Here is a 57,671-nt window from a genome sequence, read left to right as displayed (position 1 = left end):
CATGAATGAGCTGAACAGTGTCGCTTTGGAGCATGCGGAGCAGGTGGATGAGGAACTTTGGCTGCAAGAGCTCGGGCATTTGTCCGAAAGAGATGACCTGAACGCCCGGTTATCGGGATATGCGTGTGCGGTATTGATGGAGCGGAATGCGATTTCCGCCCGGCAGTGTGCCGAAGAAGTGTCGCGCAGATTATCCCCCGGCATTCCGGCCGATTTGGGAGCAGGATGGTTTGAAGGCTTATCGATGCGGAACCGATATGCTCTTCTCTCGCGGTTAAGTCTGTGGGAACAACTGAATGAATACATCCAGTCCCTGGAGGATGATGAATTCACTCGTGCGCTTGTATTTCTGCGCCGGGCGTTCAGCAGCTTTTCGGCGAAGGAGAAGACGATGATTGCCGAGCTGCTTGGCGAACTATGGGGCGTGAATGCAGAGCAGGCTGCCGAGATTTTGACCGGTGACCTGAAGGAGGAAGAAGCGAAGATGATCGATGATTTGAATGATTTTGATTTTGAGGACTTTTAGGCGATGAGCTGCATACCGGAACCAAACCAAATATCGCGTTGGCGGCTCATTCTGGGCCAGTCGGCTGAACCTCAGCTGGCGGGCTACAGCCCCGGAGGGAGCATACAGCTGTCGGAGGAAGAGATGATTATGGACCGCGCGCTGGCCGCGATTTATGATAATACGGACGGCGGGGCGGAAGCCGGAAGTGCGGCCGCGGGGCAGCGGGCAGCCGGGCAAGGAAAATCGGCTCCCCGGCTTGCGCAGTGGCTGGGAGATGTTCGCTCCTTTTTTCCTGAAGACGTGGTGTCCATTATCCAGAATGATGCCATGGAACGAAAGGGCTGGAAGCAGCTGCTGTTTGAACCGGAAGTTCTGGCTACCGTCAAGCCGGATATACAGCTGGTTGGCACGCTGCTGTCCCTGAAAGGCAAGATTCCCGAGAAAACCAAGGATACGGCGCGCTTGCTGGTGAAGGCGGTTGTGGATGAGCTTGTCCAGCGTCTGCAGGATGATATTCGCCGGGCTGTGACAGGGGCCTTGAACCGCAGACAGCATACACCGCTTCCTTCGCTCAGCGGTATTGACTGGAAGCGGACGATACAGCGAAATCTGAAAAATTATGATGCGGACCGCAAGCAGATCGTGCCGGAGCGTTTTTATTATTTTGACAGGGCAAGAAGGAGCAAAGAATGGACCGTTATTGTGGATATCGACCAGAGCGGTTCCATGGCGGAATCCGTGATCTGGGCTTCCGTTATCGGATCCATTTTTGCAAGCATACCCTCGCTCGACACCCGTGTGGTCGTATTCGATACGGAAGTCGTTGACCTGACGGAGCAGTGTGCCAATGATCCGGTCGATATGTTATTCGGCATCCAGCTTGGCGGCGGTACCGATATTCATAAATCGGTCGCATATTGCGAGCAGTTTATTGAAGAACCGAAAAAAACGCTGTTTATCATCATTTCGGATCTGTATGAAGGCGGCAATCAAGCCGGGCTGATCCGGCGAATGCGTGAACTGCGGGAAGCGGGAGTCAAGACGATGTGTCTCCTCGCACTATCCGACGAGGGAAAACCGTTCTATGATGAGCAGGTAGCCAAGTTACTGTCCAGAGACGGAACACCTTGCTTTGCATGCACCCCTGCACTTCTTCCGCAGCTGGTGGAAGGCGCCCTCAAAGGGCATGATCTGGCGGAACTTGCGAAGAGGTTAGGCACCAAGGGGATTTAAATCGGAAGAAAACGGGCTCGGCTGGGTCTTCTTCTATCATAAATGGAGCCACATGGTGGGTTAATTTAAACCACAAACCCGAATGACTTGTAACATAATACACCTAAAAAGACCTCACGGACGATCCTGTAAACAACGGATCATGCGTGAGGTCTTCTATTTGTATTATTGTTGGTTCTCGGAGCTATGACCAGCGGTTGGCTGCTGCTGCTCTTTAAACACCTCGGCTGCTTCTTCGGCGGAGATTTCGGTGTCAAATTCACCTGGAATCGGCATTTTGTTCAATTTCGTGGTTTGAACTTCTGCTTTTGTCGGTTCGTTACTGTTATGGTTTTGTTGGCTCATGTCGGTGGCACCTCCTTATCAAAGTACGTCTTCTGTATTTTGCCAACCATTCCCTAAAATTATGCAGAAAAACGGCATTGAAGCTTGGCATGATCCGAATAGAGCCAGCTGTTCCTGATTCTATCGACAAATAATTAAACTGTATATTCAACGGATGCCTGTTTCTCTGCTATCATAGGAATAATCGTTCAATGATTGACGATAATCCGCAGTACATATGGAACGGAGAATGTACTATGAGCAAGTCTTATTCGTTCTTCCCTTTAGGGGATTCGGCTGTTCTCATTCAATTCGAAGATATCGTTAGCGAGAAGGTACATCGCCAGGTCACAGCTATGACGAGGCGATTGGAACAGAACCCTTTTCCAGGCTGGATCGAATGCATCCCTTCGTATACGAGCGTAGCGGTTTACTATGATTATAATAAGATCGGCAAGCCATTGAGTTTCGATACGGTGTTTGCTTATGTCTGTTCGATGCTGGAGCAGCGGATGGAGGCGGAAGCTGGAGAGAAGAACATCACGAAATATGAGGTTGTTGACATTCCGGTTTGTTATGGGGGCGACTATGGGCCGGATCTGGACGAAGTGGCTCAGCAGAACCACCTTTCTCCCAGGGATGTCATTCGTATTCATTCCGGGCAGGATTACTTAATTTACGCCATCGGATTCGCGCCCGGATTCCCCTATGTCGGAGGTGTCCCGGAGCAAATTGCGACACCGAGGAAACAGACTCCCCGGCTGCAAATACCGGCTGGATCGGTAGGGATCGCCGGCACCCAAACCGGCATTTATCCGATCGAAACGCCGGGCGGGTGGCAGATTATCGGCCGGACGCCGCTCGTTTTATTTCGTCCCGAAGCCGAGCCGCCAACGCTGTTGAAGAGCGGGCAATATATCCGGTTTCGGCCTATTCAAGCGGAGGAATACGAACGGTTAAGGGAAGTGGGCCTATGAGTATAACCGTTATAAAGCCAGGACTTCTTGTTACTTTTCAGGATGCGGGAAGACGGGGTTACGGCAGATACGGGATTATTACGGCAGGAGCAATGGATAATTCCGCTTATCGGATCGCCAACCGACTAGTTGGCAATGAGGATGAACAGGCCGTTCTGGAAATTACATGGTCAGGATTCGCGGTTGAATTTCATAGCGATCGGTGGGTTGCCATTACAGGCGGGGATCTATCGCCCTCGATTGAAGGCGTGAAGGTTCCTATGTGGCGTCCCGTGCTGATCAAAGCGGGCCGCGTTCTGAGCTTTCAACAGCCGGTAACGGGTTGTCGCGCTTATATGGCTGTATCGGGCGGATTTGATGTCTGCCAGGTAATGGGCAGCAGCAGTACGTATTTAAGGGCCGGAATCGGAGGATATGAAGGGAGGCCGTTGAAGAAAGGGGATACGCTGTTTGCTCATCCTTCTCAGCTTCCTCTGGTCATGTCTGAACGCTACCTTGATGATTATGGCGGTTTCCTCACCGTGAATTGGGCCGTCTCTGCTGAAGGGTATCCTGGTCCAGGGCAGGAGGCGGTGATACGCGTGCTGAAAGGACGTCAATATGATGACTTTGACGCCATCAGCAAGCAGGCGCTGTTCGAAGAACGGTTCACCGTAACTCCGCAATCGGACCGTATGGGCTACAGGTTGTCCGGTCCGCCACTTCAACTAAGCCATGCAAAGGAATATATATCCGAGCCGGTAGCCCATGGAACGGTACAGGTACCCGCAGATGGCCAGCCCATCATTCTAATGGCGGATCGGCAGACGCTTGGAGGCTATCCCAAAATTGCGCAAGTGGCAACCGTTGATATTTCGCTGATCGCTCAGCTGTCTCCTGGGGCAGCAATTCGTTTTGCGGGTATTTCGTTGGCAGAAGCAGAACAGCTTTATACGGCTCACGTTCGAGAGTTTCGAATGTTGGAGGCCATGATCAAGCTTAAATTAAAGGAGTGGTGAGTCAGCATGGTTCGAGTGGACCTGAACTGCGATATGGGAGAGAGCTACGGTGCTTACAAGTTAGGCCATGATACGGAGCTTCTTCGCTGTATAACTTCGGCAAACATTGCTTGCGGATTTCATGCAGGTGATCCGGCGGTCATGAGGGCAACGGTCCGTCAAGCGATTGAGAGCGGTGCCGCAATCGGCGCGCACCCTGGCTTGCCCGATCTGGCCGGCTTCGGAAGAAGAAGAATGGAGATAACGCCTGCCGAAGCTTATGACATGGTAACCTATCAGATTGGAGCCCTGATGGCTTTTGCGATACAGGAAGGGTCCGAACTGCAGCATGTAAAACCTCACGGTGCTCTGTATAATATGGCAGCCACCTCCAGACCCCTTGCGGATGCGATTGCATCGGCAATCAAGCATATTGATCCGACACTCATTCTGTATGGGTTGGCAGGCAGCGAGTTAATCGCGGCGGGTGAGACGGTAGGGCTTCGCACAGCTAGCGAAGTGTTTGCGGATCGTACCTACCAGGATGACGGCACCCTCACGCCGAGAAATCTGCCGGATGCCTTGATAACGGATCCCGAAGCTGCGGTTACGCAAGTCGTACGGATGGTGAAAGAAAGAGTGGTAGTTACCCTGAGCGGCAAGGTGATTCCCATTATGGCAGATACCGTCTGCATTCATGGAGATGGCGTGCATGCATCGTTATTCGCCAGCACCTTGCGATCACGGCTTGAAGCAGAAGGCGTAAGCGTTCAAGCGCTGCTATAATAAAAGTTAGGATGCTATTTTCGTGACCCGGCAGCTTATATAAACGAGTACAGGAGATATGATATATGCTAAAAATATTAATTTCAGGCTTTGAACCATTTGGCGGAAGCTCTATCAATCCAACGGAGAGACTGGTTGAGGAGATCAAGCACGACTCCTTCCCCGGCGCAGAAATCAGAACGCTGCTGCTTCCCGTACATTACGATGAGTGTGCGGAGATACTGCTGCAACAGATGAAGGCATACAAGCCCGATGCGGTCATCGCCTGCGGCGTATCGGGTGGACGGACCGCCATTACACCGGAACGGATCGCCATTAATATCAAGGACATACCGCCGGAATCGACGATTTCGGATAATCGGGGGGCAAGACCTCAAGATGAGCCCATAGACGCTGACGGACCTGATGGATTATTCTCAACCCTTCCCATCCGTTTGATGGTCAACCGGCTGAAGGAAGCGGGAATTCCTGCTTCGGTATCCAATACGGCCGGAACGTATATTTGCAATAATACGATGTATGCGATTTTGAACGAAATTCGCCGTAAGCAAAAATCTGCCATTGGCGGCTTTGTGCACTTTCCAGCTTCGACGGAGATGGCCGTGGAGAAGCCGTCCTTGCCGACTTTATCCCATGAAACGATGTTGAAAGGCCTGCGGATCATCGTACAGGCCACGATGGATGAATTGAACGGACGAGCTTAAGTTACGGTTGCTCAGCCCTTCTGCAATGAGTATGTAGATACATGATGGAATACATGATTAATATCCAGACAAACAATAAATCCCGTAACCCGCCATCCATGAGAACATCATGACATAGCGAGTAACGGGATTTCTTTTATTTTCTAACTCCATTTTTCATGTCATTAATCGACTTCATCTTCGATTACCGGGACGCAAGGGGAAAGAAACGGGTCGCGTTGTTCCCGTAATAGTCCGCGTGCCAGCACCTGGACCCGGAACTCGTTGTCATAACCCTCCAGATTCTCATCATCTCTGGTATACAGAAGACCGTATGAACCGGGAGCGATTTCGCCAATCAATTGATACAGCGCCACGATCTCGGCAGCCTCGGCTCCCTTGCGGTTCGTAAAACCTCCGACATGAAGGTAATAGAAGCCGTTAGCCGCATTTAAGGATAGCAAGCCGCTACCCCATGCAAATTCGGTCATCTTAAGCTGTATTTTCTGAATAATCATGTCGAGCTGCCCGGCATCCGCTTCCGCAGGATTTTCCTGGATAGTAGCCCAGCCGTGAAATTCATACATGAATGCTCACTCCTTGTCGTTATAATGGATCGGTATCAATGTGGACTTCTATTCCATATCTTTGGCTGTATTCATGTAATTTGTCAATAACCGATTGGGCAGGCTCCCCTTCAAAATGATAATAGACCTTCCTTCCGGTTTGCTCCGCTGCTTCAAAGGTCGCTTTCATTTGATCACGGACCTTTTTGTTAACCTGCTGCAGGGCTGGCTTGGTCTGGGCAATATATTCATCGCTAACGGCGTCGAATTCCCGCCCGATAGGGTCGGAATCAAACTTCATTCTCGATTCTCCGCCAAGTCGCTCCGCAAGCGCATCCGCGGCAGCATCCGGCTTGTTAACCTTCTGCAGCTCTCCGGAATATCTCGGCACCTCTTGCGGGGTTCCTTCAGCTTCGTCAGGTTTTTCTTCATCAGGTTTGTCATTCGACTTATCTTCATCCGGCTTTTCGTTGTCCGGCTTATCTGTATTCGGCTTATCATCATCAGGTTTATTCTCATGGTCATCATCCGGCTTCCTCGGATTCTCTTCCGGTTGTTCATTCGTACCGTCAGGCTTTCGATCATCGCGAGATCCGCCAGAGGGAGTATCCGGCTCCTCGCGCGTTTTCAAACCGACTTTCTCGGAAAGCGCATCCAGCCACCTTCTTGAACGGGGACCCAGCTTATTGGACAGCCAAGAGACCCCTTTACCTATCGGAATCCGGCTGAGGATAACGGCTAACACGGCAGCGGCCGCATTTTGTGGGGATAGCAGCTTCTTCGGGTCGCGGATGTATCCGGCAATCTCGTGTCCGCCACCGGCAATGCCTGCACCGGTCATGGCAATGCCAAGAGCGGGCCAGAAGCTGACAAACAGCAGAGAAAGGGCAAAGGCTCCCAATATGATACCCGCTTGTTCCCAGCCGCTAAGCCGATCCCACCAGTTCTGGAGTGAGTCGAACAAACACGCGAAACAAGAGGAGTCGCCAGCTATCATCGAAGGGCCGATACTGGACAGGATCCCGGCAGCAAGCATGAGGATGCCGATGGCTCCCAGAACGGCAGTATACTTTCTTACATTTTCATGAACCTGATCTCTTTGGCCTGCTGCTTCGAGATTGCCGTACAAAATCGAATATCCGAGCTCGCGTCGTTCTCGGTAGAATCCAATCAAGTAACCGAGGCGTTTCCTGTCTGTAAAAAGTGCCCGCGTCATCTGCCAACACTCCGTTAATGGATTGATGAGGGCCTCACCCTTCAGAACCGGAAGACGGTCACGGATTCGATGCAGATCGAAATAGTCGATGAACAACCCAGCAACCAGTAGGACCAGGAAGAAGCCTTCGGTTCGGTAGCCCTCACCGGTCCATTCATGAATAGTAAGTACCCACTCCGGCAGCCGATTCTGCCCATTCCAGGCAGCATGATTCAGGATAGCCCATAGCAGAAGGAGCGCCGGAAATGCATAGGCCCAGCGTGAGAGGCGTTTGGCGTACCGGAAAGCGATGCCTATTCCGAGTGCGATTATAGCACTATGTACAGGATGCGTAACATTCATCATGGTCGGAATAAAGCTTTCCTCGAAGTAGCCCGGAAACCAATCGAAGAACTCCCAGTGGAGCGTTTTGCCGCCGAGAAAAGACACCCCGTAATTGCTTTGGACTAAGCGCCTCGACAGCTCCTCCATAAATTGAAAGCCGATGCCGGGAGCAGCCCCTAATAAAACATAATCGCTCAGGCTTAACGAAGTAGCTCTTCTTGAAAAAAATAAATACAATCCCAGAGGCAATAGCTTGTAGATTTCCTCAACGACCGGGGTCATGACGGCGAATGACCATGTGTCGTTAGTCCGTCCTCCAAAAATCAAATGAAGTCCCTGTATGGTCCCATTGGTCAAGGGAATGACCAAAAGAACGCCTGAGAGAACAAACAAGCTGACCTGCTTCCAGGTAACGGTTTTGCTCCGGCTGAGCAGCCAAAATTGCAGCAGTACGTAGAAAGACCACGAATATTGAACAAGCATGGTCCGCGATTCTTCAATCAGAACCAGACTTAAAACGAGCACCAGCAGGGAAAGCCAGGAAAATAAGTGATACACTTTGGCAATGAAAGGGTATCTCCCAATCCATTCCCTCCAAACCCGATATATCCCCTCGACCGTGTCTCTGATTCTCGTCCGAATGACCGCAATAGACGATGTAATGGAATCCACCCCCCGCTGAATGAACCATTAGCTTAGAACGTTCACAAAAGACAGTTTGCTATATATTTACACAATGAGTCCTCATCGTGAAACATTTTCTTGATCAGCATATGCGGCTCGAAGCGGAGGTAGTGCTACCTAAAAAGAAACCCCCTGATCAGCCGGCAGAATATCCGGATAACCAGGGGAGTGGAGGTAACTATTTATATTTTACGACGATGGCATTACTGACCTGCCGCCCAGGGGACGTTAAGTAAGATCCATTATAATACAAGCCGCTGGAGGCACCACCATCCAGATTCATCGCTTGGTACGCCCCAGCTTGTTTCATAATTTCCGCAAGCTGGGGGATGGTTGCTCCGCCTGTCGTTAACAAAATCAGCTTATGATCCTTCGTGATTCCGAGCGCGCTTCGTGCGCCGCCGCCAGTTAGAATCTTCGGATCTTTGAAGCCTTCTTTCTTGACGTCCAGAGTCACCTTGCCGTCAGTCAGTAGACGCGGGCCACCTTGAAGTGCCCCTTCCAAATGTCCGGCATCATATACGGATCTGAAATCAAGTCCCGGAATCATGGTGGCCAGATTGTTGCTGTCATAGGTGAAGATCGTCCGATTATCCCCCGAAGCCTTGTGCAAAATATTGCCTTTGCTGACCAAATAGCCGTAAGGCGCTTTGTATGCGCCGGAAGTGTAGGCATCAAAGAACGTACCGTTTATAGCCACTACGGCGTTACTACGCTTGGCTATACTGCGCAAATCCTCGACCTTCCCTGCTTTATTGCCTGCCAGAACGACGTCCAGTTCCACCTTCGGATGGAGAAGTGAAACGGTGACCACCTGTGCGCTGAAGGAACGGGAGCCCGCCTTGAAGGTTTTCCTAGCCGTCGTTACGGGCTTGGTTTGGCTGGATATTAATGTTCCCGATAGAACAGGGAGCGTGTTTGCTACATTCCCGTCCGTGATTTTCAGGGTGGATCTATTATGGCTCCAGGATAGCTGTAAGCCCAGATGTTGGCTGACAAATTGCAGCGGTACATAGGTGGAGCCGTTCTCGGAAAATGGGGCTGCTTTAGCCTGAACCTTCTTGCCATTTACGTAGGCATTCCGACTGCCCAGGTATAGCGTGAGAGCTGTATCTTCGCGAGTAATAGTGAGTTTTTTTTCAGCGGCTGTATACGCCACCTTTACGCCGTCATAGGTCTTGAGTACCCCAACCGAAATATAGGATTGGCTGTTCTTATCCACATAAGCCAAATTCTTGGGGGCGGATGCGGCATACAGCGGCGTTATTACCGTCAGCATGGCTAGTACAACGATTGCAATGATTCTTTTCATGTTTCCTTTCAAGCTCCTTTTCTCTTTATCTGTATTTGCGGCATAGGATTTGTGCCTATACTTTATCGGAAGATAAGGACTATTTATTTAGGACAAAAGTCCAATACCTGTCTTGTTTTTGTAAAAAAATTCCGATAACCCATTGACAAAGGACTTTATCTCTTATATGGTTAATTACATGAGTAACTAACCAATGATGCAATGAAGGTTATAAATGAAAGTTGGTGAGGTAAATGGCATTTCAGATTGATGACAGCAGACCGATATTCATGCAAATTGCCGACAAAATTGAAGACGACATCATCGAAGCACGACTGCCTGAGGAGACACAGGTTCCATCAACGAATCAGTTTGCAGCCTTTTACCAGATCAATCCGGCAACGGCTGCCAAAGGCGTTAATCTGCTGGTGGATCAAGGGATTTTGTACAAGAAACGGGGGATTGGCATGTTTGTAGCTTCAGGGGCTCGTGAATTGCTGATGGAAAAGCGCAAGACGGAGTTTTATGAGCAGTACGTTGTCGCCATGGTTAAGGAAGCGGCGAAGCTTGGGATTACCAAAGATCAATTATCGGAAATGATCCGCAGAGGGGAGCAAGACTGATGAGCCAAACCGTGATTGAAGTCAAGAATTTGAGTAAGGAATATAAGGATACTACAGCCGTCGATAATGTGAGCTTTACGATAGAAGCCAACAAGATCTACGGATTGCTCGGGAGGAACGGTGCTGGCAAAACGACCATCATGCAAATGATTACTGCTCAGTTATTCGCAAGCCACGGGGAGATTCGCGTATTTGGTGAGCATCATTATGAAAATCAAAAGGTCATCCAGCAGGTATGTTTTATAAAGGAAGGCCAAAAGTATCCGGATCTGTTTACGGTTAGGGATGTGATGGAAACTGCAGCGAATGTATATCCGAACTGGGATGCGGAATATGCCAAGGAACTGATCGAGGTATTCCGACTGCCCATGAAACGACTCGTGAAAAGATTGTCCCGCGGCATGCTGTCGTCGGTCGGTATCATTGTCGGACTCGCCAGCCGCGCACCCATTACGATTTTTGATGAGCCTTATCTAGGTTTGGATGCCGTGGCTAGAGAGCTGTTCTATGATCAATTGATCGAGGATTACACCAATCATCCGCGTACGATTATTCTGTCCACTCATTTGATTGACGAGGTTAGCAGACTGTTAGAGCATATCATTGTGATTGATGGCGGGAAAATATTGCTGGACACGGATACAGATGAACTGCGAGGACGCACCTATAATGTAATCGGACATCAATCTGCGATCGAGTCCTTCATTCAAGGCCGGGAAGTCATTCATCGGGAAATGTTGGGATCGACGGTCTCGGCGACGGTCATGGGAACCTCAGAAGCTGTTGTGAAGCAAGAAGCTAAGCAAGCGGGCTTGGAAACAACGCCTGTATCCCTGCAACAATTAATTGTTCATTTAACGAAAAATGGAAAGGTGGCGAACCGCTGATGAGAGGAATATCCAGTGTCATTAAGATTCATCTAAGACATAAACTAAGTTGGTTCTATTTGCCTTGGATCATCATGTCCTTCAGTTTCTTGGTCAATCTGCTTATCGGCGTGTTGATTGGGGGAGAGGCATTATATACAGGTGGCCTGGCGACGATCTATATATTCATGTTCGTTACCGCGTTGGTCACGGCAGTGCAGTTGTTTCCTTTCTCCATGGGGTTTAGCATACGTCGAACGGACTTTTACCTAGGGACATTAACCTTTATTCTATTGATCAGTATCTTCAGCTCGGCTGCGCTGGTGGTTCTCTCCCAAGTTGAGGTATGGACCGGATCCTGGGGGGATAAAGTACACTTTTTCCATTTGCCGTATCTGAGTGATGGTTCATGGCTTGTCCAATTCGTTGTGAATGTCATATTAATTCTAATGTTTGCCATGTTAGGATTAGGAATCGGAGCGTTTTTCTTAAGATTCAGAGGAATCCGAACTTTCATCTTGCTGGCCGCCGTTATGATCCTCATCTCGGGCTTGAGCTTGATCGCGATGCGATATGAATGGTGGGGTCCGATCTTTATATGGTTTACAAAGCAAACTGCATTCGATCTGACGCTATGGATGATTCCAATTGTGCTGATCATTGCGCTGTGTTCTCGTCAGTGGCTTCGCAAGTCAACGGTGTAATAGCTGCGTAGTAACAAAGAGGTGTTCCAAAGATCTTTAGATCTTGCGAGGCACCTCTTTGTTGTCTGAAGAGACGCTACGTGTATATAACATTTCTTCTATCGCTGTTACCACAAACCAAAGACGTCCGATTACTCGGACGTCTTTGGTTTGTGCTTCTGTTTGTTTAACGTCTTCGCTCCCGCAAGCGTGGTGCCCAGCGGAAACGAGAGGAGCGGGTGTTTGGATATGCCGATTTGTTGGGAGGTATAGATGCCGGAGTGCCCCGAGAACAGGTAGCTGATCACACAGGCCATAAACATATACACGGCGCCTTCCCCGCCGAACAGTTCGATTCCCATAATAAAGCAAGCAATCGGGGTGTTCGTCGCTCCGCAGAAGACTGCAATAAATCCTAATGCAGCCAGGAACGGGGCGTATAATCCGATCCATTCCGATAACGCGTTGCCCAGCGTTGCCCCGATGGCAAACAGTGGGGTTACTTCTCCACCCTGGAACCCTGCTCCGAGCGTCAGCGAGGTAAAGAGGATTTTGCCGAGAAAGGCGAGAGGCGATACCTCGTCCGTGAAGGAGGCTTCGATCAGGGGGAGACCCAGTCCCAAGTAATCGCGTGTCCCAAGCAGATAAACCAGTCCAATGATGATAATGCCGCCGACAGCGCTTTTGATCATCGGATTGCGGAAGAAATAGCCGTACCATCGCTTCAAGGAATGGGTTAGCCCACTGAATAGTCGGCTTGTCAGACCAAAGAGTATCGAGGCCACAATCACCTTCATGATCACTAGGAAACTCAAAGCCGGAATTTCTCCGATCGGATAATGCAGATGGCTGACACCCCATAGGGAGGTGGCGGTCAGATTCCCGACCAAGCTGGCTACGAATGCAGGTAATAGGGCTTGATGCGAGATCAGTCCGATGGCAAGGACTTCAAGTCCAAATAGCGTTCCCGCTAGCGGCGTGCCGAAGATGGACCCGAAGCCGCCGCTAATTCCGCAGATCAGCAGTATTTTTCGATCCGCCGGCGTGACGCGGATAAGCTTACCGAACCACTCCGATAAACTTCCTCCCATCTGAACGGCAGTACCCTCACGTCCTGCAGAGCCCCCAAATAAATGCGTGATTAATGTTCCGATTAGAACTAAAGGTGCCATTCGCAATGGGACGGATTCCGTACCGCCATGGATTTGTTCAAGGATGAGATTATTCCCCTTGGTACTGCTCTTGCCAAATTTGTAATAAAGGTAGCTGACCACAGCGCCTCCCAAGGGAAGGAAGAACAGCAGCCAAGGATTCTCCATGCGAAGGGAGGTTACATAGTCCAGACTGTAAAGAAAGAAGGCGGAGGCACTGCCCGTCATCAATCCAACAACACTTCCCAGAACGATCCATTTGATGAAGTAACCGGACAACAAGGCGTATGGCCATTTTTCGGTACCTTCAAACCATTTTTTAATCATGCAAATTCACCCGTTTCTATATATTCGCCGCTAAACCCTTCAATACACAAACAGACTCCTACCAGGAAAGCGACCTCTGGTAGGAGTCATTAGCTATCGAAGCGGTTATGGCGAACTCCATCGCCTCATTTAATTAGCATTTATTGTAATGGATTAGAGGATTCTGTGTCAATGGCGCAATCCATTAGAAGCGGAGCTTTTGTTGAGTCAAAAGAGGTACCGCTTTTATTTGGAAAAAAGTGCTTGACTTGGACATGGACTTTTTTCAGATGAGAAATTCAAGATGTCCATGGACGCAGGAAAGACCTTTATTTTATAGTTACAGATGATAATGAGAATCAATATCACAGTATTGAGGGGAAAATGATGTCATCAAACACGTCCAATCCAAGTCTTACAGATTCCGAGGCCCACGTTAAACTCAAGGGGCGACCATGGGCTGCAACCCTGATTCTCACCGGAGGTGTGGCAGCGCTGGTGCTTGGCATAGCTTTATCGATATCGCTCGGAGCGGCAGAGATTGATCTGCGAAATGTATGGGAGGCGGTGTTTTTCTTTAATCCCGATGTGACGGAGCATCAGATCATACAGGAACTGCGCTTGCCGAGAGTCCTTGGTGGGGCGATGGTGGGTGCCTGTTTTGCCGTATCGGGCGCGATCATGCAGGGGATGACTCGGAATCCGCTCGCTGATTCAGGTTTGCTCGGATTAAATGCGGGAGCGGGGTTTGCCATTGCCCTCTGTTTTTCCTTTTTTCCGGGGCTGCCTTATATGTACCTGATTCTGTTCTCATTCCTTGGAGCAGGATTAGGTGCGGTCCTCGTGTATGGGGTCAGTTCCATGGCAAAAGGGGGACTGACACCGGTTCGTCTTGTTCTTGCGGGTGCTGCCCTAAGTGCTTTGTTAAGTGCGCTTAGCGAAGGTATTGCATTGTATTTTCAGGTCGGTCAGGACATGGCGTTCTGGTATGCCGGCGGAACCGCGGGGATTAAGTGGGTCCATCTGAAGATTATGCTGCCGTGGATCGTCGCTGCTATATTGGGAGCTATTGCATTGTCACGCTCCATTACCATGCTCAGCCTCGGCGATGAGATCGCCCGCGGACTCGGGCAGCGAACGGGACTTGTCAAGCTGGCAGGAACGGTGATCGTGCTGGTGCTGGCAGGGGCTGCCGTCTCGGTTGTCGGTGCGGTAGGCTTTGTCGGTCTCATGATTCCGCACGTCACGCGCAAGCTGGTCGGTGTGGATTACCGCCTCATCATTCCTTGCTCGGCCGTTCTTGGGAGCTTGCTGGTCGTCATTGCCGACTTAGCAGCAAGAATGGTGAACCCTCCTTACGAGACACCGGTGGGCGCGATCATCGCGTTGATCGGGGTGCCCTTCTTCCTCTACTTGGCACGCAAAGAAAGGAGGGAACTGTAATGGAGACCATCACAAACACCATGCATGGGCGAAAAGACAGGAAGCGCAAAATCATAACCCTGTCTGTGCTGGCTGCACTGATCGTTTTGGTATTTCTAATCAGTATGAACACGGGAGTCATTCGTTTATCGCCGCTTGAGGTCATCAAAACACTGTTTGGCAGCGGGACGGATAAGCAGGAGCTGGTGCTGTTCGAATTCCGCTTGCCGCGGATCGTCATCTCGCTGCTTATTGGGGCCGGGTTAGCGATATCCGGATGTGTGATGCAGGGAATCTCCCGTAATGAGCTGGCTGATCCCGGAATCTTGGGGATTAATGCAGGAGCAGGCTTGATGGTGATGCTGTTCATTTCATTTTTCCCGAGTACGACGGCGGCCCCAGTCTATCTGCTGCCGGTGCTTGCACTGATTGGGGCAAGCTTAACCGCTGCATTAATATGCGTGCTGGCCTATAAGAAGAATCAGGGCTTTAAGCCGACGGGGCTGCTGTTAACAGGGATTGCCGTTGCGGCTGGCATTAGTGCGGCTATGATCGTGCTAACGCTGCGTTTGAGTCCTGAAAAATACCAGTTTGTTGCCACTTGGCTAGCAGGCAGCATTTGGGGTTCAAGCTGGAAGTTTGTATTGGCATTGCTCCCATGGATCCTTGTGCTTCTGCCCTTCGTCATGTATAAAGCGCAGGTGATGAACGTGCTCAATCTTGGAGAATCGATGGCAACCGGACTCGGTGCTTCCGTCACAAGGGAGCAACTGAAGCTGCTGGCAGCGGCGGTTGGCTTGGCAGCCTCCTGCGTTGCGGTAAGCGGTGGAATTGGATTTGTCGGACTAATTGCGCCCCACCTGTCCAGACGCTTGGTCGGTGCAAAGCATCAGATGCTGCTGCCGGTAACGGCGCTGGTCGGTGCATTGCTGGTCATCACAGCCGACACCCTTGGACGCTGGATCATACAACCTTCAGAGATTCCGACGGGGATCGTGGTTGCGGTGATTGGTGCTCCCTATTTCTTGTACCTGTTATCCAGGTCGAGAGGTTAAAAGGGGAAGATTGTAAGACCTTAATACACGCTTTTATTAAAGGGAAGGACTTGCTCATTTCTATAATGGAATTACGGATCAAGGAGGTCCTTATGCTGCGTCGATTTTTTTCCTATTACAAGCCTTATAAAAGGCTGTTCATCCTGGATTTTTGCTGCGCTATCTTTGCGGCTTTACTTGAATTGATATTCCCGGTTGCTGTCAATCGCGTGATTGACGACTTGCTGCCGAGTGGTAACTGGAAGTGGATCTTATACGCTTGTTTGGGTCTTCTCGGCATTTATGTTGTCAGTTCCTTCTTGCATTACGTGGTCACCTATTGGGGGCATAAACTTGGCATCAACATTGAGACCGATATGCGCAAAAAGCTGTTTGATCGGGTTCAGAAGCAATCCTTCCGTTTTTTTGACAATAACAAGACGGGACATCTAGTCTCGCGGATGACGAATGACCTGATGGATATCGGGGAAATTGCCCACCACGGTCCGGAAGATCTGTTCATTGCCGTCATGACGCTTGCCGGAGCCTTGGGCATCATGCTCGGGATTAATTGGGAGCTTGCGGTGATGACGTTTGTGATTGTTCCATTGATGGTCTATTTATCGCTGTATTTCAGCGGAAAAATGTCGGCTGCGTTCAAGCTCATGTTCTCCGATATTGCCGATTACAACGCACGGGTGGAGAACAACGTCAGTGGTATCCGCGTGGTTCAAGCCTTCTCGAATGAGGAGCATGAAATGGCTCGTTTCGCCGAGAACAACAATCGTTTCCGCGTGACAAAGCTGATTGCCTACCGCATTATGGCGTGGAACTCTTCGATTAGCTTTATCCTGATGAAATTCATCTCCCTGTTCGTTTTGGTATGCGGTACTTGGTTCGTGATCGAAGGCCGGATGACCAACGGGGAATTTATCGCTTTTGTCATGCTGTCCAACGTCTTCCTCGGCCCGATTAAACAGATTAATGCGGTCATTGAGATGTATCCGAAGGGAATCGCCGGCTTTAAGCGTTATTTGGAGCTGCTTGAGAGCGAACCGGACGTTGCGGATACGCCTAATGCGAAGCCGGTTCACGATCTGCGGGGAGACATTGCCTTTCACGGGGTATCCTTCGGGTACGAGAACAAAGATCAAGTGCTGCAGGATGTCAATTTGTCCATTCGAGCCGGTGAAACCGTTGCGCTTGTGGGGCCGTCCGGAGCGGGCAAAACAACGTTATGTTCATTGCTGCCGCGTTTCTATGATACAGACGCCGGACGAATTACGATTGACGGGATCGATATCCGAGATATGACGCTGCAATCCCTTCGTTCCCATATTGGCATCGTGCAGCAGGATGTATTCCTGTTTGACGGCAGCATTCGCGAAAACATTGCCTATGGCCGACTGGATGCTGCAGATAGCGACATTATGAAAGCTGTGAGCCGTGCCCAGCTTGAGGAGTTGGTCGCTTCACTTCCGGATGGGCTGGATACCTTAATTGGCGAGAGAGGCGTTAAGCTGTCCGGCGGACAGAAGCAGCGCCTGTCGATAGCCCGGATGTTCCTCAAGAATCCGCCGATTCTTATTCTGGACGAAGCGACGTCTGCATTGGATGCGGAGACCGAAGCAGCGATTCAGCAGGCGCTGGCCGAACTGTCGGAGGGACGTACGACCCTGGTGATTGCACACCGGCTTGCAACGATCAAGAATGCAGACCGCATTGTGGTTGTTGCAGACAAAGGTATCGCCGAACAAGGTATCCATGAAGATCTGCTCGCAGCGCATGGCATATACAGCCGATTACATCGAGCCCAATTCGGGGCTTAAATCCAGCTATCATTTTTTTGGGAGGATATCAACATGTTCAAGTCTAAATTACGCATCATGCTCTCCGCGCTCGTTATATGTTCGATCTTTATTTCGGCATGCAGCGGGAATGGGAATACCGTGAATAATGGCGTCTCTGCCGGTGAAACAGCTGCGAGCACGGACACCCCCAAGACAGAAGCCCCAGCCCCTGCGATAAGAAAGGTGGCTACGATTAACGGAGAGATCGAAATTCCGGCCACTCCCGAGCGAATTGTAGTTGATGCCTACCTGCCAACTCTGCTGCTGCTCGGAGAAAAGCCGGTCGGCGCGACAGCGACGGATCTCGAGAACGTCCATATACAAGACATGATTGAGGGCATAGAGAACACGGGGGAAAGCGCTCCGGAAAAGATTGTGGAATTGAACCCCGACCTGATTATCAGCGCTAACTCGGACCCGGAATTATACGAGAAATTGTCCAAAATCGCACCGACGGTCATTCTCCCTTATGAAACCTATCGAGGCGTACACGAAGAAGTGGAGGGACTCGGTGCTATACTGGGCAAAGAAACAGAAGCAAAAGAATGGCTCGCCGGTTTCGATGAAAAAATAGATGCGCTGCGCACAAAAGTGAACGGTGTGTTGGAAGAGGGAGAGACGTTCTCGATCTTTGGCGCATTCGGCAAAACCTTCTATCTCTACGGAGATGGCATTTATCGAGGAGGCTTGGCGATCTACAAGGAGCTCAAGCTTACCCCTCCGGCAACGATCCAAAAAGAATTGATTGATGCCAACGTGACTTACAAAGAGGTTTCCATGGAAGTGCTCAAAGATTATGCAGGCGATTATATCTTCTTTGATGAGTCTAACGGCGCCGAGATGGATAAGAAGGACAAGGTGTGGACTTCGATTGAAGCGGTGAAGCAGGATCGCGTGTTTTATCTCGATGCCAAACGATTTTGGCCGTTTGATCCGATTGCTGTCCTAGCTCAGGCGGAGGAAGTGACGGAAATGATCATCAGCCAAAAAGAGAAGGAAAACGCGAAATAACCAGCGAGCTCGGTGATACCGCACGGATAGTGATGGACGGCATGAATTTGTTTTTGTTTGCATTTTTATTCTGTAATGCAATGGCAGACCCTGAACAAGAGCGGTCTGCCATTTGTGTTCTCATGAACATTAGTTCAGTGCTAGGAATGCGGGCCGCTATTATGCGTTCGTGTGATGGAACAGTCGGAATCTCAGATGCGTGACATTCGGAGATTCGATGACAGCGGTCCGAACAAATTCGATATTCGGCGAGTGGATATGTTCGAACAATTTCTGACCGTTGCCGAGGAGGATCGGTACCAGCGTGATCAGGAGTTCATCCAGCAGACCTGCTCCGATATATTGCTGTATCACGTTGGCGCCTCCGGCAATTTTAACGTCTTTACTCCCCGCCGCAGCTTTGGCATGTTCCAATGCGCGTTCGATTCCATCCGTAACGAAGGTATAAGTCGTGCCGCCATTCTTGATTTCTGCGGGGCGAGCTTCATGAGTCAGTATAAACACCGGCATATGAAAAGGAGGGGTATCTCCCCAAAATGGATGGCCATGATCGAACATCGTACGGCCGAGGATGACAGCGCCGGTTCTGCGATTGGATTCGGCGATCAACTCCGCGTCCTGATTAAACTCGCCCCCGGCCAGGCCATGCAGTTCGCGCCCGCTCGTGAGCTCATAGATCCATTCGTGCAGTCGTTCACCTCCCTTGCCTAGGGGCAGCCGTGCGCTATGATTCGGACCTGTAATATATCCGTCCAATGACATCGACATTTCAGCAATAACTTGAGACATGGATTGGTTCACCTTCCATCCGGAAATTTCCTTGTTGCCTGCATTTCTTTAGTTCCCTGTATTGACTCGTATTTACGAAAAACGTTTATTCCGGGATCAGTATAGCATTCATGATATGTCTAATTTCTTATGATTTGCTATCTTCGAAGATGCCATAGAAGAGGGTGTATATGAAAAGGGCAAGGTCCTTGATCACGGACCTTGCCCTTGTTGTTATATCAGGATTGCTTATCAATCAGGTCTAGCGTGCATCTGTGGTTGTGGGCTCGTCCGAGACTTTCAGTTTATCATTCAGGATACTGTCCTCAAGCACGCTGAATTTGTCCCCGTATACTTTCGTGATATGTTTTTCGCCCCATGCACAGAGCATATCCAGAATTCCGCTTAAACTTATGCCGTAATCACTCAACTCATACTCCACTTTGGGCGGCACTTGATTATGAATAATGCGATTGATCACGCCATCGTCCTCGAGCTCCCGCAGCTGCTGCGTCAGCATTTTTTGCGTAATATTCGGCATGAGACGCTTCAGCTCGTTGGTTCGTTTACGTCCATGGGTCAGATGGCAGAGGATCACGCATTTCCACTTGCCCCCGATCACTTCCAATGTTGCTTCGACGGCGATGTTGTATTTCTTCGTTTGCATATGGAGCCTCCTATTCTTGAAAGGTACTAAAAAGTACCTAGGGTACTGTCAGGTACCTACATTACAAAAAAGTACGTTCTTCACACAAAAAACGATATAGATCATAATAGCATTTGCCAGCTGGATTACACCATACTCAATATTTTTACAATATACAAGCAAGAGAATAGGATAGGGGGAAATATCAACACCATGATGATAGATAAGAAAAGAAGTTTGCTGGCGCTGCTGGCACTTGCCGTCAGTGCCTTCGCCATCGGAACAACGGAATTTATCAGCGTAGGGCTGCTGCCGTTGATTGCGGAGGATATGAATATATCCGTGACGACCGCCGGATTAACCGTTTCAATGTATGCGCTTGGCGTTACCTTCGGTGCGCCGATCCTTACGTCGCTGACATCAAGGATGTCTAGGAAGACTTTGCTGCTCTGGATTATGATCATTTTTATTATTGGCAACAGCTTGGCAGCGGGCGCAGCTTCCATTGGTATCCTGCTTGCAGCACGCGTGCTTTCGGCCTTTTCGCATGGCGTATTTATGTCGATCGGCTCGATCATTGCCGCAAGCGTGGTGCCTGAGAACCGCAGGGCATCCGCGATCTCCATTATGTTTACGGGGCTGACGATAGCCACGGTTACCGGCGTTCCGCTTGGTACGTTTATAGGTCAACAGTGGGGCTGGAGACTTGCTTTTGTCGCGATTGTTGTGGTCGGTATTGTTGCGCTGATCGCGAACAGTATCCTGGTCCCTTCGGACTTGCCTAAGGGAGAACGAACTTCATTCCGTGACCAAGCTAAATTGCTGACGAATGGAAGACTGCTGCTTATGCTCCTGATTACGGCTCTCGGTTATGGCGGGACCTTCGTGGTCTTCACTTATTTATCCCCATTGCTGCAGGATATAACAGGCTTCAAGGAAAATACGATGGCCGTCATCCTGCTTGTATACGGGATTGCCATTGCGGTCGGTAATGTGATCGGGGGGAAGGCAGCCAATCGTAACCCGCTTCGAGCACTATTCTATATGTTCATCGCGCAAGCGCTGGTGCTGTTCACGCTTACGTTTACCGCACCGTTTCAAGTGGCGGGACTGATCACGATTATTCTCATGGGATTTTTGGCTTTCATGAATGTGCCGGGACTACAGGTTTATGTCGTAATGCTGGCTGAGCGGTTTGCACCGGGAGCTGTGAATATGGCTTCCGCGCTGAACATTGCCGCATTTAATGCTGGCATCGCCATCGGAGCTTTTCTGGGCGGCTTGATCACGAATTCCATGGGCCTGATTCATACGGCTTGGATCGGAGCGCTGATGGTACTCGGCGCGGTGGTTCTCACCGGATGGAGCTTGAAGCTGGAACGGAAGGAAACGGAGAAGCCGAGTAAGCAAGCAGCCTAAATTAGCCTAAATGATAATTTTATGAAGGGAGGTGATGTCTAAGCGTATTATCGGAGATACTGCAATATAGGTTTAACTTATTCATAATTAAAAACGGAGGTTTATCAACATGACAGCAAAACACTTACAAGATACAACCACTTTATATAATGGCGTCAACATGCCTTGGTTTGGACTAGGCGTATTTAAGGTAGAAGAAGGACCGGAGTTGGTGAATGCCGTACGCACGGCCATCCAGCATGGATATCGGAGCATTGACACTGCCGCCATATACGGCAATGAAGAAGGCGTTGGACAAGGTATTCGCGAGGGTTTGGAAGCTGCCGGTATCAAGCGGGAAGATCTGTTTGTCACATCTAAAGTATGGAATGCCGATCTCGGTTATGAATCGACTTTGAAGGCTTACGATGAAAGTCTGCGGAAGCTGGGTCTGGAATATTTGGATCTGTACCTTATACACTGGCCAGTTGAAGGGAAATATATAGATGCGTGGAAGGCGTTAGAAACGTTGTACAAGGAAGGACGCGTGAAATCCATTGGCATGAGTAATTTCCAAATCCATCATCTGGAGAAGTTAATGAAGGAAACGGAAATTAAACCGATGGTCAACCAGGTCGAATATCATCCAAGACTAACGCAAAAAGAACTGCAGGCGTTCTGCCGTACGAATGGAATTCAGCTTGAAGCATGGTCTCCATTAATGCAAGGACAGCTGCTGGATCAAGAGGATCTTCAGCACATTGCAGAGAAACATCATAAATCCATCGCTCAGATCATTCTTCGTTGGGATTTACAAAACGGCGTTGTCACGATTCCGAAATCGACCAAAGAACATCGGATTGCCGAGAATGCGGCAATCTTTGATTTTGAATTGTCCGATGAAGAGATGCAGCGCATCGACAGCTTGAATCAAAATCACAGAGTGGGACCGGATCCGGACAATTTTGATTTCTAAGAAATCTGCGTTTACGCAAGGATAGTGGTGTAATAAATATTGTGACTCTCCTGGACCTCGGACGGTAACGACGGGAATCAGGAGGGTCCATTCCTACATAACGGAAGGAGAGAGCATAATGAATTTGGATCTGAAGGGAAAAGTCGCATTGGTAACGGGTTCGACATCCGGCATTGGCAAAGCGATTGCCATGTCGCTTGCAGCCGAGGGAGCGTCCGTCATTATAAATGGAAGACATGAGGAAAAAGTAAAACAGACGATTCATGACATTCACGCTGTGCATCCGGATGCCGAGCTTCGTTTTGTCGTGGCAGATCTTGGAACGGAGGAGGGCTGTCATCAGGTCAGGGAAGCTGCTCCGGTCGTTGATATTTTGATCAATAATTTAGGGATCTTTGAGCCTGCTGAATTTTTCGATATCCCTGATGCGGAGTGGTTCAGGTTCTTCGAGACCAATATCATGAGCGGAGTTCGGTTAACCCGGCACTATTTGAAGAACATGATCAATCGCAATGAAGGTCGAATTATTTTTATCGCGAGTGAAGCAGCCGTCATGCCGTCCCAGGAGATGGCACATTACAGCGCAACCAAGACGATGCAATTGTCCCTTTCCCGGAGCTTGGCCGAGCTGACGACAGGAACCCGCGTAACGGTGAATACCGTCATGCCCGGATCCACGCTTACGGAAGGCGTTGAAACGATGCTGAATACGCTATATCCAGATGAGGATCTTTCGATCGAAGAAGCCGAGCAGCGGTTTATGAAGGAGAATCGGCCGACTTCCATCATTCAGCGATTGATCCGACCGGAGGAGATTGCGGATTTTGTTGCGTATCTCAGCAGTCCCAAATCCTCGGCGATTAACGGTTCAGCGCTTCGAATCGACGGGGGCTTGGTACGAAGCGTATTCTAAGCATCCGAGGTGTTGTGAACGCTCTGTTAGGAACGGTATTTCTGCCTAAAGGATTTGGGTTTGAAGCCTGTATGACGAATAAAGCAGCGAATGAAATACGGAAAAGAACCGAATCCGGATTCTTCGGCAATGCGTCCGATCGGATCGTTGGTGTGGATCAATAATCGCTTGGCTTGTTCGATCCGATGCCGTGTTAGAAATTCCAGGGGCGTGCAGCCGAACGTTTTTTTCATGCAGATCGACAGATAGTTCTGGTGGAAGTGCATGGCATCGGATAATCTCTGATAGCTAACCGGTTCTTTGTAATGTTGTCTCAAATAGTTGGCGGTTCGTTCAGCTATGGCATATTGAGGATTCTGATGCTGGATTCCGTCCTCTTCGGCTTGAAACAGCAGGAGCAGCTCATGCAGCAGCTGCTGCTGCTTCCAGCGTGCCGCGGAAGAAGACGATGGCTGAAGGTTCTGCAATTGCTCTATCAGGAGTCTCGCCTGCTCTATCGAAGGTAGCTCTCCATACTTGGGTATATAAAAAGAGAAACTCTCGATCTGTACAATAGGCTGATCGGTTTGCGATAAGGCAAAAAGGGTCAGTTCCTCCGTTTCAATCCAACGACCGAACGTCTGAAAATGCAGCCAATAAAAGTGGGTCTCCTCCTGACAGGGCAGATACGTACGGTGCGCGGCATCGGGTCTTAAAATCAGGTGGCAGCCGGTCTTTACCCTGTAAGCAACTCCGTTCTCCTCCAGAAATAACGCCCCTTTTGTCACCAGAATCAGATCAAAGACCCCAATGTTATAGCGATCCGGATGTTTGTCTCCTACCTGATAGGTATCTTCTCCACAAATCATATAGTGGGGCAACGGCGGCGCCGTGAACTGGAAGATCATCTGCGACCAGGCCTCCTCCTCAAACGAACTTTTCTCTATGATAATCGCTTTACTGATCCGGATTCAATAAGACAACATGTTGTAATCGGATAAAAAGATGTTGTTTCTGTGTATAGGGTAACGCCTGGCTCAGATGGTATATTTCTACCAGAGTGTGCACCAACAAGACAGAAACAAGGAGCGTGGAAGTCGATGCTGCATGAGACTGCGTTTAACAGCTTGCCATTAGGAGCAATTAAACCGGCTGGCTGGCTTAAGAGTCAGTTGGAGATTCAAGCAAGCGGGTTTACCGGACATTTGGAAGAACAGTGGAAAGACGTAGGGGATGAGAACGGGTGGCTTGGAGGCCAGGGAGAGAGCTGGGAACGGGGACCGTATTATGTCGACGGCTTGCTTCCGTTAGCTTATTTGCTCGAAGATGAGTCTTTGATTGCCAAAGCGAATCGGTGGATCGAGTGGTCGCTTGCGAGCCAGCAGGAGAATGGCATGTTCGGTCCGGCGCGCATTACCTCCGTGAACCAGGATATCGATAAGGAGCAGGACTGGTGGCATTACATGATCATGCTGAAAGTGATGATGCAGCATGAGGAAGCAACGGGCGATGAACGGATCGTCCCTTTTCTAACCAAGTTTTTTACTTATGTCCATTCGGTTATCGAGGAACAGCCGCTGCGGGGCTGGGCCCAAACAAGGGGAGCGGAGATGCTGCTGTGCATCGTGTGGCTGCATAAACGTACGGCGCAACCTTTTCTGTTAGAGCTTGCGGATATCGTTGCCGGACAAACAACGGACTGGACCGATATCTTTCATGATTTTCCGTTCTGGCGCAAGGTTGAAGAGTGGGATTGGACAACCCATGTCGTGAATGTGGCGATGGGAATCAAAACGCCGGGCGTGCTGTATGAATTAAACGGAAATTCGGTGGAGCGGGAAAGCGTACATCGGGGCATCGATTCTTTGATGACGTACCACGGTCAAGCGCACGGCATGTTCTCCGGGGACGAGTGGTTATCCGGCACCCACCCGAGCCAAGGTGTGGAATTATGTGCCGTTGTAGAGTATATGTTCTCGATGGAGCAGCTAACGCGTATTTTCGGGGACGGACGCTTCGGGGATATCCTGGAGAAGGTCGCGTTTAATGCGCTGCCTGCCGCCATCTCTCCGGATTGGACCTCGCACCAGTACGATCAGCAAGTCAACCAGATGATCTGCAATGTCGCTCCGCGGGCATGGAGTAACGGCCCCGACGCTAACGTGTTTGGACTGGAGCCGAACTTCGGATGCTGTACCGCCAACATGCATCAGGGCTGGCCCAAGCTGACCTCGCACCTATGGATGAAGGATAATGAGGACGGGCTTGTCGCCGTGTCCTATGCTCCATGCACGATGAGGACTACGGCCGGTCGTCAAGGCGTTCCGGCTGTCGTCGAGGTAACCGGCGAATATCCGTTCAAGGATCGCGTTCAAATCAAATTGTCGTTGGAATCCGCGGCATCGTTTCCTCTATCGCTGCGCATCCCGGCCTGGTGCGACGAACCCGTCATAACTCTGAATGGGCGCGAATTGCCATTCCAGGTGAAGTTCGGTTATGCACGAATCGTACAGAACTGGCAGAACGGCGACCGATTGGAAATTCATTTGCCCATGGAAGTGAAGACCGTGTCACGCAGCATGTACGCTACCAGCATTGAAAGAGGGCCGCTGGTGTATGTGCTGCCCGTGAAGGAGAACTGGCAGATGATCCGGCAGCGCGACATGTTCCACGATTGGGAGATATACCCTGCATCACCTTGGAAATACGGTTTGGTTGCCGATACGTCATTCGAGGTACTTGAGCAGGATATGGTCCCCCAACCGTTCCTGGCGAAGGATGCACCTGTCAGGGTGAAGGTTAAAGGCCAGCTGATTCGGGATTGGAAGATGGAAGGCAACAACGCCGGAAACCCTCCGCTGCATCCGAACACGGCCGGACAGCCCATTACGGAATTGGAGTTAGTTCCGTACGGAAGCGCCAGGCTTCGGATCGGTGAATTCCCTCTGATTGGGAGCGGAAAAGAGCCGCTATGAAATAAGCAAGAAGATGGGTTGAACCATCGAAAAACCGCGTGGATCGCGGTTTTTTTGTTGTACAGATATGTGTTCAAGGTTAAGATAAGTGTTTACGAAGCTCAGGAATACACATAATATGGAGTTATTGTAAAAGATGGCATTGGACCTCGTGCTCAGATGTTAGAAATCAATCCATATGGAGGTGATCGTATGAGATAAGAGACATGGAATGCGTTGGTGAGAAAGGGAAAATTGACGAAGGAGATCTTCATGAAGAGAAAAATAATAGTGGTCCTATTGCTTGTATTTGTTATTCTGATAAATGGCAATGCTCAACGAGATTCGATCGATATACCCCTTTATGAAGGCAGAAGCCTCGTTATTGGTGTGATCGGAGAAACACCGCAAGTTAGGGAGAATGGGCATGTGGATTTTAAGGAGGTTACGTTTCAGCAGCTGGAGGATCTAGACATTCCCGCGGATCTTGACGCCATTTTCATAACAAAAGAACATCTGGTGGAAGCTTCTGAGCCCAAGTATACAGAAGTGTATAATAAGGCTGAAGTTCCCTTTTTCTATATTGAGTCTAAAAAATCTCATGTCCCCTTCACGATCGAAGAATTGTCCTACGATGAGGTTCCGGATCTTTCAACGGATATGTACGCAACAGGATACTATGGCAAGGATGATCAATACTGGGGTTACGGTTTGTACAATGACGTAATGAATGAGACCAATATTAAAGCTGTCTATTCCCATATTTTCACGACCCTCGAGTCGTTGCATAATGACGGAGGAACGTAATTTGAGAGAAATAAATTGGGTGGAGAAAACAGAGACCCTCGAGTCATTGCTGGAACATGAAACTACAATTCAAGTCGTCCCGTTAGATTCCGGTCTGGAAGCAGAGGTGGTGAAGATCACCACGTCAACGGCAGACTATGTACTAAAGATATGGAACAAAGAGTCCAAACCCAATGTTCAGATGCAATATCAAATATTGAAAGCATTGTATTCGCATGGAAGAGCGTTGTCCGTGCCTTTGGGCTGTGGGACAGACCGGAATGGCAATCCAGCAATGCTGACGAGTTACGACGGTACGCCCGTCCAAAAGGTTGATCAGCCTAAACTAATGAAACTTGCGAAGATGTTAATGGATATACATAAGCTTCCCATGGATAGCCTGATCAGCTCCGGGCTGCCGAGTTATGACTTTGTTTCCTATTTCTTTCCTCGAATTGATGAGTTTCCTGATATCCAACATCCATTGATGGAGCTTGTTCAGCGTGCGAACTTAAAACAAGCATGTGCCATCCATGGCGATTATCACCTGGGCAATATTCTTGAGAATGAAAACGAGCTGACCGTAATCGATTGGACGAATGTCCAGATGGGCGATCCCCGATATGACATGGCATGGTCGATTATCTTAATGTGGATATATGTAAGCGAGAAGCGAGCTTCCTTCTACCGTGCTGCATTTTGTGCCGAGCACCGCTACGAAGCCGATGAGCTTGAGCTGTTTGAAGCCATAGCGTGCCTGCGCTGGGTTTTGCTTAGTAGAGTGGACCACCCTCCCATAAGAAAGGATACGATCGCAAGGGTCAGGTCGATATTGAAGAGCAACGCGTATTTAAAATTCAAGCCTCTTGAATTTTGATTCCCAAATAACACAGCCTGGTTCCTAATAAGAAGTGGACAGTTGTGGAATCTTGCAGCAGTACACTTGGCCCCATAAGATACTAGCAATTAATCCGGTTGACCGCAGTGGAAGCATCAACCGTCTTGCATGATGGTAAGGGGCTTTTTTCTATTAGAATTTGAGCGTGATAAGCCTTCCAATCCACCAAGATTGAGATAAGTTGAAGGTCTACAAAAAGCTCGATTAAACTTCTCTCCGAAGTTTTAATAAAGAGGGTTGACATAAGTATGTCCCATCTTGTAATCTGTGAATGTAATCGTTTACGTAATCGATTACATAGTGGAATCATGACGTTTTGAGGTGAACAATGTTTGGCAAAAGCAACGATTAAACAAGTAGCAGCGGCAGCAGAAGTATCCACGGCAACCGTTTCAAGAGTGCTGAACGACAGCGATTATGTAAGCGATGAGATTAAAGAGCGAGTGATGGCGGCGGTGAACCAGTTGAATTACCGTCCAAGCGCCATCGCCCGCAGTCTGAAGCAGGACCGAACCTATATGATCGGCGTCATCGTTCCCGATATTTCCAACCCTTATTTTATGGGCATCTCCAGAGGCATTGAGGATATTGTAGGCAAAGAGGGCTTTCAACTTATTTTCTGCAGCTCGGATGAGAATCCCGACAAGGAAAGACGATTGCTTAAGCTTATGCAGGAAAAGCGCGTGGACGCTGTCGTATTGGCGACGTCAGGCGGTAATGATCCAGCGATCAAGCAGCTGGCGGATTCCAAAATGCCGATCGTTCTCGTAGACCGGAAGCTGGACTCGCCGGAAACGGGGATGAATCTCGATCTGGTAGCCGAGGACAATACCGAAGGCGCATCCCGCCTAACCCGGAAGCTGCTTGAGGATGGGCATACGGTTATTGGTGTGGTAAACGGTCCGACAAGATCCAGCACGGGCAGGGAACGTCTTGACGGTGTTCGAAAGGCGATGAAGGAATACGGGCTGAACGAGGAACCCATGGTGTATAACGGTGACTTTTCCACAGAGGACGGAATCCGAGCGGTACGGCATTTTCTGAGGTCGGAGCATCGGCCCACCGCTGTTATATCCCTGAATAACCGCATGAGTCTTGGCGTTCTGCTTGAGATTGTACGCAGCGGTCTCAAGATTCCGACCGACATGGCGGTAGCTTCTTTCGGTGAGGTAGAGGCCGGTCCATTACTCAAGGAATCGGGACTCTATTACATAGAGCAGCATCCCTATGACATGGGGATTAAAGCCGGGGAGGTTCTTCTGCTTCGAATTGGCAATGAGGCCCCGTTGTCCGAACCAGCTTTTGAGATATACCGTAATGAAGTGAAACAGTTAAATTGATCGTATGAAAAGTTGCCGCTCTAAAAACAGAGAGGATGATGACGATGCATTATCAAACTAATATCTGCAATCGATTGCAGAACCAACTGCCGAAGATCGGCATTCGCCCTGTCGTAGATGGTCGAAGGGGAGGCATTCGGGAATCGCTAGAGGACGTAACGATGGATATGGCGAAGCGAACTGCACACCTGCTTACCGAACGGCTAAGGCATAGCAACGGGCTTCCGGTCGAATGCGTGATTGCCGACACCTGCATTGGAGGAGTAGCCGAAGCCGCACGAACGGAAGAGAAGTTTGCCCGGGAAAATGTAGGGCTTACCATTTCGGTGACCCCCTCTTGGTGTTATCCAACGGAAACGATGGATACCCACCCCACAAGGCCGAAAGCGATTTGGGGGTTTAATGGAACGGAGCGTCCCGGTGCCGTGTATTTGGCGGCAGCTCTTGGCGCGCATAATCAGAAGGGACTCCCGGCCTTCTCCATCTATGGACGCGATGTGCAGGATATAGGGGATACCGAAATTACGGCTGACGTGCAGGAGAAACTTCTGCAATTTGCAAAGGCCGGCCTTGCCGTAGCGACCATGAAAGGGACTTCGTATCTGTCGATGGGCACGGTATCCATGGGAATCGCGGGCTGTATCGTCGACGAGAACTTTTTCCAGAAGTATCTTGGGATGCGCAATGAATACGTGGATATGACGGAATTCGTAAGACGAATCGAGCTGGAAATCTATGATCATGACGAATACGAGCGGGCGCTGGCCTGGATTAAAGAAAATTGCAATCCGGGGGCGGACGTCAATCCGGAACACTTAAAGCGAACCGATGAGCAGAAGCACCAGGATTGGGAGACCGTCGCGAAGATGGCGTTGATTGCTCGCGATTTAATGGTGGGCAATCCGAAGCTGGCGGAAATGGGATACGGGGAGGAAGCGCTCGGGCGAAATGCACTGGCTGCAGGTTTTCAAGGACAGCGTGCCTGGACGGATTATTTCCCGACGGGGGATTTCATGGAGGCTGTACTGAATTCCTCTTTTGATTGGAATGGTCTGAGAGAGCCCTACATGGTCGCAACGGAGAACGACAACTTGAATGGGATTACGATGCTGTTCGGACATCTTCTCACGGATGCAGCCCAGGTATTTGCGGACGTTCGTACATATTGGAGCCCCGAAGCCGTCAAGCGTGTAACAAAGTATCAGCTTGAGGGAATCGCAGCGCAGGGCGTGATCCATCTGATCAATTCCGGGCCAGCTGCCCTTGACGGAACGGGAAGACAGACGAAGGACGGCAGACCAGCGATGAAGCCCTTCTGGGAAATCACACAAGAGGAAGTTCAAGACTGTCTGGATGCGGTCAAGTGGTGTCCGGCGATTGATTTCTTCCGGGGCGGGGGCTTCTCGACCGACTTCACGACCCGGGAAGGTATGCCGGTAACCATCGCGAGAATCAATATGGTTGGGGGTGTCGGACCAGTCCTTCATATCGCCGAGGGAATGTCCGTTGAGCTGCCAGAAGCCGTGCACGATGTATTGGATCAGCGAAGCGATCCAACATGGCCGACGACCTGGTTCGTACCGAATCTGACGGGCGAGGGACTGTTCAGGAATGTATACACCGTGATGAGCAACTGGGGATCTAACCATGCCGCTATGAGTTATGGTCATATCGGCGGGGATCTGATCACCTTGGCTTCGATGCTCCGCATTCCAGTATGCATGCACAACGTACCGGAGGAACGGATATTCCGGCCAAGCGCCTGGACCGCCTTCGGCGGACTGGAGCCGGTCTCGGCCGATTACCGGGCCTGTGCAGCTTATGGTCCTTTGTACAAATAGGAGGGGGATAACATGAAGCAGTTATATACCATTGGCGTGGATTTCGGTACGGAATCGGGCAGAGCTCTGCTGGTTGATATCACGACCGGGCAAGAAGTTGCTACCCATGTGACGCCATACACGCACGGAGTCATGGACGAGGTGCTGGTCCACTCGGGTTTGAAGCTGGAGGAGGATTGGGCGCTGCAGCATCCGGGAGACTACATCGAGGTACTTCAGCAATCCATCCCGCGTGTGCTGTCGGAGGCTAACGTATCGCCTGATCAAGTCATTGGGATCGGCATCGACTTTACAGCATGCACGATGATGCCCCTGGATGCCGGGGGAACTCCGCTGTGTATGATGGAGGAATGGAGGGACAATCCGCATAGCTGGGTAAAGCTGTGGAAGCATCACGCGGCGCAGGAAGAAGCGAACCTGATCAATGAAGCCGCTAAACGGCGAGGGGAGAAATTTCTTGCCCGCTATGGAGGGAAGCTCTCCTCAGAGTGGATGCTTGCGAAGTCTTTACAGATTCTGAATGAAGCTCCCAAGCTGTATGAACAGACTGTATTGTTCATGGAGGCTGCCGATTGGGTGGTCATGCAATTGACCGGTCAGCTCGCGCGGAGCAGCTGTACCTCAGGCTACAAAGCCAATTGGCATAAACAGGAGGGATATCCGTCCAAGGAGTTCCTGCAGTCGCTTGATCCTAGGTTTGGTGACCTTGTGGAAACAAAGCTGAGAGGTCCGATCAAGCCCTTGGGCTCGAAAGCGGGCGGATTAACCGAATCGATGGCAGCCATGACCGGGCTTCTGCCAGGCACCGCGGTAGCTGTAGCTATCATCGATGCCCATGCCATGGTGCCGGCCGTCAGTGTCGTAACCTCCGGTAAGCTGGTGCTTGCCATGGGAACCTCTACTTGCCACTTGATTTTAAGCGACAAGGAAGTGACGGGCGAAGGCATTTGCGGCGTTGTCGAGGACGGGATCATTCCCGGTTATTACGGATATGAAGCGGGTCAGTCTGCCGTTGGCGACATCTTCGCATGGTATGTGGATGAGGCTGTGCCCGATTATGTCCGTTGTAAAGCATCTGAAGAGCGGCTTGGCATTCATGAGTGGCTTGAGAAGGAAGCGGCTGGGTATGCGCCTGGCCAAAGCGGACTGCTGGCTCTCGACTGGTGGAATGGAAGTCGTTCTGTCCTGATGGATGCCGATCTTAGCGGTGTCATCCTTGGTTTGACCCTGCAGACCAAGCCGGCGGAAATATACCGGTCGCTGCTGGAGGCCACTGCCTTTGGAACGCGGGCGATCATCGAAGCTTTTACCGAAAGCGGCGTAGAAGTCCAGGAGCTCTATGCTTGCGGCGGATTGCCGCAGCGAAACCGGCTGCTGATGCAAATTTATGCTGACGTTACCGGCAAGGAAATCAAAGTAGCGGATACCATCCAGACGGCCGCATTTGGCGCTGCCATGTTTGGCGCCGTGGCGGCAGGCAAAGAGCAAGGAGGCTTTGGGAACATCGTGGAGGCTGCGGAATCGATGGCACGTGTTCGAGAAGGCACTTTTAAGCCGAACGAAGCTCATGTTCGTGTGTATGACCAATTATACAAGGAATATAAAGGACTTCATGATTATTTGGGCAGAGGCGAAAACGGGGTGCTGAAACGCTTGAAGGCATTAAGGAGCGGTAAATCACCGGAATGAACGTATGAATAAACGCGTGGCCACAACGAAATATCGCCGGGTGGCATTGGATTCATAAATAGGGAATGCAGGTTTTCGAAAGACCTGCATCCCTTCATTCACCAATTCTGCAATCGATGTCACAATTCATGAAACGGTTGGAAGAAAATTGTTCAACCATGATCCAATCAACCTAAAAGGAGCGAACCATCCATGGACAATCAAGCAGCATTATCTTCACTCAGCCTTACCCGAACCGGGAAAAGAAAACGGGAATCCAGCTACGACCGTTCGGGAGGGAATAAAGACTACTTCTCCATCAAGCCAGGCGACCTGACCGAAATTTGCAGCATTCCGGGCGCTGGGGCCATCACTCACATCTGGATGACAATGGCGAGCGATGTTCCTACGGAGGAATTGTATTTGCCGCGTAAAATCGTTCTCCGCATGTACTGGGACCAAGAGACGGAGCCCAGCGTGGAAGCGCCGATCGGTGATTTTTTCGGAATGGGGCACGGCCTCACCAAAAATTATACGTCAGCAGCATTGATGATGAGTCCTGAGGACGGTAAGGCATTCAACAGCTTCTTCCGTATGCCGTATGCGGATGGAGCCCGCATTACGATTGAGAGCGAGGCGGACCATCCAATCAAATTTTATTTCTATGTGGATTACGAATCATACGATAAGCTGCCCGAGGAGGAGCTGAGATTCCATGCCCAGTGGCATCGGGAAAATCCGACCGACGGGATACCGGATAACGGGGTGGATAACGCCTTCTACGAATTCGGCGGGAAGAATACGACCGGTAGCGGCAACTATGTCATTCTGGATGCGGTCGGGAAGGGTCATTACATCGGCTGCAATTTCAATGTCCATAACCTGCGCGATACGCGGGAGTGGAACTGGTACGGCGAAGGCGATGACATGATCTTCATCGATGGGGAGCCATGGCCTCCGACCTTGCACGGAACGGGCATGGAGGATTATTTCAACACAGCTTGGTGTCCGCAGCAGGAGGTATGCACCCCGTATCATGGCATTATTTTGGGAGGGGGACCGAACTGGAGCGGCAAAATCTCCACGTATCGGTATCATATCCTCGACCCGATCATGTTCGAGAGCAGCATCAAGGTCACGATCGAGCACGGACATAACAATCATCGGAGCGACGATGTTTCCTCTACGGCGTACTGGTATCAGGCTGAACCTCATCGTCCGTTCCCGGCGCTGCCGAAGGTCGATAAGCGATTGCCTTTGCCGGATATCAAGCCCCTCAACCCTGCAAGCATGGATATGATATTCGGCCATTCCAACCCTTGATATCAAGGGTGGAATTTCGAATCGAAAGGGGAGATGAGCATGAAAATGAAATGGGCCCTGCTCGCCGGCCTACTCTTGCTGCTCTGCGGTTGCACGAGCGGCAGCAAGGCGAATCCCCAGCTTGATGGAGCAGACAAGGGCTTTTTATTAAAAGGCATTACCGGCCTGGAACAAATTTCGCAATTGACCGGCGAACAATCCTCCAATCGTACTGATCGATACGCAGTGTACGGTACCGATCTCGGATCCATGATGAACGACGGGGAACGAACATACTTCGTGTTTGGCGATACGTTCGGCGAACGGGCGCCAGATCAGACAGGCGGAGGGGGCAGCTACTGGCGCTCCAATACGATGGCTTATGCAACGGATGCGAAGCCGTCTGACGGCATCACGTTTGAAAACATGGTGACGGATGAATTCGGGACAGCCAAGGAGCTGCTGCCCTCCACCAAAATCGATTATGAAGAAATGACGAAAATCCCAACCCACGGCATTGCGGCAGGAGGTGCATTGTATTTGTACTACATGTCGGTCAATCATTGGGGAGATCCCGGGAAGTGGGATGCCAACTACAGCAGCGTGGCCAAATCGGTCGATAACGGGGAGACCTGGGAGTTGCAGGATCAGCTGCGCTGGCCGGGTGGCGGCAACTTCATTCAGGTCAGTCCCTATAAGGTGAAGAATGACGCAGGCGGAACGGACATTTATTTCTGGGGTATTCCTTCCGGACGCTTTGGTGGCGTTCAGCTCATGAAGGTGGGAGAGGAGAACATCGAGAATCTGTCTGAGTACGAGTACTTTAGCGGGTTGGACGCTGAAGGCAATCCCCGGTGGAGCACCGATATGAAAGATGCACAATATGTGGTGGATGACACAGTCGGCGAGCTTTCCGTTGTATGGAATTTTTATCTAGAGCGCTGGCTGATGACATATCTGAAGGAAGGTCAGGGTGTTGTCATACGCGAAGGCATGACGCCATGGGGGCCGTGGGGAGAACCTCTGGACTTGGTCCGAGCAGAAGATTATCCGGGACTGTACGGTCCCTATATGAATGATAGGTATACCGAGAATGACGGGCAAACGATCTACTTCACACTCTCTTTATGGGACCCCTACAACGTCTTCTGGTATAAGGCTTCGCTTGAAAAATGAAAACGGATTCAATAAATGTTTGGTTTAAATGCGAATCGCGTTTAAATAGTGTGATCCATTATAAGGAGGGTTCATGATGCAGAAAACAACCATCAGCTTCAAATCTTGGCATGTTCTGTTCTCCGCAATTCTGGTTCTGGCGCTGCTCGTTACGGGCTGTGGCGGGAGATCCGGTGGTCCGGGCGGAGGAGACTTAAGCAATCCCCCGGGTAATGAAAGCGCAAACAACGGCGGCAGCACCGGCGACAAGGTTGTCATCGACTTCTGGGCGCAAAAATTCGAGGATACCACCGATGCCTGGTTCAAAAAATGGGTCGGCGAGTTCAACAAATCGCAAAGCGAGGTCGAAGTGAAGCTGACGATCGTTCCGGCTGACGCTTGGGATCAGAAGATGAAGGCAGCGCAAGCCGCGGGGAAAGCGCCGGATATCCGAACGATCAACTACGGCAATGTGGCCAATGCGGCGAAGACGGGTCAGCTCATGGCGCTGAACGATTTGATGGATTCTGCGGCATTCGATGATTTGTATGACAACATGAAGGGTTTTGTATCCGTCAACGGTCAGTATTACGCTTATCCGAAGCTGGTAGAACCGTCTGCCGTGATGTTCTATCGGAAGGATATGTTCCAGGAAGCCGGGCTTGACCCGAATCAGCCGCCGACGACGTGGGCTGAACTTCTGGAGACGGCCCAGAAGCTGACCAAGAAGGGCGTGTTCGGATTATCGATCGCGCAAACCGCTCCGGATCTGGGCTGGTCGAGCTGGGGGCTGCAGTATAATGCGGTAGGACATCTTGCGGTTACGGAGGACTGGTCCAAAGCGGACGTGAACAATGAGGGATACAAGGCGGTTCTGGATTTTTACCAGAAAGCTTATCAGTCTGGCGTCATGCCAAAGCAGGCTCTGGCCGGATATGCGGATATCAAGCCTTTTGGCGAGGGCAAGATTGCCATCCAGATTTGCGGTTCCTGGGCCATCGGGCAGCTTCGCAACACCTATAAAGATATGGTGGGTAAAGTGGGGATCGCGCCAATGGCATCTATGGACGGCGAATTGACGAAACCGACGGCAACGCTCGGCGGCTGGTCGCTGGCGGTAGATGGCAAATCCAAGCATCCGCAGGAATCGGCCGATTTCATCTCTTATCTCTTGGCAGGTGATCCGAACATCATGATCGACTTTTTCAAGACATCCCAATTCTCCAAGTTTTCCCCGCGCAAATCGGTGGACGAAGCGATGAAATCCGATCCGGATGCATCCAAGGATGAATGGCGCGCGCTGGTCTCTGAACAGATCATTCCGTACTCCCAAGCCGAACCGATCTATCCATGGGACATCAGCTTCGCGCTCGCCACATCCATCGAGTCCGCCATGAAAGGAACGTCGGTGGATAAGGCGCTGGAGAAAGCGGAAAAAGATATTAACGATTTTATTACCAAAAACAAGCTTGCCGGCACAAATCCGAAAAATTAGCGCTTTGGCGGCCATCCGGGATCGTCGTCAGATACGCGATTTCGGATGGCTGCCTCATCCTTAGGCCATGGTGGTGACCCTACATGTTAAAGAAAAATTACCGGCAGGACAACGGAGTGGCTTATATGCTTCTAGCGCCCATTGTCATCCTGCTGACCATCTTTGTCATCATACCTTTCTTCTATGCATTGCGCGTGAGCTTCTATAATTGGAGCTTCTACCAGGATTCCACTTTTGTTGGCTTACAGAATTTCTATATGGTGCTGACCGATGACCTCTTTCTCCAGTCCATCTGGGTAGGACTCAAGTTTGCCCTTATAGTCGTCCCGACGATGCTGATTCTATCCTTTCTGTTCGCCAACATCATTAAGAACCTAGGCTCCGGCTTCGCAAGCGTTGTGAAGACCTCGGTGTACATCCCCACCATCATTTCCGGGATCGTGGCATCGGTCATCTTCGTTTTTATCTTCGATTATGCCGGCGGCTTGGCCAATTACATCATCGGACTGTTCGGATATGAGCCGAAAGCCTGGCTTGCCGATGTAGCTACGGCGCTGCCGAGCATCGCTGCTCCTGCCGTATGGCTGGGGTTTGGTCTTACAACGCTGATCATGCTGGCAGGTCTCCACGATATCCCCAAAAGCTACTATGAGGCCGCGGAATTGGAGGGAGCGGGCACCTTTGTCCGCATGTGGTACATCACGATTCCGCTCATGCGCAACGTGATCCTGTATTTACTTGTAACCGGATTTACGGCGCAAATCTCACAGTTCGAGCTGTCCCTTGTGATGACGGGCGGCGGACCGCTTAGCGAGACCACAACGCCGAACCTGTACATCTTGAACCATTTCCGCAACGACGTCATGGTCGGCAATTCCATCGCGGCATCGCTGCTGTTGTTTGTGGTTCTGGGCAGCATCTCGGCGATCATCTTCAGAGTATTGAATTCGGAAAAAGCGATCGACGGTTAGGGAAGGCAGGAGGATAACATTTATGAAAAATTTCAACGGAGTTCAAAAAACATTGATGACACTCTTGACCGGACTGGTGACGATCATGGCTCTGTTCCCGCTGCTGTGGGTTATCATTGCCGGGTTCAAAGACAAGGCGGAGGTGCTTGCTACTCCGTTCCGATTCTTCCCCAAGAAGTGGATGGTTCAGAATTACACGGACATTTTGAGCGACTCGACCTTTATCCATTCGATGCTGGTCACTTTTGGGGGCGCCGTCCTATTTGCTGTGCTGAGCTTGGCCGTAAACGCGACTGCGGCTTACGTATTCGCCAGGCTGGAATTCCGGTTTAAGACGTTTCTGTGGGTCTATGTCATCATCACCATGTTCATTCCCGGCATGGCTATCCTGCTGACCTCCTTTATCGTGGTGAATGAGATGGGCATGCTCGATACGCTGGCGGTACTCGTATTGCCCGGTATTGCTTCTGCGGGACATATGTTCTTCATCCGTCAGTTCTACCTGAATATTCCGATCGCTCTGGAAGAGGCGGCTCTGATTGACGGAGCCGGCAGGATCAAGATCTTTTCGCATATTTTCATTCCAATGTCGTTCCCGGTCTTTGTCATTGTGGGCATCGGCTCCTATTTGGCCTATTGGAATTCCTTTATATGGCCAACGATGACGATTACTAACCCGGAGCTGTTTCAAATTATGCAGTATTTATACACTTTCCGTTCCGAGCGTGCAACGGAAATGGGCATGCTGATGGCCGGATCGGCGCTTTCCTGTCTGCCGACCATTATCCTGTTTCTCTTCTTCCAGAAGCATATCATTTCAGGAATCAAAATCTCCGGATTGAAATAACGTTCTGAGCCATAAAGGTGGAGGTGGAGGTGGAGCATGATTATTCTTGAGAACAGACTTATCCGGCTTGAGATCAGCGAGACTAACGGAACGATCCAAGTCGTTCGCGATACCTTAAGAGGGATCGATTATATCGCGGATTCAGATATTGCGGATCCGTTTCGCCTTGAGACAGACGAGGGATTTAGCAGTTCCTTTCAGAAATTTGAATGGAGCAGGGAAAGTACGGGATCCGGGCCGGATCAAGTTCGACTAAGCTGGCACACGCAGGAAGGCATGATCGTAAACTCGTTCGTGACACTCGCGGCGGAGGGGGATGGTATTGAATTCCGATGCGGGGTTGATAACAACTCGGAAACCAGATTGCTTAGCTTGGAATATCCGGTTATCCCGAACTTGACCACAATTACGGAGCATGGCGGGAAGGATTATTTTGCCCATCCCTTCGCTACCGGGTTTGAGGTCAACAACCCGCTGAAGGTTTTTGAAATCGACGGGATCGGTTTTCGCTTCATGCCGTACCCGGAAAGCTTCTCAGGGGCGACGATGCAGTTCTTTGCCTATTACGGCAAGGACAGGGGTGGGCTATATTTTGCGGCTCAGGACGGCGAAGGCCATCCGAAATGGCTGAATTTCTTCAAGAACAGGAATGGCATGCTGGAAGCCTCCGTGATCCATGGCTGCAGTGATATGGGACCCGGCAAAGGGATACAGCCTCATTACCCGGTGCAGGTGTCGCTGCTGTCAGGAAGCGGGTGGTACGAAGCTGCCGACCGATACAAGAGCTGGGCCGTACGGCAGAGATGGTGTTCACGCGGCATGCTTTCGGGCAGGGCGGCGAAGGAGGGCAGTCAATGGCTGCATGAGGATATGGGGGCAGCGACCTTTGGGATTAATGCGGGATCGGACCGCACGGCCTGGATTCAGCAATATCATGAAAGCATCGGAACGCCGATGTTTCACATCCTTGGCCCAGATTGGACGCATCGGCCGCAGACGTTCGGCAGCGGCGTGCCGGGGGGATATGACGATTGGTTCCCGACCCGCTTCAACCCGGAGAACATCGCTCTGATTCGCAGGCTGGGCCATCGCTTTGCTCCTTTCGAGTTCGATTACCTGTATCATTTTGACGGAGCCGACGGTGCGCTTGGCAGGGAAGCCGAGCAGAAATTTCCCAAACTGAAAAAGAGCGTGGATGCCTACCGCTTCCCGTTTCTCTGTCCAGCACATACGTATACCCATGATTTTCATGTGAAACGGGATGCAGCGCTGCAGCAGAGTGATGATATCGATGCAATTTACTATGACATCTCCGCCAACAACATTCTGAAGATCTGCATGGACGAAAGCCATGGTCATCCGGTTGGAGCCGGCAGCATCATTGAGGAGGCCTACCGGCGGAACTATGCGGATACGAAGGCGGCCATGTGCGAAATTGCGGGACGTTATATCCCCATGGGCACCGAGATGATCAATGAGACGATGCTCGATCTGATCGACTACTATCAAGCCCGGGCTGGAGGGCAGCCTGCAGCGCCGCTTGAAGGCTGGCCGATCCGGGAGTTGCTTAAGTCAGGCGATGCCCGCCTGATCCCGATGTTCACTTACGTATATCATGAGTACGGCGCGCTGAGATTGGACGGATGGGGCAAGCTGACGGAAGAAATCGGGGAACTGTACTATTTTACGGTGGCACGCACGTATCTTTGGGGCGGTTTGTACGAATTGAATTACGAATACAGCCCGATGGAGACGCTGGACGGAATCGAAAATACGGCGGAGGAGCATTACTATCCGTTTGATCCGCGCGGGTATGTCTTCTCGACGAACAAGGCAGATTACTTGGCCCTGTATGCGAGGCTTCGGACCGGGGCAGCAAAGGCGTATTGGTCGTATGGGACCATGCTTCGGCCGCTCTCCTTCGACAGCACTCAGACTTCGATGAAATGGTTTCATTATAACCATGGTAAGGAAACACCCGAGTATAACAATGAGGGGGAACTTTTGACCGACTCTGTCATACACGCGGCATGGCAAAACGCCCAGGGGCATGTCGGTTTATTCTTTGCGAATGTGACGGAAGAGGAGCAAACGATCCATATTGAACTTCACCTAGAAGACTTCGGGAAAACGGAAGTGAGCGGGCGGCTGTTCACGCTTATGGGAGAGCAAGCCGTTGATTGCGATCCGCAGCAAGATGCTCGGCGTTTGCTTTCGCTTCCAGCCCGAAGCATCGTGATGCTGGAATTGACTTAGCCTTTAATTCGAGAACATATATAACGTTCGGCTGCTGAAGCCGGTGATATGAAGGAGAGTGTCCGTAATGTTTATGAGGAAGATGACGACAAGCGTTCTCGCCTTGTCCCTGACATTCGCTTCCGTTTGGGCTGGCAGCGCCGAAGCGCTTACGCCGGAAGGCACGAAGATGATATCTCGGGTAACAGGTGCAACGCCTGCCGGAGAGACCATGCCGAATCCGAATCAAACCCACATTAACTACAATGTCGGCGGGACGGATTTGGGCATCGTGTGGGATAAGGGCGGCGGCGAATATTTCATTGCTTTCGGCGATACCAACGATACGGCAGGCAACTGGAACCGAAGCAATTTGCTGGCCATCTCATCGGATACGAATCTGGAGGATGGTCTTGCGTTCTCCACAATGATTCAGAGCAAGCCCCGCCACGCCAAGGAAATTCTTCCCTCCAAAAAAATCAACAATGATGAAATGACGGTCATCCCGACGGCAGGCGTATCCGTCGGCAACAGGCATTATATCCATTATATGTCCGTCAACCACTGGGGACCAGCCGGCCGATGGTATACGAATTACTCCGGCATCGCTTACTCGGATGACAACGGACAGAACTAGACAAAGAGTCCGTCCGCCCGCTGGTATAACAACACGTCAACCTGGAACAATCCTTTTCAAATGGCAGCATTCCTTAAGGACAGCGGATTCGTCTATATGTATGCTACGCCGAATGGCCGCTTCGGGGACGTATATCTTGCACGGGTACCGGAGAATGGGCTGCTAAATATCGGGGATTATCGTTATTGGGACGGGAACGGCTGGTCGGCCGCCCAGTCTGCAGCCCGGCCAGTGGCGATCGGTGTGGCAAGCGAGATGTCCGTAGCTTACAACACCCACTTCAAACGTTACATCATGACCTATCTTAACGAAGATCGGCAGGCGATCGTCATGCGGGATGCGGCAACGCCGATCGGCCCATGGAGTGGAGAGAAAATTCTGGTGCCTGGAGATTTCACGGGCCTTGGTCAGTACAATGCGTATATGCATCCGCTGTCCAATAACGGGCCTGAGCTGTATTTTATCATGTCCACCTGGTACCCGGATTACAATACCCATTTGATGAAGGCAACGCTGACCCCTGACATGCTCGGCGAGAATATCATCTCAGACCCGGGCTTCGAAACGCAGAGAAAAACGCCGGTCATGGCCCCATGGTATGTTACGGGCGAGGGCGGCGTGGACCGTAAGCTCGGAAATGCCCGAACCGGTGAGGATAATGGCTATGTGCGCAACGGCAGCGGCTGGAACGCGATCAAGCAGCGGGTGGCAGTACAGCCGTACACCAATTACACCTTGAAAGGCTGGGTTCGTACATCCAGCAACAATACGAAAGGCTACTTCGGGGTAAGGGAGCCTGTCGATGGTGCCGTCATTAAGGAAACCGTCTTTGCCCAATTAAGTGATTACACGGAACAGACCGTGACCTTTAATTCCGGGAACCGTTCTGTCGTGGAATTGTACGCGGGGATGTGGGCTGACGGGGACACCTGGCTTCAGCTGGACGATGTGTCGCTGGTGAGGGATTCGAATCTGGTGGGTCATGCCGGATTTGAATCGCAAACCTCTTCAAGCCTAACGTCGCCTTGGTATTCGAACGGAACTGCCGGTGTAGACCGCAATCTCGGATTTGCGCGCACCGGGGCGAACAACGCGTATGCAAGGGCCGGCAGCGGCTGGAATGCAATCAAACAGGAGATTTTTGTCGAGCCGGATACCGAATACACATTATCGGCATGGATCCGTACCTCAGACAACAACAACGACGGATATTTCGGCGTCAGGGAGCTTGGCGGAGGTCCGGTGCTGAACGAAACGATATTTCAGCATATTCCCGGTTATACCTTGAAGACGGTTCGCTTCAACTCGGGCATTCATCACAGTCTTGAAATCTACGCCGGGATGTGGGCAACGTCAGCTACGTGGATTCAGGCGGACGATTTCAACGTGGTTAAGCATTGACGATAAGCAAAATGGTCGGATAGAGGAGAAGGGAGGCACTTATGAAACGATTACCGGACACTTATGTGAAGCGTTGGGTTTACGACAATATCGGGCAAATGGCACCAGAGGTAAGTCTCAATCAACTGGATGAAGAGACGATCCATTGCGTGCTGACATTTGAGCTGGAGCAGGCGATTCAACAGGATGACTGGCAGATGTGTTTGGAGCCGGCATTCCTGCCTCATTTTCACTGGGCACCCCATTTAACGCCGACTTCCCGGCATGTGATGGACCAGCACTGCTTTCGTTCGCCCGCGCTCATCGTTCATGACGACACCAGAACAATTATGCTGATACCGGATCTGGATCTGATCACGAAGGTTGCGGACGCTCGTTGGTACATGGACTTGGATGCCCCTAATAACCTGCTTGTCTTGGGAATGAGCCGAACAAGGGTGAGCGAACATGTGCTGTTTGAGAAGGTGAAGGGGGCTTCATATCCTTCCGGAACGATACGCATCGGCTTCTATCTGAAATTGGTGGAAAATGATCAGGGCGGATTGAACCCCTGGCGGCTGGTGCTGCAGTTTCTATGGGACAGATGGGGCAATGCCCAATTCTCTCAAGGCATCCGTAGGGAAGTCCGTCTTGACCGCTATGTAAGGCATGCCTATGACTGGGCTTTTCGTCATTGGAAAGACACGGTATGGCAGGAATTTGAATGGGATGGACGGAACATAGGGGCTCCGGTATTCATTGCCGATGTGAGTCAAAGCCCGAATTATCCGGGCGTGCCGAACGAACGGGAGAACCGATCGATCTGGAATCAGGCCTGGTTCAGCTCCCTTCGCTCGGCGCAAGGCATCTATCGTTATGGTATTGAACAGGGCGATTCTGAACTGGTTCGTAAGGCTCTACTCATGAAAGAGCTTGCTCTCACGGCTCCGCAGCGTGAGGGGTTCTTCCCCGCCGTCATTGCAACCGAGTTGAAGAAGATGGTGGTGGATGGACAGGAAGTTAACAGGTCTGAGGGCTGGGAGTTTGCCTTCTGGGGAAATTCCAATCGCAACCCTGCCGATCCTTGGGGGGCGATCGCGAAAGCACCTTATCACGTGCTGGATATGAGCTGGACGGCGCTGCTCATGCTTCGCTGGCATGATGAACTCGAGCCAGATCCAAGGCTGTTGAAATATGCCGTGTGCTATGCGGATGCGCTTGTGGCGCTCCAGGACGCGAAAGGTTATTTTCCGGCCTGGCTGGATCAAGATACCTTCGCGCCGCTGGATATCCTTCGGGAATCCCCGGAAACGTCGCTCTCCGTCACTTTTTTACTGAAGCTGCATGAGCTTTGCCCGGATTCTAAATACATGGAAGCAGCAGAGCGGGCGCTGAAGGTTGTTATGAAGGAGATCGTGCCGACCGGCAGGTGGGAGGATTTCGAGACGTATTGGTCCTGCTGCGGTTATGGCCGTGAAGAGCTTCCCGGCCACAAGGTGGCAAGGAATAACATGTTCAAGCAGTGCAATTTCTCCATGTTCTGGACAGCGGAAGCGTTATACCAGATGTATAAGACAACCGGCGACATGCGATACATGAACCTTGGTCAACGTGTGCTGGATGAAATGCTGATGACGCAGGCTTCCTGGCAGCCGCCTAATCTGTATGTTGATGTACTGGGCGGATTCGGTGTCATGAACTGCGACGGGGAGTGGAATGATGCACGGCAGAGCCTGTTTGCCGAGTTGATTCTACAATATGGCGTGGAATTAGACCAGCCCGAATATATTGAACGCGGGATGGCCGCTTTGCAGGCCTCGTTCGTCATGATGTATTGTCCCGAAAATGAAAAAACAAAACAGCAGTGGGAGCAGGCGTATCCTTTCTTTAATGAGAAGGATTACGGCTTCATGATGGAGAATTACGGTCATGATGGTGTTGTGGACGAGGAGGGACGAGGCATGGGGACATTCACCATCTTCGATTGGGGGAACGGTGCGGCCGCTGAAGCTTACCTGCGGATAAAGGACCATCTGGGTCAAACGTTGAAAGAGCGGTACGGATACGATATCACATACTAAAGGAGCGATAACAGATGATGAACTTTAATGGGCTCAACATGCACCTCGGAAATTTATCCCGGCTGTCCAATGCGCAGACGAGATCCATCAGTGCGGAGAATTTCACCGGTGAAAAAGGAAAGGGCGGCATGGCCACCGATGGCACGGGTGCAGCGGCATCTAGGGATCTTGGTGTGGGCTGGAAGGTCTCTCCATCCGTGGAAATTTTACCAGGAGAAACCTTTGCGATGGGTGACATTCAGGGTCCCGGAGCGATTCAGCATATCTGGCTAACCTGTCATCCGACACTGTGGCGCAATCTGATTATCCGCATGTATTGGGATGATGAGAAAGACCCTTCGGTTGAAGTACCCGTCGGTGATTTGTTCTGTAACGGGTGGGGCGAGCGCAGCGATGTCAATTCGATACCGGTTGCCGTGAATCCAGCCGGCGGCATGAACAGCTACTGGCAGATGCCCTTCCGCAAGCATGCCCGATTGACGATGGAGAACCGTGCGCCGGAAAAGGCAGTCCTTTACTACCAAATTGACTATACGCTGACGGACGTCCCGGAAGATGAGGCTTATTTTCACGCGCAGTGGCGGAGAACGAATCCCGTTCCTTATAAAGAGGTTTACACCATTCTGGATGGGGTGAAGGGACACGGGCACTATGTAGGGACTTACCTCGCCTGGCAGGTGAATAATAACGGCTGGTGGGGCGAAGGGGAGATCAAGTTCTATATGGACGGGGATCAGGATTATCCGACCCTATGCGGTACGGGAACGGAAGATTATTTTGGCGGAGCCTGGAATTGGGAGCAGCCAATGGGTACCTATCGAACCTACTCGACGCCTTATCTGGGGATGCACCAAGTGCTGAAACCGGACGGATTGTATCGAAGTCAGCAGCGTTTTGGCATGTATCGATGGCATGTCATGGATCCAATCCGCTTTCAAAGCGATCTTCGAGTGACCATTCAGGATCTCGGCTGGAGGTCCGAAGGAAGGTATCTTCCGCAGCAGAGCGATATTGCATCGACGGCGTTCTGGTATCAGGCCGAGCCCCATGCGCCATTCCCAGAGCTTCCGGATAATGATGAGCGGGAGGTTATATAAAGGAGTATTGCTTACCTGCCGGTAAGGTGATAGTGTGAATCCATGGAGCCTTTTGCGGGAGCACATGGCGTTTCCATGGTTGTTAATGGAGGATAGGATGGACAAACATACGATTTATACGATTGCTGAACGGGTAGGCGTATCCCCTTCCACGGTGTCCAGAGCCTTGTCGGGAAGAGGTTACTGTAGTCCCAAGACGAAGAGCAAAATTCTGGCGGCTGCCAAAGAAATGAACTATGCGCCCGATCAAGCAGCAAAGATGCTGAAAATGAGACAAACCAACAAAATTATTTTTGCCGTGCCCGATATATGCAACCCTTTTTATTTCGATATGATCAACGGAATTAATCAGGTGCTGGAAGAGCATGATTACTTGATGATTCTGTTTTACACCAAGCACAGGCTCCAGGAGGAGATGAAGGCGATTCAGACTCTCCGGGAAAATGTGGCCGACGGCATGATCATGGTCTCCTTTCATTTCGGTGAAGAGAATATCGGGGCCATCAATGCGCTGCAGGCGCCGGTCGTGCTCACGAATAAATATGTCTCGCCGGAAGGGAATGACCGCTTCGATTATGTGTATGTGGACACGTATGATGGGATCAAGCAAAGCACGGAGCATCTGATCCGTCAAGGTCTGCGAAGCATCGCCTATATCGGTGGCAATCTGAGCGAGCAGACTGGCCATGAGCGGTTCTGCGGGTATCGGGATGCCATGCTGCAAGCGGGGCACCCCTTGCTGCCGCGTTTTATCGCCGAATCCGATTATACGGAAAGCGGCGGTTATGCGATGGCGAAAGCGTGGCTTCAAGGGACCGACCATCCGGAGGGCATTGTCGCCGCGAACGATTTGATGGCAATCGGGGTTATGAAGGCCTGCGAGGAAGCCGGTCTGCGCATTCCCCATGACGTTGCCGTTGTAGGCATGGATAATCTGGACCTTGCATCCCGCGTATATCCCAAGCTGACGTCCGTTGCTTTACAGCAGGAGGAAATCGGCCGCAAGGCAGCACAAATCCTGATGGATCGCATCTTGGGAATTCCGAGGGAAGAGCGGGCCGTGAAATTAATGCCGCAGATGGTTGTGCGGGATTCCAGTGTAAGGATTTGAAGAAAGAATAGAGTGCATTGAGAATGGCCGTGCGCATAGTAACGGGCATAATTCCCATGAACGCTCGATCGTTAGCTGATATGAAATTTAACTGAGCATGGTGATGAACCGTCCCTCGCAGTGAAGCTGCGCAGCGGACGGTTTTTTGTGTTGCAATGACCTACTTTGGTACAAAACCGGAATTGAGCAACAGAATGTATTAAGAGTAATTATTTTTACGTTTTGAAGTAATTAATTATTGACTCTAAGAGTAATTTAAAATACCTTATAAAGTAACAGAGTAAATATGAGACATGGAATGGCTACTCTGATTATGGCTGTGAAGGGAGAAAGATGGATGTCACAGGTTCATAGGCTACAACCGGATATTCATACGCTTCATGGATTTTTCAGCAGGGAACTGGAGCCCGCCCTATATATTCAATCTGGGGATACTGTCGTGTATCAAACCTTAGATGCGGGTTGGGGGCTGGAGAAGCGCGCTGCCCCAGGCGCGGCGAGAACGAAGTTTACGGAGCGCAAGCCGGAGCGGCAGGAGAAGCAGTTCGGGCATGCGTTATTGGGTCCCGTCCATATTCAAGGGGCTAAACCCGGGCTTACATTGGAGATTCAGATCAACGAAGTTATTCCCGGATCGTGGGGATGGACCTCTGCCGGAGGTTTTCCGAGTTATTGGAACGAGAAGCTGGGCATGGCCGACACCGAGGAAGTGACACTGGATTTTGAATTGGATGCCAGGACAATGACAGGCAGAAGTCAGTTCGGAGATTTCAAGTACGGCATCGGTCTGAAACCGTTTATGGGGGTTATGGGCATGCCGCCGAAAGAAAAAGGTCAGCATACGACATTTGTGCCGCGCCCATATGGAGGCAATCTCGATTGCAAAGAGTTAACGGCTGGAAGCACGTTGTTCCTGCCAATCCCGGTGGATGGCGGACTATTCTCAACAGGGGACGGACATGCGGCGCAGGGCGACGGCGAAGTTAGCGGACCTGCCCTGGAATGTCCGATGGAGAAGGTTAGCCTAACCTTTCATGTCCGAGACGACATGCCCATAACGATGCCCAGAGCCAAGACGAGTACCGGGTGGCTTACGATGGGGTTCCACGAGGACCTGGACGAAGCCATGTGGATGGCCTTAAGCGGGATGCTTGATCTCATGACCGAGCTTTACTCTATTTCAAGAACGGAGGCGTACGCCTACGCCACCTTAACGGTGGATCTGCGGGTAACCCAGATCGTGAACATCCTTAAGGGCGTGCACGCATTTTTACCTTTTGGGGCGTTGAGGTGAAAGGAAGTGAAGGGGGATGGCACAGACGGATGAAAAAGGGAGATAACGCTTTGATCTAACTTCATAAATAAATATCCATTTTTAAGGAGGTCTAATGTATGCAGTTGTACGAGACGATGGTCAATAACCAAGGGGTATATATTCATGTGGCGGAGGTACATCGGAAGCTTAGGAATGAACAAACCTCACTGGTCATCATCCCGGGATTGTCCGAGTCGGCTGAGGATTACATCGCCATTATGGAAAAGCTGACGCCCAGACATATCGTTGTTATCACGCTTCGTGGCCGGGGCCGAAGTGATTCGCCTGCTTCGGGATATACACTCGAAGACCATATCAGCGACATTGATGCGGCTATTTGTCATCTTGAACTTGAGCAATTCGTACTCATGGGATACTCCCGAGGGGTGTCCTATCAGTTAGGCTACGCCGTTCAGAATCCGGAACGCATTCAAGTCTGATCATCGGAGACTATCCCGCGGTTCATACCCAGCTGCCAGCGGGATGGGTGGAATTCTTCGCTTCGCTACCTCCTTGGAGAGGAAAGAAGCTGTCCGACCGTATGAAAACATCGGCTTTACAGGCACTGCAACAGGAATCGGCTAAGGTAGAATTGTGGAACGACCTAACCCGATTGACTTGCCCAGTCCTTATTATCCGTGGCGTAAAACCACATCCCGGGTTATCATTAGAAGCAGTGGAACAATATAAGGTGTCGCTGCCTCAGGCAAGCATCATGGCGTTCGAGGAGCATGATCATAATATTTTTGAACCGGATGTGGATGTGTTTGTCCGCACCGCAGACTCTTTTCTGAAAGAGATTAGTAAGAACCATCAATCTATCACTAAAAAGGGTGTACGCACTTGGACAATCTGAAGCTGAATGTATCACTTTTACGACAAAGAGTTCCGAACCTGACCAGCGCAGCCAAATCCGTGGGATTACGGCCGGCCACGGTCTCCAACCTATGCACAGGAAAAATTCCCGTTGGTCGGGCGGAAGTCCGCACCATTGCCGCATTGGCATCTCTGGCAAAATGCAGTTTGGATGAACTGATCCTGCGCGGGGAAAGCGTGGAGATGATCGAAACGGGCATTAAGCCCCTTGATCTATTTGCTCCTCTGGCCAAAGGCGGTACCGTCGGGCTGGTCGCCCGTCCCGGAATGGGCCAATTGGTGCTGCTCGGTGAATTGTTTCATCACTTCAAGCAGGAAGGGTATATGACGATTCTGCTGAAGCCGGAAGGCGAATATCCCGAGCTGCAGGATATGCTGAATGATGTAGAACGGGTTGCCAATTCTATAGGAGAAACCTATTCCATTGTGACGAATGCAAATCCCGATAAAGAGATTGTGTTTGCAGCGGACCGGGAGCATGTCTTGACCGGCAAAATCTACGACCTCCAGGAACGTCTCCAACAAGAGGGTTTGAGGCAGGTCACGACTTTTCTTGTGGACCTTAAAGGTGCGGTTGTCGATGAAGACATGCCTTACGGTCCGCTGGAGACGCTGTGGTATTTCGATGCCGATCTGGCGGCAAGACATATGTTTCCTGCCGTGAATCCGTTATATTCTACATCTTCCGTATCGGAAGGCGTTCACCTGGATCAGGCTCACTTATCGGTCCAACAGCGGGCCCAGAAGCTGCTGCGCCGTTATCGCGAGCTGCGTTCACTGGTTCAAGTGCGAGGATTGCAGGCCATTCCGGTATCCGAGACGGAGGTTTATGAGCGTGGAGCACGGCTCGAGGCTTATCTTACGCAGCCTTTTTACGTTGCCGAGGCTTATAGCGGGTTACCAGGCGAGCGGGTACATTTGCAGGATATGCTGCATGATGTTCAAGCTATTTTGAATGGCAGCATGGATCATCGATCGGTGGAGAGTTTATCCTGGATCGGATCGATAAAATAGCGCTGTAATCATCAAAAGTCGAATTCTCGTAGTTTGTTTATCGGGAATATCGGCTTTTTTACATGATTCCGCATAATATAATCCGTATGTCCCATAGCTGATAAGCAAAGGCCAGTATATAATATGTGCTAGTTTGTATCGTGCGGATGGCAGGAAGGTTGCACTGGACAACTGAAATGCCATACTTGTACGGGACACGAGACCATACATAAAGGAGAAATGGACATGAAGAGAAAAGGTTGGCTTATCGCATTTGCAGCGGCATTATTGTTAACACTTATCGTAGTACCGGTTCAGCAGTCTTTTAGTGCAGAGGGCAATCCGACGGCAACCGCCATTACACAGAGTGCTCTGAACGATCAGTTCCACTTGGATCATGTCGTTAAGATTTATGTGCCTTCAACGGTGAAGGGGGACATTCCGATTACGGATGCAGCTCATCAGAAGTTTGTTGACCAAACACTGACAAAGCTGTCCGGCTGGTTTGGCGGGGCAACGGCGATTCCGGGTGAAGGGGCATGGGTGGACAATAACAAAACACTCATCAAGGAAAAAGTAACGATCGTGTACGCGTTTGCCGAGAAGCTGGATAAGGACTCGCTTAATCAAGTGGTGGACTATGCGAAGAAGCTTAAGGACGATTTGTCGCAATCCGCCATTTCGCTCGAGGTTGACGGTAAACTGTACTTCATCGAATAGTTGATTCTCGGATCAACGGTGTGCTAAATAGGGGAGGTCTCCCTGCTGTCAGCGATGGCAGAAGAGGGAGACGTCCTCTTTATTATATTTGGACTTTAATAGAGAAACCTCCACAGATAAAAGGTGGCGTAGGATTCCCAGTTCGCCCATGCTGCCGACAGCTCCTGGATGTCCTTCTTCGTCGGTTTCGCCTCCAAGCCTAGCAGATGTTTGATGGCATTGTGCAGACCCACATCATCGATAGGAAAAGCCGCCGGCACTCGCAAACAGCGCATCAACACATAATTTGCCGTCCACGGTCCGATCCCGCGGATGCTGACCAGTTGTTTCTCCGCTTGTTTCAAGCTGCCTGCTTCAAGCAGCTGCTCCTTCGTCAGTTTCCCTTCTACCATGAGCTGAGCGACTCCGATGAGATACTCGCCTTTTTTCACGGTCATACGAAGTCCGTCCAGATCTTCAACACGCAGTGGTGCAATGTCTTCAGGTCTTGGGAAGATCCAATAAACCTCTCCTTCACACTCCACGCGGTGGCCGAAGGCTTCAACGAAACGTCTTTTTAACGTATAGGCATAGGCCAGATTAATCTGCTGCCCCAGAATGCCCCAGCACAAAGCTTCAAACAGATCGGGAATGCCCATGTTGCGAAGCCCGTAGAAGGATTGAACGGCTTGACTGAGCAATGGATCTGCTTCCGCCATCGTATAGAACGGTACGAGATCAGTATTCAGATCAAACCAGTCTCGGACATAACCTGCTATTTCCGCCCGCTTGCAGGGCTCGGATGGGGCGGTATTCCCCAAAAACCGAACAAGGATCGCCTGTTCTTGAGGCTCCGCACTGACTTCAATCACAGCGATGTCACCATCAAGCGGGATAGCCCGGTAGATGCTGTCATTCCGGATATGAAAAAGACATTCGTTCGGCGATCTTTGCAAATAATTGAGGTTCTCCGTAAAACTGAACTCCTTCGGTACGAACAGCCTTATGGCTTCGGCATGATCTTCCCAGCTGTCCCGGGGGAGATGGTTCTCCATAGTATAGGGCTTATCGTCATGGTTCTGGTTTCGCTCCTGCATCTTCATCGTTTCCTTTCGCACCTGAACTCTTCTATCAATTTGCACCGAGAGGACACCCTCTTCAAGCGACGCGACGCTAAGGGGGTGAATCGGTGAATCTCCGATATCTGTATAATTCTTGTAAATCCCTCTCATTAGACATACCCATGTGGTACAATAGGACGGAACATACGTTTGTATTCTAGGAGGGGTGAATGTGTGTCAGAATCTGTATTCAGAACGTATCAAATCTGGATCAAACCCGGTCATCGATTGTTTTCATATGCAGAACAGATGTGCCAGGACGCGAAGAATTTGTATAACATAACGAACTTTTATATCCGGCAGGTATACACTGCGCTCAGGCAGGACAAGCCTGTTGAGCCTTTGCAACAACAAGTCATGGATACACTGCAGACGAATATTGGCCCGATGAACGAGTGCCAGCTTCAGGCTCATCAGTCAAGATTACAGAAACAGCTTCAAAAACCACCGCATCAGCGCAAGGGTTCTCGATGTAACTTGTTCGGAATGCCAACTAGGGAATCACCTTATATTGATTTCCTTTTCCTCGATTGTTTGTTCAAGGTGATAGATCAAGCAGACTACAGAGCACTACCGACACAGAGCAGTCAGTGGGTGATGAAGCTTGTGTTCTCTACTTGGCAGTCGTTCTATTCGAGCCTGAAAGATTACCGCGCACATCCTAACAAATACACTGGCAGACCGCGCATTCCTGGCTACACCCGCACGAAGACCCGAGAAGTCATCCTCACGAATCAAGACTGCGAGATCAAAAACCACAAGTACCTCAAACTCCCCAAGACGAAACATCGGCTTAACATCGGAAAGCTCGGCTATACCGACGGACAATTAAAGCAGGTGCGCATCGTTCCCAGATACAGCAAGTACGTTATCGAACTGGTTTTTGCTTGCTCCACAGAAGAGGCTGATGTCAAGAAAGAGAATATGCTAGCGATTGATCTGGGTATTAACCGACTTGCAACCATCGTCACCAATACAGGTCACAAACCCGTTTGTGTAAAGGGCAAGCCGCTTAAGGCGATCAATCAGTATTACAACAAGCTCAAGGCACATTATACCGGGATTCTCCGGAAAGGGAAGCAGCCAAAGGAAGGTTCGCATACCTCCAAGCGTCTGGAGCAACTGCATCTAAAGCGTCACCAAAGAATCAAGGACATGTTCCACAAGACGAGCTACAATATTGTGAAGCTTGCCAAGGAAGAACAGATTGGAGCCATCGTCATCGGATACAATCAGGGATGGAAGAACCAGTCCGAGCTAGGCCGGCGAAACAATCAATCGTTTTGTCACATTCCGCATCAGATGCTCGTCTCGATGATTCGCTACAAGGCAGAAGCCTTGGGGATTGAAGTCATCCTTACCGAAGAAGCGTATACATCCCAAGCAAGCTTCCTTGATCGCGATCCGCTGCCCAAGTACGAAGAAGTGGGGATACGATCATTCTCTGGCAAGCGAGTACATCGCGGGCTATATCAAAGCCGAACCAGCCTGATCCATGCCGACGTGAACGGTGCAGCGAATATCTTGCGCAAAGTATTCCCAAAGGCATGTTCCGATGGGATAGCGGGGTTGGACGGTACCCAGTCCGTCAACGTGTCAACTCCACTGATGTTAAGCATCTCTTGATTTGCAGGGATGAACCATCAGAAATCCCCACTTCAACTGAAGCGTTAGCGTAGGTGAGTGGCGGGAGTATTCATACTAGTTGTACCATAAACGCAGACCGTATAATTTTGTTATCTTGCTCTTCTATTCCAAAAAGCGTACAACAGGATTATCTTGTGGTTATAATGTTAGCGGAGGTGAGGATACGTGGCAAACCGAATACAACCGACCGAAGCCCAGTGGAAGGCCATTATCAACAACGACAAGGATAGTGACGGCAAGTTTTTCTATGCGGTGCAGACAACAAAGATCTTCTGCAGGCCATCCTGTAAATCCAGACCCCCGAAGTTTGAAAATGTGCGCGTGTTTCAATCGGCGGATGAAGCGAAAGCTGAGCGTTTCCGGCCATGCAAAAGGTGCAAGCCTACGGGAGAACGTCTGCCGGACCACGAATGGATTGAACTCGTCACCGAGTATATCGATACTCACTACATGGATCATTTGTCGCTTGATGTATTGGCCGATGTGAGCCACGGCAGTCCGTACCATCTGCACCGGACATTCAAGCGTGTCAAGGGTCAGACCCCGATGGAATACATTCAGGATTACCGTATCGGCAAGGCCAAGGAGCACCTGACGAATTCCAGCTTGGCCATTTTGGATATCGGCCATAAGGTGGGCATAGAGAATACGGCTTATTTTATCACGCTGTTTAAGAAGAAAACGGGGATGACCCCCCTTAACTATCGCGGGCAATATTTAAAAAATACGAGTGCGGAGGTGCACGATCATGAAATCCAATCATTCGATTACCATTAACTGGACTCAACTGCGCCATGATAATTGGAGCGTATACATCGCGGCCACGGAGCAGGGCTTGTGCTACGTCGGATCACAGGATAAACCTTTAACAGAGTTGGAGGACTGGGTACAAGCGAAATTCCCTGGCAGTGAACTCGTGCAGAATGATGAAGCTATGCAGCCGTATGCCGCCGAGATGATGGAGTATTTTCAGGGGAAACGCGATCGGTTTGAGTTGGCCTTGGATTACAAGGGGACCGTTTTTCAGATGGCGGTATGGAATGCGCTATGCCAGATCCCGTATGGGCAGACTTATACGTATTCTGACATCGCCAACCAGATTGGAAAGCCGGCAGCTGTTCGAGCTGTAGGAGCGGCTATTGGGGCTAATCCGCTGCTGATAACAGTGCCTTGTCACCGGGTAATTGGCAAAAGCGGCGCATTGACAGGGTATCGCGGGGGGCTTGCCATGAAGACCCGACTGCTGGAGCTTGAGGGTGAGCGAGCCAGGAAGAGGGAGAAGATGAATTATGCCTAATTCATTGCCGCAACGCATAGAAGGACTGGATTGGGCAGGGATACAAGGAGCTTTGGATGAACAGGGATATGCTGTCCTACCAAAGCTGCTGCTATCTGAAGAGTGTACAGAGATTATCAACACATATTCGGAAGAGGAACGGTTTCGAAGCACGATCAATATGGCTAGGCACCGGTTTGGGCTCGGAGAGTACAAGTATTATCAAGCTCCGCTGCCAGAATCGCTGCAGCAGCTTCGGGAAGGCCTCTATCCAGAGCTTGCGCTGACGGCTAATCGTTGGTTGACGCAGCTTGGACATGAGGAGAGGTATCCGGCGAGCTTGGATGAGTTTCTTGGCATGTGCCATGCTCAGGAGCAAAAGCGTTCGACGCCGTTGATTTTGAAATATGAAGAGGGCGGCTATAATTGCTTGCATCAGGATTTGTACGGAGATGAATTTTTCCCGTTTCAAGTGGTGTTTGTTCTGAATGAGAAGGAAGTCGATTACACGGGAGGAGAGTTTCTGCTCATCGAGCAGCGGCCGCGGTCGCAGAGCCGGGGACATGTGATCACGTTGGAACAAGGTGCGGGGTTAATCTTTCCGACTAACCATCGTCCCGTTCGTGGAACGCGGGGGTATTACCGGACCACGCTCCGGCATGGTGTCAGCACGATTAAGTCGGGGACCCGATTCAGCCTCGGGATTATTTTTCATGATGCAAAGTAGAGGGGCGCGTGTGTTCACTCATTCATTATGGGTTGTGAGGAGAGAAATAGTATAATAGAAGAAAGTGTAGGAATGGGGTGTCCGAGGTGAAACAAGAAGTGCTCTATAAAATGCCGAAGACCCTGCTCAATAAAGGAACGGGATTCCTGAATGGGTACAGTCATACATTGAATCCGTATACGGGCTGCACCTTCGCTTGTTCTTATTGCTATGTCCGGCAAATGCCGGTATCGATATTCCGCAATCAGGAATGGGGGAGCTGGGTTGACGTTAAGCTCGAATCTGCTGTCATCCTGCGTAAAGAACTGAAGCGTGCCAAGTCCAAGGGACCCGTCACGATCTTCATGTCTTCCAGCACCGATCCTTACCAGCCGATTGAGGCCAAGGAAGAAGTGACTCGCGCATTGCTTGAGGTGATGGTCAGCGAACCGCCGGATTTTCTGCTCGTACAGACGCGCAGTCCGTTGGTCCGGCGGGATATTGATCTGCTGCAGCAGTTAGGAGAACGCGTGCGGGTAAGCATGACGGTCGAGACGGACCGTGATGAGATGCGCAACCATTTTACGCCGTCAGCCCCGCCGATCCAAGCGAGACTGAAAACCCTCGAGCTGCTGAGGGACGCGGGAATTCCCGCTCAGGCAGCTATTGCGCCCGTGCTTCCGAGCACGGAGGCTTTCCCGCAGATCCTGCGGCCGCTCGTGAATCGCGTGTGCATCGACGATTATTTTATGGGGGATGGCAGTGGCGGGAAACGTACGAAAAGACTGCCGGTTCAAGCTCTGTACGAGGAGCTTGGGGAGCAGGAATGGTACGATCCAGCTGCTTATCAGGTGGTCTATGATCGATTTAGCAGGGAGTTTCCGGAGGGGCAGTTGTTTGTGAGCCAAAAGGGTTTTGAACCTTAAGGTTTAGGTTGGCAAATTTGAGAAGATGATGCGTGATCCATGGATTAGATACATTATGATAGGTTTAGGCCAGGACCGGAAGATCGTTTCTGGTCTTTTTTGTCATGTCTGGCGGTAGATGATTATGGTATGATAGGCGAAAATAACCAGTCAAACGGCAGAGGAGCGAATGCACAATGAAGATGGATTTGACGGATAAAATTGCGTTAATTACGGGGGCCGCAGGCCAATTAGGCCGCGTCATGGTCAGAACCTTGGCGGAATGCGGCGCGGATGTGGTTATCCATTACCGGGGGAGCCAAGCCAAGGCAGAAGAGCTTCAGCGCGAAGTGGAGTCGATGGGAAGACGGGCTTTCCCGGTGCAAGCCGATGTAACGGATCAAGCTTCCGTGAATGCCATGCGGGATGCGGTGCTTGAACACTTCGGCACGCTGCCTCATATTATCGTTGCCAATGCCGTCGAATCCTATCAATGGACATCCGTCTTGGAGCAAGCGCCGGAAGATTACGAGAGTCAGTTCCAATCCTGTGTCATGCAAAGCGTCTATCTGGCGAAAGCCTTTGTTCCTGCGATGATCGAGCGTCAAAGCGGCCGCTTCATCGGGATCAACACCGAATGTTCGATCCAAAACTTCCCGAGCCAATCGGCTTACGTTGCGGGAAAACGCGGCATGGACGGTGTCTACCGCGTGCTGGCCAAAGAGATCGGCGAGCACGGTATCACCGTCAACCAAGTTGCGCCGGGCTGGACGATCAGTGATCGCGATCGCGAGAACGGAACCGAGCACAGCGCCTCCTATGAAGCCTCCGTTCCATTGAAACGCCGCGGAACAGACCAGGAGATTGCCAATGCCGTGGCATTCCTGGCTTCGGACTTGTCGTCTTTTATTACCGGGGCGTATATTCCAGTGTGTGGCGGGAATGTGATGGTGGGGATCTAAAGGTTCGGGTAAATGGAGTGAGGTCAGCAGTGTTCATGAACTTCGTAGATTCTCATTGTGGTGGGGATTTGCGAAGTTTATGGGTATGGAGTTATATGAAAGGACTGCTAATTATATTAAAATCATATTTAAAAACATAAGATTAAAACAATAAACAAGAACGCTTGTACGTAGATGT

51 protein-coding genes, 1 pseudogene and 1 riboswitch (1 of these 53 only partly in view) are annotated in these 57,671 nt (G+C 50.7%); of the genes and pseudogenes, 43 read left to right on the top strand and 9 right to left on the bottom strand.

The window, feature by feature from the left end; all coding sequences use genetic code 11:
- Both CRG97_RS19345 and CRG97_RS19340 read left to right on the top strand, forming a co-directional pair.
- Nucleotides 1-526, top strand: partial view of a DUF5682 family protein gene (locus CRG97_RS19345; protein ID WP_202618969.1) — the end only. 1,847 nt of this gene lie to the left of the window's left edge; the window shows 526 of its 2,373 coding nt (coding positions 1,848-2,373); its start codon lies off the left edge, out of view; the stop codon is at nt 524-526.
- Nucleotides 527-529: 3 nt separating this feature from the next.
- Entirely contained in the window at nt 530-1,741 is a 1,212-nt protein-coding gene (locus CRG97_RS19340; protein ID WP_098746355.1) for a VWA domain-containing protein, read from the top strand.
- 165 nt (nt 1,742-1,906) lie between these two features.
- Here CRG97_RS19340 and CRG97_RS19335 read toward each other — a convergent pair whose 3' ends face one another.
- The gene (locus tag CRG97_RS19335) at nt 1,907-2,086 is read right to left on the bottom strand and encodes a hypothetical protein (protein ID WP_098746353.1); all 180 of its coding nucleotides are present in this window, start codon (nt 2,084-2,086) and stop codon (nt 1,907-1,909) included.
- A gap of 236 nt (nt 2,087-2,322) precedes the next feature.
- Here CRG97_RS19335 and pxpB point away from each other — a divergent pair, with 236 nt between their 5' ends.
- From pxpB to pcp, 4 genes are all read left to right on the top strand, one after another.
- Nucleotides 2,323-3,042 (top strand): 5-oxoprolinase subunit PxpB, encoded by a 720-nt coding sequence (gene pxpB / locus CRG97_RS19330; RefSeq protein WP_098746351.1) that lies wholly within the window; start codon nt 2,323-2,325, stop codon nt 3,040-3,042.
- Nucleotides 3,039-4,040 (top strand): 5-oxoprolinase subunit C family protein, encoded by a 1,002-nt coding sequence (locus CRG97_RS19325; RefSeq protein ID WP_098746349.1) that lies wholly within the window; start codon nt 3,039-3,041, stop codon nt 4,038-4,040. Before pxpB ends, CRG97_RS19325 begins: the two co-directional genes overlap by 4 nt.
- A 6-nt stretch (nt 4,041-4,046) precedes the next feature.
- Nucleotides 4,047-4,805 carry a LamB/YcsF family protein gene (locus CRG97_RS19320; protein ID WP_098746347.1) on the top strand — a complete coding sequence of 253 codons (759 nt, stop codon included), beginning with the start codon at nt 4,047-4,049 and terminating at the stop codon, nt 4,803-4,805.
- A 65-nt stretch (nt 4,806-4,870) separates the two neighbouring features.
- Nucleotides 4,871-5,509 carry a pyroglutamyl-peptidase I gene (pcp, locus tag CRG97_RS19315; RefSeq protein WP_098746346.1) on the top strand — a complete coding sequence of 213 codons (639 nt, stop codon included), beginning with the start codon at nt 4,871-4,873 and terminating at the stop codon, nt 5,507-5,509.
- Nucleotides 5,510-5,673: 164 nt separating this feature from the next.
- On the opposite strand, the gene CRG97_RS19310 is transcribed toward pcp, so the two are convergent.
- The 3 genes from CRG97_RS19310 to CRG97_RS19300 form a co-directional block, all read right to left on the bottom strand.
- A complete protein-coding gene (locus CRG97_RS19310) occupies nt 5,674-6,075 on the bottom strand; it encodes an immunity 7 family protein (RefSeq protein WP_098746344.1) in 402 nt (133 codons plus the stop codon).
- A 19-nt stretch (nt 6,076-6,094) separates the two neighbouring features.
- On the bottom strand, nt 6,095-8,266 hold the full coding sequence (locus tag CRG97_RS19305) for a restriction endonuclease fold toxin (protein WP_237566493.1): 2,172 nt from the start codon (nt 8,264-8,266) through the stop codon (nt 6,095-6,097).
- Nucleotides 8,267-8,456: 190 nt separating this feature from the next.
- The gene (locus tag CRG97_RS19300) at nt 8,457-9,590 is read right to left on the bottom strand and encodes a phosphodiester glycosidase family protein (protein WP_098746711.1); all 1,134 of its coding nucleotides are present in this window, start codon (nt 9,588-9,590) and stop codon (nt 8,457-8,459) included.
- Nucleotides 9,591-9,823: 233 nt separating this feature from the next.
- Here CRG97_RS19300 and CRG97_RS19295 point away from each other — a divergent pair, with 233 nt between their 5' ends.
- The 3 genes from CRG97_RS19295 to CRG97_RS19285 are packed head-to-tail and all read left to right on the top strand — an operon-like array spanning nt 9,824 to nt 11,762.
- Complete coding sequence (locus CRG97_RS19295) at nt 9,824-10,192, top strand: GntR family transcriptional regulator (RefSeq protein ID WP_009591066.1); 369 nt, start codon at nt 9,824-9,826, stop codon at nt 10,190-10,192.
- Entirely contained in the window at nt 10,192-11,079 is an 888-nt protein-coding gene (locus tag CRG97_RS19290; protein ID WP_098746342.1) for an ABC transporter ATP-binding protein, read from the top strand. The genes CRG97_RS19295 and CRG97_RS19290 overlap by 1 nt, the downstream gene beginning before the upstream one ends.
- Entirely contained in the window at nt 11,079-11,762 is a 684-nt protein-coding gene (locus CRG97_RS19285; protein WP_098746340.1) for a hypothetical protein, read from the top strand. Before CRG97_RS19290 ends, CRG97_RS19285 begins: the two co-directional genes overlap by 1 nt.
- Before the next feature lie 131 nt (nt 11,763-11,893).
- On the opposite strand, the gene CRG97_RS19280 is transcribed toward CRG97_RS19285, so the two are convergent.
- On the bottom strand, nt 11,894-13,219 hold the full coding sequence (locus CRG97_RS19280) for a voltage-gated chloride channel family protein (RefSeq protein ID WP_098746338.1): 1,326 nt from the start codon (nt 13,217-13,219) through the stop codon (nt 11,894-11,896).
- A gap of 73 nt (nt 13,220-13,292) precedes the next feature.
- Nucleotides 13,293-13,353: riboswitch (Fluoride riboswitch) on the bottom strand.
- A gap of 232 nt (nt 13,354-13,585) precedes the next feature.
- Between CRG97_RS19280 and CRG97_RS19275 the strand changes: the two genes are divergently transcribed.
- The 4 genes from CRG97_RS19275 (at nt 13,586) to CRG97_RS19260 (ending at nt 18,515) form a co-directional block, all read left to right on the top strand.
- Nucleotides 13,586-14,641, top strand: coding sequence for a FecCD family ABC transporter permease (locus CRG97_RS19275; protein ID WP_098746336.1), 1,056 nt, complete (start codon nt 13,586-13,588; stop codon nt 14,639-14,641).
- Nucleotides 14,641-15,675, top strand: a complete 1,035-nt coding sequence (locus CRG97_RS19270) for a FecCD family ABC transporter permease (protein ID WP_098746335.1) — start codon at nt 14,641-14,643, stop codon at nt 15,673-15,675. The genes CRG97_RS19275 and CRG97_RS19270 overlap by 1 nt, the downstream gene beginning before the upstream one ends.
- A gap of 92 nt (nt 15,676-15,767) precedes the next feature.
- Complete coding sequence (locus tag CRG97_RS19265; protein ID WP_098746333.1) at nt 15,768-17,483, top strand: ABC transporter ATP-binding protein; 1,716 nt, start codon at nt 15,768-15,770, stop codon at nt 17,481-17,483.
- A 33-nt stretch (nt 17,484-17,516) separates the two neighbouring features.
- On the top strand, nt 17,517-18,515 hold the full coding sequence (locus CRG97_RS19260) for an ABC transporter substrate-binding protein (RefSeq protein ID WP_098746331.1): 999 nt from the start codon (nt 17,517-17,519) through the stop codon (nt 18,513-18,515).
- 159 nt (nt 18,516-18,674) lie between these two features.
- Here the strand turns inward: CRG97_RS19260 and CRG97_RS19255 are convergent, their stop codons facing one another.
- Both CRG97_RS19255 and CRG97_RS19250 read right to left on the bottom strand, forming a co-directional pair.
- Nucleotides 18,675-19,304: a dihydrofolate reductase family protein gene (locus tag CRG97_RS19255; RefSeq protein ID WP_098746329.1), complete on the bottom strand. Its 630-nt coding sequence runs from the start codon at nt 19,302-19,304 to the stop codon at nt 18,675-18,677.
- A 241-nt stretch (nt 19,305-19,545) separates the two neighbouring features.
- Nucleotides 19,546-19,950 carry a winged helix-turn-helix transcriptional regulator gene (locus CRG97_RS19250; protein ID WP_098746327.1) on the bottom strand — a complete coding sequence of 135 codons (405 nt, stop codon included), beginning with the start codon at nt 19,948-19,950 and terminating at the stop codon, nt 19,546-19,548.
- A 192-nt stretch (nt 19,951-20,142) separates the two neighbouring features.
- Between CRG97_RS19250 and CRG97_RS19245 the strand changes: the two genes are divergently transcribed.
- The 3 genes from CRG97_RS19245 (at nt 20,143) to CRG97_RS19235 (ending at nt 23,216) form a co-directional block, all read left to right on the top strand.
- Nucleotides 20,143-21,348, top strand: a complete 1,206-nt coding sequence (locus CRG97_RS19245; RefSeq protein ID WP_098746325.1) for an MFS transporter — start codon at nt 20,143-20,145, stop codon at nt 21,346-21,348.
- A 109-nt stretch (nt 21,349-21,457) separates the two neighbouring features.
- Nucleotides 21,458-22,303 carry an aldo/keto reductase gene (locus CRG97_RS19240; protein WP_098746323.1) on the top strand — a complete coding sequence of 282 codons (846 nt, stop codon included), beginning with the start codon at nt 21,458-21,460 and terminating at the stop codon, nt 22,301-22,303.
- Between the two features lie 118 nt (nt 22,304-22,421).
- Nucleotides 22,422-23,216, top strand: coding sequence for an SDR family NAD(P)-dependent oxidoreductase (locus CRG97_RS19235; RefSeq protein ID WP_098746321.1), 795 nt, complete (start codon nt 22,422-22,424; stop codon nt 23,214-23,216).
- Nucleotides 23,217-23,242: 26 nt separating this feature from the next.
- Here CRG97_RS19235 and CRG97_RS19230 read toward each other — a convergent pair whose 3' ends face one another.
- Nucleotides 23,243-24,103: a helix-turn-helix transcriptional regulator gene (locus CRG97_RS19230; RefSeq protein ID WP_098746319.1), complete on the bottom strand. Its 861-nt coding sequence runs from the start codon at nt 24,101-24,103 to the stop codon at nt 23,243-23,245.
- Nucleotides 24,104-24,295: 192 nt separating this feature from the next.
- Here CRG97_RS19230 and CRG97_RS19225 point away from each other — a divergent pair, with 192 nt between their 5' ends.
- The 21 genes and pseudogenes from CRG97_RS19225 (at nt 24,296) to CRG97_RS19130 (ending at nt 50,897) form a co-directional block, all read left to right on the top strand.
- Nucleotides 24,296-26,170: a beta-L-arabinofuranosidase domain-containing protein gene (locus CRG97_RS19225; RefSeq protein WP_098746317.1), complete on the top strand. Its 1,875-nt coding sequence runs from the start codon at nt 24,296-24,298 to the stop codon at nt 26,168-26,170.
- Nucleotides 26,171-26,422: 252 nt separating this feature from the next.
- Nucleotides 26,423-26,956 (top strand): hypothetical protein, encoded by a 534-nt coding sequence (locus tag CRG97_RS19220; RefSeq protein ID WP_098746708.1) that lies wholly within the window; start codon nt 26,423-26,425, stop codon nt 26,954-26,956.
- Between the two features lies 1 nt (nt 26,957).
- Complete coding sequence (locus CRG97_RS19215; protein WP_237566492.1) at nt 26,958-27,812, top strand: aminoglycoside phosphotransferase family protein; 855 nt, start codon at nt 26,958-26,960, stop codon at nt 27,810-27,812.
- A 353-nt stretch (nt 27,813-28,165) separates the two neighbouring features.
- The gene (locus CRG97_RS19210) at nt 28,166-29,173 is read left to right on the top strand and encodes a LacI family DNA-binding transcriptional regulator (protein WP_098746313.1); all 1,008 of its coding nucleotides are present in this window, start codon (nt 28,166-28,168) and stop codon (nt 29,171-29,173) included.
- 44 nt (nt 29,174-29,217) lie between these two features.
- Nucleotides 29,218-31,014 (top strand): L-fucose isomerase, encoded by a 1,797-nt coding sequence (locus CRG97_RS19205; RefSeq protein ID WP_481856209.1) that lies wholly within the window; start codon nt 29,218-29,220, stop codon nt 31,012-31,014.
- A gap of 12 nt (nt 31,015-31,026) precedes the next feature.
- Nucleotides 31,027-32,703, top strand: coding sequence for a ribulokinase (locus CRG97_RS19200; RefSeq protein ID WP_098746309.1), 1,677 nt, complete (start codon nt 31,027-31,029; stop codon nt 32,701-32,703).
- 192 nt (nt 32,704-32,895) lie between these two features.
- Nucleotides 32,896-34,005 carry a glycoside hydrolase family 172 protein gene (locus CRG97_RS19195; RefSeq protein ID WP_098746307.1) on the top strand — a complete coding sequence of 370 codons (1,110 nt, stop codon included), beginning with the start codon at nt 32,896-32,898 and terminating at the stop codon, nt 34,003-34,005.
- A gap of 39 nt (nt 34,006-34,044) precedes the next feature.
- On the top strand, nt 34,045-35,160 hold the full coding sequence (locus CRG97_RS19190) for a DUF4185 domain-containing protein (protein ID WP_098746305.1): 1,116 nt from the start codon (nt 34,045-34,047) through the stop codon (nt 35,158-35,160).
- A gap of 73 nt (nt 35,161-35,233) precedes the next feature.
- A complete protein-coding gene (locus CRG97_RS19185; RefSeq protein WP_237566491.1) occupies nt 35,234-36,634 on the top strand; it encodes an ABC transporter substrate-binding protein in 1,401 nt (466 codons plus the stop codon).
- Nucleotides 36,635-36,717: 83 nt separating this feature from the next.
- A complete protein-coding gene (locus tag CRG97_RS19180) occupies nt 36,718-37,605 on the top strand; it encodes a carbohydrate ABC transporter permease (RefSeq protein ID WP_098746301.1) in 888 nt (295 codons plus the stop codon).
- 22 nt (nt 37,606-37,627) lie between these two features.
- Nucleotides 37,628-38,452: a carbohydrate ABC transporter permease gene (locus CRG97_RS19175; RefSeq protein WP_098746299.1), complete on the top strand. Its 825-nt coding sequence runs from the start codon at nt 37,628-37,630 to the stop codon at nt 38,450-38,452.
- A 36-nt stretch (nt 38,453-38,488) separates the two neighbouring features.
- Nucleotides 38,489-40,708, top strand: a complete 2,220-nt coding sequence (locus tag CRG97_RS19170) for a DUF6259 domain-containing protein (RefSeq protein WP_098746297.1) — start codon at nt 38,489-38,491, stop codon at nt 40,706-40,708.
- A gap of 67 nt (nt 40,709-40,775) precedes the next feature.
- Nucleotides 40,776-42,725: pseudogene (locus tag CRG97_RS19165) on the top strand (DUF4185 domain-containing protein).
- A gap of 41 nt (nt 42,726-42,766) precedes the next feature.
- Entirely contained in the window at nt 42,767-44,785 is a 2,019-nt protein-coding gene (locus CRG97_RS19160; RefSeq protein ID WP_098746295.1) for a hypothetical protein, read from the top strand.
- A gap of 14 nt (nt 44,786-44,799) precedes the next feature.
- On the top strand, nt 44,800-45,882 hold the full coding sequence (locus CRG97_RS19155) for a glycoside hydrolase family 172 protein (RefSeq protein ID WP_098746293.1): 1,083 nt from the start codon (nt 44,800-44,802) through the stop codon (nt 45,880-45,882).
- A 97-nt stretch (nt 45,883-45,979) separates the two neighbouring features.
- Nucleotides 45,980-46,993 carry a LacI family DNA-binding transcriptional regulator gene (locus CRG97_RS19150; RefSeq protein WP_098746292.1) on the top strand — a complete coding sequence of 338 codons (1,014 nt, stop codon included), beginning with the start codon at nt 45,980-45,982 and terminating at the stop codon, nt 46,991-46,993.
- 337 nt (nt 46,994-47,330) lie between these two features.
- Nucleotides 47,331-48,287, top strand: coding sequence for an acetamidase/formamidase family protein (locus tag CRG97_RS19145; RefSeq protein WP_202618967.1), 957 nt, complete (start codon nt 47,331-47,333; stop codon nt 48,285-48,287).
- Nucleotides 48,288-48,385: 98 nt separating this feature from the next.
- Nucleotides 48,386-48,748, top strand: coding sequence for an alpha/beta fold hydrolase (locus CRG97_RS33785; RefSeq protein ID WP_237566490.1), 363 nt, complete (start codon nt 48,386-48,388; stop codon nt 48,746-48,748).
- 101 nt (nt 48,749-48,849) lie between these two features.
- Complete coding sequence (locus CRG97_RS33780) at nt 48,850-49,164, top strand: alpha/beta fold hydrolase (RefSeq protein ID WP_237566489.1); 315 nt, start codon at nt 48,850-48,852, stop codon at nt 49,162-49,164.
- Entirely contained in the window at nt 49,152-50,198 is a 1,047-nt protein-coding gene (locus tag CRG97_RS19135) for a P-loop NTPase family protein (protein ID WP_098746288.1), read from the top strand. Before CRG97_RS33780 ends, CRG97_RS19135 begins: the two co-directional genes overlap by 13 nt.
- Before the next feature lie 225 nt (nt 50,199-50,423).
- Nucleotides 50,424-50,897, top strand: a complete 474-nt coding sequence (locus CRG97_RS19130; protein ID WP_071220445.1) for a DUF3574 domain-containing protein — start codon at nt 50,424-50,426, stop codon at nt 50,895-50,897.
- 95 nt (nt 50,898-50,992) lie between these two features.
- Here CRG97_RS19130 and CRG97_RS19125 read toward each other — a convergent pair whose 3' ends face one another.
- The gene (locus CRG97_RS19125; protein ID WP_098746706.1) at nt 50,993-51,931 is read right to left on the bottom strand and encodes a DNA-3-methyladenine glycosylase family protein; all 939 of its coding nucleotides are present in this window, start codon (nt 51,929-51,931) and stop codon (nt 50,993-50,995) included.
- A gap of 240 nt (nt 51,932-52,171) precedes the next feature.
- Here CRG97_RS19125 and CRG97_RS19120 point away from each other — a divergent pair, with 240 nt between their 5' ends.
- The 6 genes from CRG97_RS19120 to CRG97_RS19095 all read left to right on the top strand — a co-directional run bounded on the left by CRG97_RS19120 (nt 52,172) and on the right by CRG97_RS19095 (nt 57,493).
- A complete protein-coding gene (locus tag CRG97_RS19120; RefSeq protein WP_098746286.1) occupies nt 52,172-53,623 on the top strand; it encodes an RNA-guided endonuclease InsQ/TnpB family protein in 1,452 nt (483 codons plus the stop codon).
- 186 nt (nt 53,624-53,809) lie between these two features.
- Nucleotides 53,810-54,421, top strand: coding sequence for a bifunctional transcriptional activator/DNA repair enzyme AdaA (locus CRG97_RS19115; RefSeq protein WP_098746284.1), 612 nt, complete (start codon nt 53,810-53,812; stop codon nt 54,419-54,421).
- Nucleotides 54,393-54,941: a methylated-DNA--[protein]-cysteine S-methyltransferase gene (locus tag CRG97_RS19110; RefSeq protein WP_098746282.1), complete on the top strand. Its 549-nt coding sequence runs from the start codon at nt 54,393-54,395 to the stop codon at nt 54,939-54,941. Before CRG97_RS19115 ends, CRG97_RS19110 begins: the two co-directional genes overlap by 29 nt.
- Nucleotides 54,934-55,647: a 2OG-Fe(II) oxygenase gene (locus tag CRG97_RS19105; protein ID WP_098746280.1), complete on the top strand. Its 714-nt coding sequence runs from the start codon at nt 54,934-54,936 to the stop codon at nt 55,645-55,647. Before CRG97_RS19110 ends, CRG97_RS19105 begins: the two co-directional genes overlap by 8 nt.
- Before the next feature lie 110 nt (nt 55,648-55,757).
- The gene (locus CRG97_RS19100; protein ID WP_481856214.1) at nt 55,758-56,552 is read left to right on the top strand and encodes an SPL family radical SAM protein; all 795 of its coding nucleotides are present in this window, start codon (nt 55,758-55,760) and stop codon (nt 56,550-56,552) included.
- Nucleotides 56,553-56,728: 176 nt separating this feature from the next.
- Nucleotides 56,729-57,493, top strand: a complete 765-nt coding sequence (locus CRG97_RS19095) for an SDR family NAD(P)-dependent oxidoreductase (RefSeq protein ID WP_098746278.1) — start codon at nt 56,729-56,731, stop codon at nt 57,491-57,493.
- The last annotated feature ends 178 nt before the right edge of the window (nt 57,494-57,671 follow it).

Origin of the sequence: Paenibacillus sp. EZ-K15, assembly GCF_002573715.1 — a bacterium.
Taxonomy (GTDB): domain Bacteria; phylum Bacillota; class Bacilli; order Paenibacillales; family Paenibacillaceae; genus Paenibacillus_AQ.
This window is presented reverse-complemented; position numbering and strand designations above follow the sequence as displayed.

What these genes read in the sequence shown, in the direction of transcription:
- CRG97_RS19190 (WP_098746305.1), top strand. Translation starts at nt 34,045, where the DNA reads ATGAAAATGAAATGGGCCCTGCTCGCCGGCCTACTCTTGCTGCTCTGC.
- CRG97_RS19095 (WP_098746278.1), top strand. Translation starts at nt 56,729, where the DNA reads ATGAAGATGGATTTGACGGATAAAATTGCGTTAATTACGGGGGCCGCA.
- CRG97_RS19175 (WP_098746299.1), top strand. Translation starts at nt 37,628, where the DNA reads ATGAAAAATTTCAACGGAGTTCAAAAAACATTGATGACACTCTTGACC.
- CRG97_RS19125 (WP_098746706.1), bottom strand. Translation starts at nt 51,931, where the DNA reads ATGGAGAACCATCTCCCCCGGGACAGCTGGGAAGATCATGCCGAAGCC.
- CRG97_RS19255 (WP_098746329.1), bottom strand. Translation starts at nt 19,304, where the DNA reads ATGTCTCAAGTTATTGCTGAAATGTCGATGTCATTGGACGGATATATT.
- CRG97_RS33780 (WP_237566489.1), top strand. Translation starts at nt 48,850, where the DNA reads ATGAAAACATCGGCTTTACAGGCACTGCAACAGGAATCGGCTAAGGTA.
- CRG97_RS19275 (WP_098746336.1), top strand. Translation starts at nt 13,586, where the DNA reads ATGTCATCAAACACGTCCAATCCAAGTCTTACAGATTCCGAGGCCCAC.
- CRG97_RS19220 (WP_098746708.1), top strand. Translation starts at nt 26,423, where the DNA reads ATGAAGAGAAAAATAATAGTGGTCCTATTGCTTGTATTTGTTATTCTG.
- CRG97_RS19340 (WP_098746355.1), top strand. Translation starts at nt 530, where the DNA reads ATGAGCTGCATACCGGAACCAAACCAAATATCGCGTTGGCGGCTCATT.
- CRG97_RS19270 (WP_098746335.1), top strand. Translation starts at nt 14,641, where the DNA reads ATGGAGACCATCACAAACACCATGCATGGGCGAAAAGACAGGAAGCGC.
- CRG97_RS19335 (WP_098746353.1), bottom strand. Translation starts at nt 2,086, where the DNA reads ATGAGCCAACAAAACCATAACAGTAACGAACCGACAAAAGCAGAAGTT.
- CRG97_RS19295 (WP_009591066.1), top strand. Translation starts at nt 9,824, where the DNA reads ATGGCATTTCAGATTGATGACAGCAGACCGATATTCATGCAAATTGCC.
- pcp (WP_098746346.1), top strand. Translation starts at nt 4,871, where the DNA reads ATGCTAAAAATATTAATTTCAGGCTTTGAACCATTTGGCGGAAGCTCT.
- pxpB (WP_098746351.1), top strand. Translation starts at nt 2,323, where the DNA reads ATGAGCAAGTCTTATTCGTTCTTCCCTTTAGGGGATTCGGCTGTTCTC.
- CRG97_RS19280 (WP_098746338.1), bottom strand. Translation starts at nt 13,219, where the DNA reads ATGATTAAAAAATGGTTTGAAGGTACCGAAAAATGGCCATACGCCTTG.
- CRG97_RS19240 (WP_098746323.1), top strand. Translation starts at nt 21,458, where the DNA reads ATGACAGCAAAACACTTACAAGATACAACCACTTTATATAATGGCGTC.
- CRG97_RS19180 (WP_098746301.1), top strand. Translation starts at nt 36,718, where the DNA reads ATGTTAAAGAAAAATTACCGGCAGGACAACGGAGTGGCTTATATGCTT.
- CRG97_RS19160 (WP_098746295.1), top strand. Translation starts at nt 42,767, where the DNA reads ATGAAACGATTACCGGACACTTATGTGAAGCGTTGGGTTTACGACAAT.
- CRG97_RS19155 (WP_098746293.1), top strand. Translation starts at nt 44,800, where the DNA reads ATGATGAACTTTAATGGGCTCAACATGCACCTCGGAAATTTATCCCGG.
- CRG97_RS19300 (WP_098746711.1), bottom strand. Translation starts at nt 9,590, where the DNA reads ATGAAAAGAATCATTGCAATCGTTGTACTAGCCATGCTGACGGTAATA.
- CRG97_RS19145 (WP_202618967.1), top strand. Translation starts at nt 47,331, where the DNA reads ATGTCACAGGTTCATAGGCTACAACCGGATATTCATACGCTTCATGGA.
- CRG97_RS19265 (WP_098746333.1), top strand. Translation starts at nt 15,768, where the DNA reads ATGCTGCGTCGATTTTTTTCCTATTACAAGCCTTATAAAAGGCTGTTC.
- CRG97_RS19325 (WP_098746349.1), top strand. Translation starts at nt 3,039, where the DNA reads ATGAGTATAACCGTTATAAAGCCAGGACTTCTTGTTACTTTTCAGGAT.
- CRG97_RS19105 (WP_098746280.1), top strand. Translation starts at nt 54,934, where the DNA reads ATGCCTAATTCATTGCCGCAACGCATAGAAGGACTGGATTGGGCAGGG.
- CRG97_RS33785 (WP_237566490.1), top strand. Translation starts at nt 48,386, where the DNA reads ATGCAGTTGTACGAGACGATGGTCAATAACCAAGGGGTATATATTCAT.
- CRG97_RS19130 (WP_071220445.1), top strand. Translation starts at nt 50,424, where the DNA reads ATGAAGAGAAAAGGTTGGCTTATCGCATTTGCAGCGGCATTATTGTTA.
- CRG97_RS19320 (WP_098746347.1), top strand. Translation starts at nt 4,047, where the DNA reads ATGGTTCGAGTGGACCTGAACTGCGATATGGGAGAGAGCTACGGTGCT.
- CRG97_RS19205 (WP_481856209.1), top strand. Translation starts at nt 29,218, where the DNA reads ATGCATTATCAAACTAATATCTGCAATCGATTGCAGAACCAACTGCCG.
- CRG97_RS19170 (WP_098746297.1), top strand. Translation starts at nt 38,489, where the DNA reads ATGATTATTCTTGAGAACAGACTTATCCGGCTTGAGATCAGCGAGACT.
- CRG97_RS19250 (WP_098746327.1), bottom strand. Translation starts at nt 19,950, where the DNA reads ATGCAAACGAAGAAATACAACATCGCCGTCGAAGCAACATTGGAAGTG.
- CRG97_RS19245 (WP_098746325.1), top strand. Translation starts at nt 20,143, where the DNA reads ATGATGATAGATAAGAAAAGAAGTTTGCTGGCGCTGCTGGCACTTGCC.
- CRG97_RS19110 (WP_098746282.1), top strand. Translation starts at nt 54,393, where the DNA reads ATGAAATCCAATCATTCGATTACCATTAACTGGACTCAACTGCGCCAT.
- CRG97_RS19200 (WP_098746309.1), top strand. Translation starts at nt 31,027, where the DNA reads ATGAAGCAGTTATATACCATTGGCGTGGATTTCGGTACGGAATCGGGC.
- CRG97_RS19285 (WP_098746340.1), top strand. Translation starts at nt 11,079, where the DNA reads ATGAGAGGAATATCCAGTGTCATTAAGATTCATCTAAGACATAAACTA.
- CRG97_RS19150 (WP_098746292.1), top strand. Translation starts at nt 45,980, where the DNA reads ATGGACAAACATACGATTTATACGATTGCTGAACGGGTAGGCGTATCC.
- CRG97_RS19310 (WP_098746344.1), bottom strand. Translation starts at nt 6,075, where the DNA reads ATGTATGAATTTCACGGCTGGGCTACTATCCAGGAAAATCCTGCGGAA.
- CRG97_RS19195 (WP_098746307.1), top strand. Translation starts at nt 32,896, where the DNA reads ATGGACAATCAAGCAGCATTATCTTCACTCAGCCTTACCCGAACCGGG.
- CRG97_RS19230 (WP_098746319.1), bottom strand. Translation starts at nt 24,103, where the DNA reads ATGATCTTCCAGTTCACGGCGCCGCCGTTGCCCCACTATATGATTTGT.
- CRG97_RS19260 (WP_098746331.1), top strand. Translation starts at nt 17,517, where the DNA reads ATGTTCAAGTCTAAATTACGCATCATGCTCTCCGCGCTCGTTATATGT.
- CRG97_RS19225 (WP_098746317.1), top strand. Translation starts at nt 24,296, where the DNA reads ATGCTGCATGAGACTGCGTTTAACAGCTTGCCATTAGGAGCAATTAAA.
- CRG97_RS19185 (WP_237566491.1), top strand. Translation starts at nt 35,234, where the DNA reads ATGATGCAGAAAACAACCATCAGCTTCAAATCTTGGCATGTTCTGTTC.
- CRG97_RS19290 (WP_098746342.1), top strand. Translation starts at nt 10,192, where the DNA reads ATGAGCCAAACCGTGATTGAAGTCAAGAATTTGAGTAAGGAATATAAG.
- CRG97_RS19100 (WP_481856214.1), top strand. Translation starts at nt 55,758, where the DNA reads ATGCCGAAGACCCTGCTCAATAAAGGAACGGGATTCCTGAATGGGTAC.
- CRG97_RS19235 (WP_098746321.1), top strand. Translation starts at nt 22,422, where the DNA reads ATGAATTTGGATCTGAAGGGAAAAGTCGCATTGGTAACGGGTTCGACA.